This is a genomic window from Limnohabitans sp. Hippo3 (assembly GCF_003063665.1).
Lineage (GTDB): Bacteria > Pseudomonadota > Gammaproteobacteria > Burkholderiales > Burkholderiaceae_C > Limnohabitans_A.
Window position 1 is genome coordinate 1 of sequence record NZ_NESF01000009.1, and the last position, 56,649, is coordinate 56,649.

Below are 56,649 nucleotides of genomic sequence, written 5' to 3' on the forward strand. Positions count from 1 at the left end.
AGCTGCCAGTCCTCATCGAGGCGAACAAATTCCGACGGCTGCACCGAGCACTCCATGGCCTTCTCCTTCCATACGCAATGGAGAAGAGCATATCTCAAATTGATATTTTAAGTTAGCGCATATGCGCGCATGCGGGTATCCAGGGTGAGCGAAGACATGGACACCCGATCGAGTCGGGTATGACGAGATCAGATCAGCGCGCGTCAGGCAACTCGATCTTGACTTCCAGCACTTCCAGGTTGTCCTGGCGTTCCAGGTTCACCTTGATGTCCTCAGGGTTGATCTTGATGTACTTGCTGATCACAGCCACCAGCTCGCGTTGCAAGTCGGGCAGGTAGTCTGGCTCGGCGGCATTGCGACCGCTGCGCTCATGGGCCAAGATGATTTGCAGGCGTTCTTTGGCGACGCTTGCGGTCTTCTTCTTTTCACCCAGCAGGAAGGAAAGAAACGACATGGTTCACTTGCCTCCAAACATGCGCTTGAAAAAGCCAGGCTTGACCGCTTCCGTGAAACGCATGGGCTTGTCTTCACCCAGGAAGCGGTCAATCACATCCTTGTAGGCCTCGGACACATCGGTGTCGTTCATGTGGATGGCAGGCGTGCCCTGGTTGGAAGCCTGCAACACATTGTCACTTTCAGGAATCACACCCAGCAGCTTGATACGCAAGATGTCCTGAATGTCCTGCAAGGACAACATCTGACCGTCTTCCACCCGGTTGGGGTTGTAACGTGTGATCAGCAGATGCTCCTTGATCGGCTCCAGACCTTCAATGGCACGCTTGGTCTTGCTGCCCAGCATGCCCAGAATGCGGTCCGAGTCGCGCACCGAAGACACCTCAGGGTTGGTCACCACCAAAGCTTCATCGGCAAAATGCATGGCCATCAAGGCACCGGTTTCAATGCCCGCAGGGGAATCACAGACGATGTACTCAAAACCCATGTCGTTCAGATCGTTGAGAATTTTCTCCACGCCTTCTTGTGACAAAGCATCTTTGTCACGGGTTTGAGAAGCCGCCAAAACAAACAGATTTGGACATTGCTTGTCCTTGATCAGCGCCTGGTTCAGGTTAGCCTCGTCTTGGATCACATTGATCAGGTCATACACCACGCGGCGTTCACATCCCATGATCAGGTCCAGATTGCGCAGACCCACATCAAAGTCAATGACAGCGGTCTTGAAGCCTTTGAGCGCCAGACCCGTAGCGAAACTGGCGCTGGTGGTGGTTTTACCCACACCGCCTTTGCCAGAGGTCACAACGACGATTTTTGCCATGGGATTTTCTTTCTTGGACTAAGGTGAATGACAAAGGTCAGGGTTTGAGCGGCGTCACCAGCAATTTGTCGCCATCAGGGCCTGATTGCAAACAAACCTGGGCAGGTCTGCCCAATACCTCTGGAGGTAAAGCGTTTTCGCTGGTGCGATACACACCTGCGATCGAGATCAGTTCGGGCTCCATGGCCAAGGCAAAAATACGGGCCTCGGTGTTGCCCCGCGCACCTGCGATGGCCTTGCCACGCAAAGTCGCATAAATGTGAATATTGCCATCAGAAATCACTTCGGCACCTGGATTCACCATCGCCATGACCACCAAGTCACGGCCTTTGGCGTAAACCTGCTGACCCGAACGCAAAGGCTTGTCCACGACCATAGCCCCTTGGGGTACCACCACAGGTGCTGGAGGTGCTACAGGCGCCTCAGACGGTGATGGGTTGGGGTCGGGTGGCACAAGCTCCGAAACGGCCACAACGCGCCGAATACGGGCATCTGAAGCATCCACCAGACCTGCTGCCTTGGCCTGATCCCAAACAGCGCCTTCAGCGCCTTTGACTGCCAAGGGTACCAAAGCGTGTTGTGTGAGCACCTGCATGAGGGCAGGGATATCGATGAAAAAGCCTTCTTCCCGGGTGTCCAGAGCTGTCAAATCAATGATCACAGGATCATGGTCGAAGAAACCCGGACTTTCGGCACATTGTTCGCTCAAAGCGTGTGAAACGGCTTGAATGTCCGTGGTCTTCAACAGCAAAGCCACCATGGACAGGTCAGCGCTTTTGATGTCGTAACAGGATAAACGTGCTTCTTCTGAAACGATAGCCATGGTGCCGCAAGGTTGGAAAGTGCCAAATCTTAACAGTGCTGTTGTTCTGTCTTATTTCTCTATAGTTTTATATCTTTAAATAGCAGTAGTAGGTAAGCACAGGGCTGTTCTGTGGATAAGCAAAATTTTCTCTTTAAAAACAGAGGCTTGCATATTTTTCAAGCCTGTGTGTGGGTCTGCTTTTGAGCTGTCTTGTCAAAATGAACAACTTGCGCAAAGCGGATCACGCTGTGGATAAGTGCCGTGTTGCCCTTTTTTTATCCACAGCCTTGTACCAAAACGGCTTTCAGCCCCCGATGGCCCATTGGATGACACCTTTGGCCACAAAACCCAACATGCCAAAAGCCAGTCCGAGAAAAAGTACAAAAGTGCCGAATTTGCCTGCTTTGGATTCCCAAGCCAATTGGATGATGATGAACAGCATGTACAGCATGAAGGCACCGACACCGATGGTCAGGCCAAACCATGCAAATTGTTCTTCGTTGAAGCCGAACATCACGGTTCACCCTGCCCTGAAAGGCGCTCGGGCAAATCCGACACATCCACCATGTGGCGGTAGGCATGCCAACTGCCATGGCCCAGCATGGGCACCACCAGGATCAGGCCCAGCAACAGGGAAAAAATGCCCAGCAAACTGAAGCCCAAGATCAGGAATGCCCAAAAAGTCATTTGAAAAGGGTGGGTCAACACCGCTTTCCAGCTGGTCAGCACCGCTTGCAACACCGTGACACGTCGGTCCAACAGCAAAGGCATTGAAATCACACTGGAGGCGAACACCGGGACGGCCATCATGCCCCCCAGTCCGACCCACAGCTCAAACAAATGCCCTTCTTTGGCCAGTACCACATGGCGCACAAAGTCCATGGGTGTGTGAATGGGGGCGGGGGCCAGCAAAGTGATGAGGGCAGACGAGGTGATGACCCAGCCTGTCGCTGCCAAACCCAACAGCAAGCCAAAGCGGATCAGGCTCCAGTAACTGTCCGGTTCGTGGTGCAAGCGCAGCTGCCATTGCGTCCAGGTGTTCAGCAGCAGCCGAAAATCAACGGTTTCACCCTTTTCCAGGGCGCGGCTCATGGCGTAGAGGCTGGTGGCCAATACCGGAGCCACCACCATGAAGCCGGACAAAGAACCCACCAAAAGCCAGAACCGATCGTGTGCGATCCAGGCGATGCAGCTGCCCAAAAAGGTCAAAATCAGACCGTGCATCGTGCTCAGCAAAGGGGCCCGCGCCAGATCCTTGAAGCCCAAAGCCAGCCATTGCATGGGCTGGTCTTTCAGCAGGGGCAGAATGGGCGGTAAAAAAAGGCCAGAACGGGTCTTGGCGCTTGGGGTTGGCATGGAATCAGGCATGGGCACAGCTTACCCATCCTCGATCCCATCAACCTTGACCTGTGTCAAATCCAGAAAGGCAGAAAAAAGGCCACGGGTCAAAGTGGCCTTGTCATCAATACTCTAAACAGAGGCGTTCAGTGGTGACTGTGATGGCCACCATCACGGCCCATTTTGTGGCCCATGCCTTGCATCATCCGTGCAGTTTCGGCATCAAATACTTTTTTCTGTTCTGCATTGAGCGCAGCATAAAAAGTTTTGGTGGCTTCGGCACGTTTTTGCATGTCTGCATCACGTGACGCTTTGTGCGCTTGCATCTGGTCGATGCGCTCGGGCGTGCTCAGCTTTTGCAGCGTTGCACGGTCCGGGTGCGCCATCCTTTGACCAGGCGGTTGCATGTTTTGCGCAAAAGTGGTCCAAGCATTTTCCTGACCAGCTTCAAGCTTGAGTTTGCCTTTGAGGTCAGCCCAATGTTTTGCATGCCGCTCGCCCATTGGGGTGCGCATTTGTTCCATGCGTTGGGCGCGTGGACTGTCGGTTTTGGCTTCAGGCACCGGTTGTGCCAGAGCCAGGCCAGAGAGGCTGGCCAACAAAGCGCTGGCGATGAGTGTGTGGCGAATCGATTTCATGGCGAACATCCTTTCAGTGATGGAACGCCTCCAGTCTCGCCGCTTGATGTGTCTGGGGTGTGGCGCGCTTGCAGCGATTTGTAAAGTTCGGTGAACAAGGAGCAATAAAAAATCACGCCACAACGCTATAGCCTTCATCGGCGATGGCTTTGGCCAGGGCATCGCGTGGTATTTCTGAATCCACTTCGACCTTGTTTTGCGTGCGGTCGACCAGAACTTTGGCTTCGGCGTCCAAAGACAACAAGGCTTTGGTCACGGCTTTTTCGCAATGGCCACAAGTCATACCCTCAACGGTGAAAATTTGGTTCATGATGTCTCTTTCAGGCATACCCTCATGGGCGTGCTCAAAGCATAGCGCCAAACCACTGTATTGACATGACACAGATCAAGACGGAAGCCCAGAACAGGGAGACCATTCACGACATCGGCATCGGCGGCATGACCTGCGCGTCCTGTGTTGCACGGGTTGAAAAAGCACTTTTGAAAGTTCCGGGCGTGGACGCCGCAACCGTGAATCTGGCCACCGAGTCGGCCCGGATTGTTGTGCATTCAGCGCAAGCGAGTGATGCGGTTTTGCGCAGGGCTATTCGTGATGCGGGCTATGAGCCCCTGATGCACAGCGAACGTGAAGAAAGCGATCAGACCTCGCCCTGGACCGGTTTTTCACCAGTGGCATGGGGCTTGGTCTTGTCAACGCCTTTGGTGCTGCCGATGCTGGGCAGTTTATGGGGTCAACATTGGATGTTGCCTGCCTGGGTGCAGTTTGCTTTGGCCACCCCGGTGCAATTCATTTTGGGAGCACGCTTTTACAAAGCAGGTTGGCACGCGCTCAAAGCCTTGACGGGCAATATGGATTTGCTGGTGGCATTGGGTACCACAGCGGGTTGGTTGTTGTCGGTGTGGTTGTGGTGGACAGCACACCCGGGCCATGAACCTCATTTGTACTTCGAAGGTTCGGCCGTGGTCATCACCTTGGTGATGTTGGGCAAGTGGCTGGAGACCCGTGCCAAACGCCAAACGACCGAGGCCATTCGGGCGCTGCACGCGCTGCGGCCTGACAAGGCCCATTGGCTCAGCGATGAAGGCGAAATCGATGTGCCCGTCGCAGAAATTCTGGTGAACGACCGCATCGTGGTTCGGCCCGGTGAACGGTTTCCGCTGGACGGTGAATTGGTCGAAGGTCAAACACAGGTAGACGAGTCCATGCTGACAGGTGAGCCCCTGCCCGTGAGCAAAGTGGTGGGTACGCGGTTGACCGGGGGATCCATCAACGGCGATGGTCGCGTGGTGATGCGCGTGAGCGCCGTGGGGCATGAAACGGTGCTCTCGCACATCATCCGCTTGGTTGAAGACGCACAGGCCGCCAAAGCCCCCATTCAACGGCTGGTCGACAAAGTCTCCGAAATTTTTGTGCCCGTCGTGCTGGTGGTGGCCTTGGTCACGCTGGGGGTCTGGGTGCTTCAAGGCGCGGGTTTCGAGACGGCATTGATCCATGCGGTGGCGGTGTTGGTGATCGCCTGCCCCTGTGCCTTGGGTTTGGCCACGCCCGTGGCCATCATGGCGGGAACAGGTGTGGCTGCCAAAAACGGTATCTTGATCAAGGACGTCCAGGCTTTGGAATGGGCACACAAGGTGCAAACAGTAGCCTTTGACAAAACGGGCACGCTCACTGTGGGGCAACCCCGAATGGTGCGCCACGTGGTGGCGCCAGGGCAGGATGAGATTTCTGCCCTGACCTGGGCCGCGAGCGTACAAAGCGGCAGTGAGCATCCCTTGGCCAAGGCGGTGGTGAGCATGGCGACAACTCACAAACTTAAATTGCTGGAACCCGAAAACCTCACAGCAGTGCCTGGCCGTGGTGTGCAGGCCACATTGGGCGGACGCCAGATGATGCTGGGCAGCCTGCGCTGGTTGCAAGATGAAGGCATGGACAGCAGCATCTGGGCGCAAGACACACAAGCCTTGCTGGGTCAGGGTGCAACGCTGTCCGCTTTGGCAGAAAGAACGCCATCGGGTGTGCAAGGCATTTTGCTCATGGCTTTTGGCGACGAACCCAAAGCAGGCGCAGCGCAAGCCTTGGCCGCACTGCGCGAAAGGGGCTTGAAACTGGTGATGATTTCAGGTGACAACCAGGCTGCAGCCGAAGTCATGGCACGTCGGCTGGGCTTGCGGCCAGAAGAGGGTGAGGTCTTGGCCAACGTGCTGCCTGGCGACAAGGCCGCCCAGGTTCAACAGCTGCGTGCAGGAGGGCGGGTGGTGGCGATGGTGGGCGACGGGGTGAACGATGCGCCTGCGTTGGCCGCCGCCGATGTGGGCATGGCCATGGGCAATGGCACCGACGTGGCCATGCACGCGGCAGGCATCACCCTCATGCGCGGTGATGTGGCGCTGGTGGGTGCGGCGCTCGACATCTCGGCACGCACCGTGGCCAAGATCCGGCAAAACCTGTTTTGGGCCTTTGCCTACAACGTGGCGGGCATTCCGCTGGCCGCGTTGGGCTACCTGAACCCGGTGATCGCGGGTGGGGCCATGGCGCTCAGCTCGGTCAGCGTGATGAGCAACGCCTTGCTGCTCAAACGCTGGAAACCTTGAAATCCGTTTCTTAATTTTGGGAGGTCGCGCCTGCGGCCGAGCGTCTGCAAAGCCAAATCACCCATTCTTGACATGTGTCATGGTGCGCTTGGGCGCCAACCGGCAAACTGAAAGCCTTCAGAAACCGGAAATTATTTTCATGACACAGCACAGCGCGCTTCAAATCATCCGTGACGAACACGCCTCCTTGGCGGCCATGCTCCAGTCCATGCGCATGATGGTCCAACGCGGACCTGCAGACGACCGACGCAACTTCTTTGACGTGCTGCGTGCCATGCTGTTTTACATCGACGAATTCCCGGAGCGCTTGCACCACCCCAAGGAATCGAACCTTTTGTTCCCTAAAGTCGTGAAGCTGGCCCCCAAGGTGATGGGTGCCATCGACAAGCTGGAGCGTGATCACATGAACAGCGAAAAAGCAGCCCGTGACCTGCAGCACTTGTTGCTGGCATGGGAGCTGCTGGGCGCGGGCCGTCGCCAGGCGTTCGAAGAAGTATTTGAAAAATACGTCAGCTTCTATCTGGAGCACATGAACCTGGAAGAGTCCGTGATCTTGCCCGAGGCGCAGCGTTGTTTTTCAGAGGACGATTGGCGCGTGCTGGACGCAGCGTTTGCCGAAAACGGGGACCCGCTCACAGGCCATTACCCACCCACCCAGGCGTTTGAAAAATTGTTCAGCCTGATCGTGACCCGGGCACCTTCGCCCATTGGGCTGGGTTGAGGGATCGCGGTTTTCAGAACATCCATTTGGTCCCGAGTGTCACCAGGTTTTGCCCCGCCTGGCGACCCACGCTGGCGTCCAGCTGCAACTTGGGCAGGATGTTCGTGCGCAAGCCCGTGGCCCAAGTGGGCTTGTCGCGCTGTTGTCCATAGACCTCCACATGGGCGGTGATGTCGCCATAAGCACGCTCCCAAGCCAGCCCCCAAGTGCCGACGCGTTGGCTGCTGGCAAAATCCAGCGCCCCCAAATTGGTGTGCAGGCTGCCCAGGGTCGGGTGGTTGCAGGTCAACAGGGCATTCACATAGCCCATGGACGACTCCCCGGTGGTGCGGGCAGCGCCCAACACAGCACCGATATGGCAGCCGTTTTCCTGTGATTCGGTGATCCTGAACTTGGCCTGAACGTTCAAGGTCTCAAGCCCTGTTTTTTGCTCTCGGGCGATGCCTGCGCCCAGCTCCACGTTTTGAATGGGTGCATAGGCTGGCGCGACAGTCCAGCTGCGCGAGCCGTTGGGTGCGCGCGTCCACCAGCCCTCCACATGGCCTTCGCCCACATCGTTCACATTGGCGTCGTCCACTGTCAAGGGTCGACCCGCTTGTGCCTGCAGGGTGCACACCAGGCCCAACAAAAGAAAAACGACTTTGCGTTGCATTCCAAAACGATTCATGACGTGCTGCCTTGTTGAAGAAAAGGATAGTCGGTATAGCCTGTGTCGTCACCGCCATAAAAGGTCTTGCGGTCAGGGGTGTTGAAAGGGCCACCTTGCTTGAGTCGTGCGCCCAGATCCGGGTTGGCAATGAACGGGCGGCCAAAGGCCACCAGATCGGCACCTTGCGCCAGCGCTTGTTCGGCCAGCGGCAGATCGTAGCCATTATTGAGCATCCAGGTGCCATGCCCCTTGGCTGCGGTGTAAGCCTGGCGCAGCGCGGCGTAATCAAAAGCCTGTGCCCCTTGTTGGTGGTCGCGAGGCCCACCGGTTGAGCCTTCGATCACGTGCACAAAGGCCAGCCCCATCGGGCCCAGTAAACGGACCACATGTTCAAACAAGGGCTGGGGCTGGTCGTCACTGGCATCGTTGGCGGGTGTGACGGGAGACAGGCGAATGCCCGTGCGATCACCGCCAATTTCAGCCACCACGGCGCTCATTACTTCGTGCAGAAAACGGGCGCGGTTTGCAATGCTGCCGCCGTAAGCATCGCTGCGCTGGTTGCTGCCTGAGCGCAAGAATTGGTCGATCAGGTAACCGTTGGCTGCGTGCACTTCCACGCCATCAAATCCGGCCACGATGGCGTTGGCGGCGGCGCGGCGGTAGTCTTGCACGATGCCCGGCAATTCTGCGGCGTCCAGCGCACGGGGCGTGGAGGTGTCCACAAACTGGGCCTGGCCGTTGACCAGCAGCACCGTTTTGGTTTTGGCTGTGATGGCTGAAGGTGCCACAGGCGGTGCACCCCCGGGTTGCAAGCTGGTGTGTGACACCCGGCCCACATGCCACAGCTGCATCACGATCTTGCCGCCCTCGGCATGCACGGCGTCTGTGACTTGCTTCCATGCGGCGGCTTGTTCGTTGCTCCAGATGCCGGGCACATCGGCATAGCCTTGGCCTTGCTGGCTGATGGCGGTGGCCTCGGTGATGATCAGGCCCGCACCTGTGGCCGGGTTGGCGCGTTGGCGGTAATAAGTGGCCATGCGTGCGTTGGCCAGTGCACCGGGTGCGCGGTTGCGGGTGAGTGGGGCCATCACGATGCGTGAGGCCAAAGCGATGCCGCCAACTTGGCAGGGTTCAAACAAAGAAGTCATGCGTGCAATTCAAAAAATTCAGAGGAGGTGATCAAACGTCGTAGCCCGGGCATTCCCGTTGCAGCTTGCGCAGCAGCGAAGGCCAAACAAACGCACCGCCCAAGCCACTCGTTTGCACGCGCATGGCGTTGGCCACGCCATCCAGAATTTGGGGGTTCACCGCCGTGAGGTCTTTCGGGCCCGCTTGCCCGGCCAGCGCGTCGACCTGAATCCGGCAGGTGTTTTCAAACGTGTACATCGACAGAAATGCATCGGCAATGGTTTTGCTCACGGTGAGCAAACCGTGGTTGCGCAGCACCAGGTAATTGGCCGATCCCAGATCGGCTTGCAGGCGCAGTTTTTCGTCGTCGCGGATGGCCACGCCTTCGTAGCCGTGGTAGGCCAGCGAGGCCAGCACAAAGGTGCTTTGCTGGCTGATGGGCAACACGCCATGTGCTTGTGCGCTCACGGCCACGCCCGCCCGGGTGTGCGTGTGCAATACGCAGCCGGCATCGGGCCGCGCCTCGTGCACCGCGCTGTGGATCACAAAGCCTGCCGGATTCACCGGGAACGGGCTGTCATGCAGTTTGTTGCACTGCATGTCCACTTTCACCAGGCTCGACGCGGTGATTTCGTCAAACATCAGGCCATAGGGGTTGATCAGAAACTGGTGCGCATCACCCGCCACCGAGCGCGGCAGCTTGGCGCTGATGTGGGTGAACACCAGATCGCTCCAGCCGTACAGCGCCACCAGCCTGTAACACGCGGCCAAGTCCAGCCGCAGCTGCCATTCGTCGGGGTGAACGCTGTCTTTCAAAGAAGGAATCTCAAACGCCATGGCCGTGCTCCGAAAGTCAAAAATTTCAGCTTACCCATGAACCGTCGGCGCTCATGACGTCTTGGTGACTGGCGCAGTAGTGCCGCTTCAGGTATCCGGGCGAGTCAGCTGTTCAAGCCGGGTGAGGTAAATCCGCGCAAACTGGCCCTGATCGTCCAGCGGGCCGCACATCTCCAAAGTGGCTTGCAGTTGCCCACACACGGCAGGCCGCTGGGGCTGGCCAAATATTTTGCAGCGCAGCTGCTCGTCGAGCTGGATGCAAGGCACGCCTGCGGGTTTGCCTTGGGGCATGCCGGGGATGGGCGAGGAGATGGACGGCGCCGTGCAACAGGCCGCGCAACCGGATCGGCAGTTCAGACTCATCGGGGCCACAGCGCCCACATTTGCAGGGGCTGCTTCATGCGCCCTGCCAGCTCACCCGCTGTCGGGCCGGAGCCTGCGTAGTAGTCGGCCCGCACCGCGCCGACAATGGCGGTCCCCGTGTCCTGGGCCAACACCAGGCGGTCAAGCCGGGTTTGCGGGCCGCTGGATTTGAGCCACACAGGGGTGCCATACGGAATGCTGCTGCGGTCCACCGCGATGGAGCGCTCTGCGGTCAAGGGCACGCCTTGTGCTCCTTTGGGGCCTGGTGGCACCGTGCCAACAGGCAAGGCTTCTTCCTTGAAGAAAACCACACGGGGGTTTTGCCACAACAACTCGTTCACACGCGAGGGGTTGCGGTCAATCCATGCTTTGATGCCCGGCCACGAGGCGTCACGAATCAGGTTTTGGTCCAGCAGCCAGCGGCCAATGCTTTTGTAGGGCTGGTCGTTGGTGCCCGCAAACGCCAGCCGCACCATGCGTTGCCTGCCATCGGGTTCGCGCACATGGATCAGGCCTGAGCCCTGGATGTGCAGCACCATGGCGTCAACCGGGTCGGCCAGGTACACCAGGGCCTTCCCGCGCAGGGCGGCACGCGCGTGCGGCAGGGTGTCCATTTCCTGTCGGGTGTACCAGGGCTTGCGTTTGTTCAGGTCGGCAGGCGGGCCATAGAGCGGCACCTGAAAGCCGGGGCGTGCCTGGCGCTCGGCGTTCAAGACGGGCTCGTAGTAGGCCGTCAACAAGCCCTCGCTTTGCTGGGTGTGTGACTCCACGCGGTAGGGCTGCAATTTCTCGCGCAGCCATTGGCGTTGCGTTTGCACAGGTGCCTGTGCCAGTTGCCGAACTTCCGGGCACAGCGCAGCCCATGCGGGACTGGGGCGGGTGCAGCTTTGTACCCATGCAGGCCAGGCTTCGTGCACCGCGTCTTGTTCCAGTCCGGGCAGTTCGGACCAAGGCACCGGAACCCAGCGGCTTTTGGCTTGCAAGATGACGGGGGGCAGCGACGTCACATCCGCAGTGGGTGGCGTGGCCAATGGGCCGCTTGGGCTGGGCTCATCCAGCACGGGGGCGACCGAGCAGGCGGTCAGGCTGCCTACAATCGCAGCCAACAGCCAGCGGGCACCCGCGCGGCGAACATTCAGAAACGGGAACTTGATCATGGCGCTTATTTTGCTGGAAGCCTTGTTGGCCCTGGTGCTCTTCGTCGTGATTGTGTGGTGGACCATGTTTTCCGGGCGAAACAAGGGCGAATTGCCACAGGCCGATCTCATGCCTGCAGACAAAAAAGACCAGGACGAACCCAAGGCCTGATCGCGGCGCTGAGCGAGGGCTCAGTCCAGCAGCGTTCCGGCGCCTTCGAAACGCTGGGCGTAATAGCGGTTGCTCAGCTGGTCCATGCGCACACCGGTTCGGGGGTTGCTGGCGTGCACAAAGCGGCCGCCGCCCACATAGATACCGACATGTGAATGCCGTGCACCCAAGGTGTTGAAGAACACCAGATCACCCGGCTGAATGCGGGTGCGGTCAACGGGCCGTGATTTTTGACCCAGATCGGCCGAAGTGCCCTTGACGGGTAAACCGGCCGCCTCCCGATAAACATGCGAGACCAGACCTGAACAGTCAAACCCTGTGGCAGGCCCCCGGCCACCCCAGCTGTAAGGCGTGTCCAGCAATGACATAGCAAACAAAGCCAGGTCGTTGCGTTTGGGGTGGTATTCGGTGCTGGCGGCGGGTGTGGGCTCGGATGCCAGCTCTGGCGCACGGGTGGGCCCTGAACGGTGGTCTGTCAACACCGGGGCAGAGGAGCAGCCTGCCATCAAAAGAGCCAGGCCTGTGAGGGTGGCGATCAGGCCGGTACGGGTGTGCGCTGGGATGGGAAGGGTCATGTCCGGGGTCTGGCTCATGTCAGTGTTCGCATCAGGTTGGCCAATTCAACAGCCGATTTGACTTCCATTTTGTCAAAAACGCGCGAGCGGTGCACCTCGACCGTGCGCACGCTGATGTCGAGTTGGTCCGCGATCAGCTTGTTGGGCAGGCCTTCCACCACCAGGCGCATGACATCGCGCTCGCGCTCGGTCAATTCGCCCAGGCGCGATTGCAAAAAGTCCTGTTGGGTGCGTGCATTCAAGCGATCCTGAGACAAGCGCAGCGCCTGTTCCACCCGATCGACCAGGGCGTTGTCCGAGAAAGGCTTCTCACAAAAATCAAACGCACCGCGTTTGACGCTGTCTACCGCGGTGGGCACATCTGCATGACCGGTGAGAAAAATCACGGGCCAAGCCTGCGCGATGCCGCTGGCTTGCAGGTGTTCAAACAAGGCCAGGCCGCTCATGCCCGGCATGCGCACATCCAGCAAGATGCATCCGGCTTGCTGGGGCAAAGGGCGGGGCTGGGTCTGCGAAGCCGCCGTCTCCAGCATCTCCAAAAACGCTTCGGCGCTGTCGTAAGACTCGCTGAGCAGGCGCCGTGTGCGCAGCAACCAGGCCATGCCTTCGCGCACGCCAATGTCGTCGTCCACGATGTAGACCATGCTGTCAAAAGGGGGCTGCATGGCGCGATTTTAGGCGGTGTGTGTGGTTTGACTGCCTGCTGCGGGCAGCGTGAAACGGAACACGGTGCCGACGGGCTTGTGTGGTGCGAATTCCAGTTGGCCCCCATGTTGTTCGACCACGGTGCGGCACAGGCTCAGGCCCAGGCCCATGCCTTCGGGTTTGGTGGTGAAAAAGGGGTTGAACAGCTGGGCCGCCACATCGGGCGCAATGCCTGCGCCCAGGTCGGTCACAGAAAACGCGACGCCCGCATGCTCCTGCCCGGGCGCAGCCAGTTGCACCTGCAGCACCAGCACCCTGTCGCGGCAGTGTGGCGAATCCATGGCCTGCATGCCGTTGCGTGCCAGATTCAGCAGAACCTGCTCGACCATGGTGCGGTCACACCACACGGCAGGCAGTCGGGCGTCCACCCGCATGTGCACGCGCACCTGCAGCTTGCGCGCTTGCAGGTTGACCAGCGGGGCAATGGCGTCCAGCAGGGCCTGCGGCTGCACCGCTTCGCGGGCCTGGTCTCGGCGGCGCACAAAGTCGTGCACGCTGTTGATGACGCGCCCGGCCCGCTCGGCCTGTTCGGCAATGCGGCGCAGTGCCATGTGCACATCGTCCAGGGTCTGGGGCTCGGCTTGCGGGTCTTTGAGCAGGTTGAGCGAGCCGTTGGCATAACTGGCGATCGCGGCCAAAGGCTGGTTCAGCTCGTGGCTGAGCAAGGACGCCATCTCGCCCACGGTGGCCAGACGTGCCGTGGCTTGCAGGCGGTCCTGGCTGGCCCGCGAGAGTTCTTCGATGCGGCGCTGCTCGCTGATGTCGATGACCGCGCCCATCCACCCGGTCTGCTCGCCCTGCACGCTGATCAGGGGGGCCTCGATGATCAGCACTGGAAAGCGGGTGCCGTCCTGGCGCATGAAGACCGATTCAAAACCCTCTCTGGGTGACGCATTGCCCGCCATGCGGATGGCCTGACGCTGCTGGTATTCGTCCACCATTTCGGGGGGCCAGTAAGGCATGGGGGCGTTCTGGCCGATCAGGGCCTCGGCCTCCCAGCCCACCATCTGGCAAAAGGCCGGGTTCACATAGGTGATGCGGCCTTGCAGGTCGCGTGCACGCAAGCCCGTGACCAAAGAGTCTTCCATGGCTTTGCGGAAGGCCAGCGCATCGGCCAGGTCGCGCTCGGCCTTCAGACGCCTGCGGGCGTCCTTGGTCAGCAGCACCATCACCGTGATCAGCGCGATCGACATGCCCGTGACCAAGGCCGTGAGCACATTGGGAAACAGGTCCGGTTCGCCCCGCCGACCGTCCATGCGCAGCAACAAGGTGTTCCCCGGCAAATCCACCAGTTGCTGGCTGGTGAAGACCCGTCGTTCACGGCGCTGTGCACCCGCAATGGCCAGGCGTGTGCCGTCCGGTTCGACAAAAGACAATTCGTTTTTGCGCCCAAAAGTACGACCCAGGCGCTCAGTCAAGAGCTCCTGCAGGCTGTAGGTCACGACCGTAGAGCCCACCCATTCCCCGTTTTGTGTGACGGGCAGGCACAGCTCCATCACTTCGATCCCCAAGCCGTCGCTTTGCGGCAGGAAGTAAGTGCTGGAGTAAGCGGGGCCGTTCAGGCGCCTGGCCCGCTGGCAGGCTTGGCTGGCCTCGTTCAGGACCTCGTTGCGCGAAATGCGCTCAAACGCAGGCGCACGCAAGGGCGAATCGGCAAACGCTTGCAATTGCCAGGTTTTGTCGCGCCACTCCACGCGCAACCAGTCCCGGTTGTCACGCAGCAGCGCCAAGGCTTCGGGTTGCCAAGTGGCGGATGCGAAATGCCCCGATTGCAAGGCTTGCAAAGCCTGCACTTGCCGCGACAGGCTGCTGCGCAAATCACTCACGGCGTCGGCGGTGTCGCGCTCCAGCTCGGCCTGCACCTGACTGGCCTCATAGCGCCCGGCCAGCCATACCAGTGTGGCCAGCACGGCCAGCACCAGCGAAATCAGCGCTGCCCACAAGGAGCGTCGTCCGGACCCCCAGGGCAGGGCCTTGTCGAGTTGGGCGCTGATCCGGTTCAGTTGTCTTTGCCATGCGGCCATCAGGCGCGGGGTGCCGAGCGTGGTCATCGGGCTTCAGGGCGGTGTGTTGGCTGCAGGTGGGGCCTTGCCATCGCCCGTGCTGCTGACTTTGGTGACCCGCGGGTCGGCCCAGCTGCCATCGATGAAAAACTCCTGGGTGTTGGCTTTGATCAAGGGGTTTTGCAAGAACAGCTGCGCCAGAAAAGCCGTGAGGCCGACCACGGGGTTGACCGCAATGCCCGCCACCAGAGAGGCCGTGCCCGCGTCGAGTGCGGGCAAGATCACCACCCGCAGTTTTTGGGTCTCCTGGGCGATGTCGGCCGAGCCATCGAGCTGCACCAGTGCGTTCACGCCCTTGATTTGCATGTTGCGCGTGTAGGCAATGCCTTGTGCGATGCTGACGTCGCCACGCACCGAATCAAAAGCAAAGCCTTCGGAAAACACATCGCGGAAATCCAGCAGCAGTCGCCGCGGCAAGGCTTGCAGGCTCAAGACCCCCAGCAATTTGGCCGCCCCCGCATCGGCTTTGAGGAACTGACCACGGCCCATCTTGACGGCAAACTGGCCCGACATGCTCGGGTAATGCAAGGCCAAGGGAGAGCCTTGCCAGCTCACGGTGCCTTCGAGTTGGCCCGTGCCGCCACGCAAGGCGTTGGGCGTGCCCAGCCGCGTGAGCAAGGCGCCCGCGTCGGAAATGTCCAACTTGAAATTCATTTCGGTTTTGCGCTGTGAGCCGCCTTCGGCAGCGGTCAGCCAGCGCCCGGTGCTACGCAAGCTGGCCTCGGGGACGGTGATGTTGAATTTGTTCAATTGCCACTCGGGGTTGGCTTTGATCCGGGTTTTGGGCTGCTCGGTGTTGAGGGCTTCGATCTCGATGCGCCCGAGTTTTTTCCCGCGCAGCTCCAGCTGTTCCACCACGATGTCCAGAGAGGGCAAATTGACCGGGGGCGCTTCGAGCAGACCCTCCACTTCGGCCACACTGGATGGCGGCAAATTCAGGCGCGACAGGCGTGCAAACAAGTGGCCCAGCTGGTCGTTGCTGGGTTGGCGGTAAACCACATGGCCGTTGAGCTCGCGGGCATCGACGTTGACGCGCCATGTGTTTCCCTCGCGCACACCGCCTGCCACCACCTGGTGCAAAGTGCGGCCATCGGCGGTGAGCGTGTTGGCCTGCAGGCCGATCCGCGTGGGGCTGTAGGCTGTCCAGGCGGTTTTGCTCGTGGCTTTCTGGCTTGCTGCGCCCAGGTCGGCGGGCAGCAGGCTTTGCCAGTCGTCGACCGCAAAACGGTCCAGCGCCACCGAAGCGCTGACCCCTGTGGCCGGCAGCGCTGGGGCTTGCGAAGCTGGCAAACCCAGGGTGAGGCTGCCCCGCAGGACCACGGCTTCCGGACCCGACAGATCACGCACATACAGGGCCGAGGCCACGGTGCCCCATTCGAGCTGCAGTTGGTCGCGCAAGGTGGTGCCAGACCCCTGCACACGTGTGCGCAGGGTGACGGGCATGCTGACATTCGCCGCCTTGCCCAGAGGCGCGGGCAGTTTCAGGGCTAGGCCTTCGAGCTGGCTTTGCAGTGTGAATTCGGGTTGTCCTTGTCGCCAGCCCAGTTGCGCGCTGTAACTGGTGGCACCCGTGGCGTGTTGGGCCCAGGCGTTGAGCGGGCTGATCTCTTTGGCCTGGCGAAGCCCTTCGGCCGTGATCTGGCCTTGGGCGCGCAGTTGCAAGGCGCTTTCGTTGGTGGCCGCGCCTGGGTTGGGCCGCATGCCGCCCTCGATCCGAACCGGCCCACCCAACAGGCGCGCTTGTGTGCCGCTCAGGCTGAAACCGGCTTCGCTGAACTGCACCGTGCCCTGGAGCTTTTCTAGCAGGGGTGTGTCGGGCGTCATGCGCACATCGTTGCCGCCCAACACCACGGCGCCTTGTAACTTGGTGTTTTGGGGGGTGAGCAGGGGCACGGCCAGTTTGAAGCGGGTTTGCACATTGCCAGTGGCCTGGGTTTGGCGCAAAGCGCCTGACAACATCGCGTCCAACGGTGATTTCTGGACCAGCGTCAGCACTTGTGCCGCGGGGCCTTTGTTTTCGGCAGAGACGTTCAGCACCGGGCTGTTCAACATGTCGGGGATTTCGGCTTGGCCTGCGGTCAGGCCAAGGCCGGTGCGGGGATCGCCTGCACGGGCGCTGGCGTCGCTGAGTTTCATGCCCAGGTGGTCGAAGACGAGCTGACCGGTCAGCTTGTGCAGCCGCGGCCAGGGCAGGCTTTTGGGGGGCAGCAAAGCTGCAGGCAGGTAATCCAGTTCCACATCCTGAATGCGCCCAGCAAACCGGAAATCGCCCTCTTTGGCGTTGGCAAAGGGCAGCTTGGCCAGGTCGCCCTTGATCTTGACTTGCACGTCAGAATAGACACCTTTGACCACCGCGTCCCGCACATATTGGCGCACGTTCGCGGGCAGTGTCAGGGGCAGGTAGCGGTGCGCCTGCGCCGCGTTGGCCTGCTTGATCTTGCCTTGCAGGTCCAGTGTGCCGGGGCCTTGGCCCTGGGGGGCGGGATGCCATTGGCCCTGCCATTGGCCTTGCAGGTCCGCGTTGGTCAGTTCAAGTTTCCAGTCGGGCACGTGCCACTGTGAGTTCTCGCGTTTGAAAACCGCTTGCGCGTGCAAAGACTGCACACGCACCTCGGGGTCTTCCAGGATCCCCGGCAAAAACACGGCCCCGTCAGCGCCCATGTTCAACTCAATTCGCCCACCATCCTGGTTCAATTTCAGCTGGGCTTGCGCACCTTGCACGCCCGGCCAGCGGGTTTGTTTTTCACCTTGGCGTGTGGTCGGCGGTGGCAGTGACAACTTCTGCAAGGTGACTTGTCCGTCATAGCGCTGAGGCGTTTGCCAATCGCCCTGCCAACGCCATTGCAAGGCCTCGACTTGCCCGCTGACGGTTTGCTGTTGCAGGCGTTGACGCCACACGTCTGGCAAAGGCATGCGCAAGGCCACTTCGCGCAGCGCCAACAGGTCCAGGTGATCGGCTTGCAGTTGACCGCTGGCCGCGTTTTTGCCTTGTGGGTGGGTGTAGGTCAGCGCGGCATTGCCGCCAGGCCAGGCCAGGCCCTGGTCGCTGACAAAGGCCAGGTGCTGTGTCGAGACCTCGAAGCCCAGCGGGCTGACCCGGCCGCCCAAACGCCCCGAGAAGCGTTCAAAGGTCAGTGGTGCTTCGTTCTGCGCCCAGGCGGTTTGCAGACCCGTCAGGTGGACATCGGCCACGCCGCCAGCCCACTGGCCGTTGTTCACGTCGTTCCACAGACGCAGGCTGCCTTGACCCGAGGTGATCTTCACGCCTGCAGGCAGGTACGGCCCGAGCTGCGCCACATCCATCTGTGGCAAGTAGGTGTAGACCTGACCCGTCCAGTCCGCCCATTGCCCCGGGTGGATGGACAACAGGTTGCGTTTGAAGCGGCCCATGGTGACAAAGCGTTGGCCCCAGTTGTCGGGGGGGGTGGCGTCCAGCCGGACATCGTGGTGCCGGGCCGAATTGCGCAGCACCAGGTCCAGATCGCGCAGCGACACGCTGGCAGACGCCCCGTCCTCTTGCACAGGGTCGGGCGTTGTGTTCTCGCGGGTCCAGTGCAACGTGCCGCCGCGCACAATGACCTCGCGCTGTGCAAACAACCAATCGGCGGCGGCGTTGTCACCGCCTTTTGTTGGCGTCCAATCGAGCCCGGCCACGCGCCAGCGTCCATTGGCCATTTGCCGGACATCGAGCTCAGGGCCGTCCAGCACCAGTTGCTCCAGCTTCAAACCCAGCACGGAGCGCACGCTGATCGCGATCATCACCTTCGGCAGCCGCAAGGCGGTGCGGCCCTCGGGGTCGAGCAGTTCGATGTTGCGCAACTCAAATGAGGGGACCCAGCCCGTCGATTCGGCTGAGATTTCACCAATCCGCACCGGAACCCCGATGGTTTTCTGGGCCAAGCGCTCCAGCGCGGGGCGGTGTGTGTCGATTCGCGGCACAATCCAAAAATGCAAGGCAGTCCAGGCCATGCCCAATGAGACGCCCAGCACCAACAGGACCCAGGCCACGACCCGCATCAAGCGGGACAGCACGAGGGTCAAGCGGGGAAAATGGGGCAAAGACGGCACAAACATTTGAATCAGAAAGTCAGCAGGAATTATGACCCGCAGCCAGCGCATGGACGAGGCACCCGCCCCAAATGATGTCAGTCCGGTCGATTTGCCCTTGTATTCACGGTTTCTGCAGCGTTTGCACCGCCGCTATCCCGCCGAGTTGCCTCTGTTGCCGCCCGGCCCCCCGACCCGAGACAGCTTGAGCGTGGCCTACGCCGCCCTCCAGGCCAAAGGCCTGGACACCAGCGCCGCCTTGCGGGTGCTGCGCCAGCTCACGCTGGAGCGCCTGGCCTGCTTGGACTGCAGCCGTCAAGGCGATTTGGCGGTGGTCACCCACGGCATGACCTGGTTGGCCGAAGTCACCCTCGACATCGCCTGGCGCCAAGTCATGGCCGATCTTGATGCCCTGCACGGCGCGCCCACCAAGGCCAACGGCGAGCGGGCCGAGATGTGGATCATCGGCATGGGCAAGCTGGGCGCCCGTGAGCTGAACGTGTCCAGTGACATCGATTTGATCTACGTGTACGACGAAGACGGCGAAACCCTGGGCAACAGCGAAGGCCGCAACAAGGTATCTTGCCAGGAGTACTTCACCCGCGCGGTTAAGCGCATGTACGCCCTGATCGGCGACACCACCGAGCACGGCTTTGTGTTCCGTGTGGACTTGGCCTTGCGCCCCAACGGCAACTCTGGCCCCAGCGTGGTCTCGCTCGATGCGCTGGAAGAGTATTTGCTGGTGCAAGGCCGGGAGTGGGAACGCTTTGCCTGGATGAAAAGCCGTGTGGTGGCCCCCCGCAGCGCGGTGGTCAACGGCTCGGCGCAGGCGCTGCGCGGCGTGGTGCTGCCTTTCGTCTTTCGCCGCTACCTGGACTACAACGTCTTTGAGTCGCTGCGCACGCTGCACCAGCAAATCCGCGACCACGCCTCCAAGCGCAGCGCTGGCCACCCCGAACGCGCGAATGACGTGAAACTGTCCCGCGGCGGCATTCGCGAGATCGAATTCACAGTGCAGCTCTTGCAGGTGGTGCGCGGTGGGCAGTTCCCCGAGTTGCGCACACGCCCCACGCTGGACGCCCTGCAGCGCGTGGCCAAGGCCGGGCTCATGCCGCAGGCCACGGCCGATGCGCTGGGCGCGGCGTATGTGTTTTTGCGCCAGGTGGAGCACCGCATCCAGTACCTCGATGACCAGCAAACCCACGTCTTGCCTACCCGCGACGATGATTTGGGCTGGATTGCGCAGACCATGGGTTATGCCGATGTCTCTGGGTTTTTGAGCGATTTGAATGGGCACCGCGAAGTGGTGGCACAAGAGTTCGACACCTTGCTGGGCGGTGACCGCGAATGCAAAGGCTGCAATGGCAAGAACGGCAAAAACAGCCGTGAACACGCCGAACTCGATGCTGTGCTGGGCGACTTCAGCGGCCCGGTGCGCGAGCGTCTGGCCCAGTGGGCCGATAACCCACGGGTGCAGTCCCTGCGCGATGACGCCCGGGGCCGTCTGATGCGCCTGCTGCAACGCACCGCCCAGTGGCTGGACGATGGGCGCGTGAGCGAAGCAGCTGTGCTGCGCATGGCCGACTGGATCGAGCCCTTGTTGCGCCGTGAAAGCTACCTGGCCCTGATGCTGGAGCGCCCCTCCGTGCACGAACGCCTGCTGCGCTTGCTGGGTGCGGCCAAGTGGCCCGCCCGTTATTTGCTGCAACACCCGGGGGTGATCGACGAGCTGGCCGGGGGGAACCTGTTTAGCACCCGGTTTGATGCCGTCGAATTCGAGGGCGAGTTGCAAGCCCGCCTGGTGGCCCTGCAGCGCACGGGCGAAGACGACGAGGAGAGCCTGCTGAATTTGTTGCGTCGGGCCCACCACGCCGAGCAGTTCCGCACCCTGGCGCGTGACGTGGAAGGCGTGCTCACGGTGGAGCAAGTGGCCGACGACCTGAGCGCCCTGGCCGATGCGGTGCTGCGCGTGACCGCCCGCTGGTGCTGGAGCCGCCTGAAAACCCGCCACCGCGAAGAACCGGCCATTGCCATCATTGGCTACGGCAAGCTCGGTGGTAAAGAGCTGGGCTACGGCAGCGACCTGGACATCGTGTTTGTCTACGAAGACGGTGACGAACGGGCACAGGAAATCTACGCCGCCTATGTGCGCAAACTCATCAACTGGATGACGGTGAAAACCGCCGACGGTGACCTGTACGAGATCGACACGGCGCTCAGGCCCAACGGCAACTCGGGCCTGTTGGTCACGCGCTTTGAAGCCTACGCCGACTACCAGCAGCAGCGCGGCAGCAACACCGCCTGGACCTGGGAGCACCAGGCCATGACCCGCGCCCGCTTTGTCATGGGTTTGCCCGGCTTGGCCCCGCAATTTGACACGGTGCGCCATGCCGTCATCAGCGCCCCGCGCGATGCGGTCAGCCTCAAGGCCGAAATCGTGGCCATGCGTGACAAAGTGCGCCAGGGCCATCCGGTCAAGGCCGAGCGTTTTGATGTCAAGCACAGCCCCGGCGGCATGGTGGACGCCGAGTTTGCCGTGCAATACCTGGTGCTGCTGCACACCGCCGCCCACCCCGAGCTGGCGGACAACGTGGGCAACATCGCGCTGTTGCAACGGGCCGAAAAAGCCGGACTGTTGCCCACAGGCGTGGGGCAAGCTGCGGCCAATGCGTACCGCGAAATGCGCCGCGTGCAACACCGCGCCCGCCTGAACGAAGAGCCCACCGATGTGCCACTGGAGCAGCTTGTGAGCGAGCGCGAGGCGGTGTTGGCGCTGTGGCGTGAGGTGATGGGCTGAGGCACTGTTCGGGCTGATGGCGGTCAACCCTGGGGTCGATGTAACTGGCTCAGAACCGGATCGTCATGCCCAGCTCTAGGCTGCGGCCCCACAAGTTGCTATAAATGGTGTTCGCCCCGAAAACTTGAGATGAAGTTTGAGCAAAAGACAAAGGTGCTGGCCTGTTGAACACATTGCGCACGCCCAGCCGAAGATCCATTTGTCTGCCAATGGCCTTTGAGGCTTGCATATCCCATGTCGTGAAGGATGCCACCCGGTGTGACACCTTGTTCGAGGTGCCGTCCGACAGACTGGTTGCATAGATGGAGGCATCTTGGTAGCTGCTGGTGTGGTTCATGATCAACTGTGTGCTCCAGTTTTCTCGGCTAAATCCACCGATCATCCGCATGCGCAGACGTGGTGACACTGTCCCAGTGAGAGGATCGTGACGCCCCAGATCGGAGCGGAACTCGGCATCTGCAGTGCTTTTGGTACGCGAGTGCAACAAATAAGTGGCTTGCGCAAAAAAGTTCCAGCGACCCCATTCCCCTGGGTGGCGCCACTGTGCTTCAAAATCGATACCGCTTTTCTCGGTGACCCCCAAATTTTGTTGCGGCAAGTACAAAGCCAGTGAGCCGGGTGTTAGACCATTGATGCTAAATCCCGCGGGGATCAGGCGGTAGTTGGCCGCGTAGCGTTCGGGGTAGCTCAACACCAGTTCATCAGATACATAGTTAATCGTGTCTCGAATTTGCACCGCCCACAGGTCAGCGCTGAGCCGCAGATTGCGGTGCGGCATGAAGGCGGCTCCCCAGCTGAATTGGGTGGATTTTTCAGGCTTCAGATCCGGGTTGCCGTTGCCTAAAACGTAGGGCAATGCGTTGCTGTTGCAAGTCCCTGTGACCCCGGTACTCGCACTCAGGTTGTTCACAATGGTTTGTTGTTGGGAGTTGCAGCTGAGGGATAAGTTGGATTGCCCCCATACAAAAGGATTGCCCAGCAGTTGAGTTTGCGTCACGGATGGGCCCCTGAACCCTGTGCCCATAGACCCGCGCATCGACCATGCTGGGGTGATTTCCCAACGGCTGAAAATTTTGGCATTGTTCGTTGTCCCCAAATCGCTGTATCGGTCGGATCGCGCCCCGAGGTTGATCTCCCATGTTTGGGTAACAGGAACCTGGAGTTCACCATAAACGGCCTGAACTTGACGTTTGGCATCGAATTGTGCTGGGCCAATTTGCTGAGTTTCGGGCTTCTGGTTTCGGAATTGGCTGGTCTCTGTGCGCAGGTCTATGCCCAGACTCAGCATCACGTCTTTGCCATCTATTTCTGCCAGCGTGCGCGAGGTGTTGGCTTGTAAACCATACAGACGTGTGGTGCCCATGCTGTCCGTTTTTAAGCCCCCGCGCAGCGTCTCCAACTGGCCGACCAGCGGGTTGCTGGCGTTGAGTGGCAGCATGACGTTGTTGTTGTTCCAGACCCCGTCGTAAGGGATGCCAATGCTGCTGTAGTTCAGGTCACCGAAATTTTCTGATTGCGACAAAGCTCGACTTTGCGCAAAGTAGGCGCTGCTGCGGTAATGCCATTCCTGCCATTCACCGTGTATACCGGTTGTTAAACGTCCATTGGTTTGCAAGCTTGCACTGCGCAATGCAGGCAAATCCGGCATCCACAGCAGCCGCGTGTTGGCTGGATCCAAACCTGCTTGTTGGGCCAGCGGATAGGCCGCTGACTCAGGAGGTAAGCCGTAAGCACTGCGTACAACAGGCCACCAGTTGTTCGATTGGATGGCGGTGGTGTGGCCCACCAAAAGATCGGTGAAAGCGGTATGCCCATGGCTCAGAGCCAGCTCGCCGCGGGCATGCAGGCGTTGGTTTTCTTCGGAGGGATAAATACCCAGAGAGGGGTATGCGTTTCGGAAGCAGGCCGCTTGCCCTGCGAAAGACAAACTCTTTTCCGTGCAAGAACCGTTTTGGTAAAGTTGGTTGATAAAGCGCCCGGTGGTGTTGGTGATAGATGCCCTTTCACGTAAGGTTGCTGGGCTTGTGAAAACGGTGTGGTAAGGACCCGTTGCTGCATACCTTTGTCCTCCGGCTTCAAATTCATACTGCGCTGCGCTCGCATAGAGCCTGTCTGTGCCGAGCAGTTCCTGGCGTTTTGATACCTCGGCTGTGACCATCAGGCTGTAGCCATCCCGAGCCAATTGGCCTTTCCCCCACCCGATGCTCGAGACCCAGCCCTGCCCGGCACCGCCACCAGGGCGCAAATAGTCGGCTGTGATTTCGAAGCCTTTGCGCTCTTTGCGCAAGATGATGTTGACCACGCCCGCAATGGCATCGGTGCCGTAAAGCGAGGAGGCACCATCCGTCAGTACTTCAATGCGCTCAATGTCGGCCAGAGGCAACGTGCTCAGGTCGACGCTGGCGCGTTCGGGGCCGACCATGGTTGCTCGCCCGAACGGGGCCAGGCGCAATCCGTCTACAAGAACCAATGTGCCTGTCGGTATGCCGTGTATGGCTGCGTTGCTGTACCCCCCTGCAACCATGCCAATCTGGCTTGTTTCCACAAAATTGCCCATCAGCGGCATTGACTGCACGACTTCGGTGATACTTTTCAAACCTGTACGGCGGATATCTTCGCGCGTCATGATGTGTACCGGCAACGCTTGGGTTTGCTCTTTGCGGACAATGGACGAGCCTGTGATCTCGACTTTTTCAAATTGCCGGTACTCCAATCGCGTGTTGACCACTTCGACTGGGGGATAGCTTTTGCTCAGCGGAACAGGGGTATCGGTCTGGGCGTGTGCCACGGCACTCAAGGACAACAGGGTAAGGCACAAAGTGTTGTGGTTGATCAAAGCGTGTGAAGACATGGGGGCCTGCCTGTTGGTCTGTTTGGATCTAATTCAAAGCATTCAATGTCATTGAATAAAATAAAAAGTATCAAAAATTACACCACGAATCGGATGGTTTGAAAAACTAAGTTTTAACAGTGGGTATTCGAAATAAACGAGTCAACGCATTCTTTTCAAAACAAAAGAAATGTTTTGTCATCCGAATGCAGGTGTTTACTGACGGCTCGCTAAACTCAGTCCACGCCAAAAAGGCGTGGCCATAGCAAAGAAGCGTCATGAAAAAAATGAGTTGGTTGGTTTTGACGGTGGCTTGCGCAAGCGGCGGGTTGGTTTTGAGCGCAGTAGCGGCGGACCAGGCCAGGACTGGGGCCTCCAAACCAAGCTTGACGGTCACCGTGACCACCCCCCAAACAGCCAGCCTGGCTCAAAAAATCAGCGCCAATGGCAACCTGGCCGCCTGGCAAGAGGCTGTCATCGGGGCCGAGGCCAACGGCCTGAAGATCACCGAGGTGCGCGTGAACGTGGGCGACCGCGTGCAGGGCGGCGATGTGCTGGCAGTCTTGCAGGCCGACAGCTTGCGTGCCGAACTGGCGCAGGCCGAAGCCTCCCTGGCCGAGGCCACAGCCAGCGCCCAGGAAGCCAAAGCCCAGGCCGAGCGTGCCCGCAGCCTGCAGCAGCAAGGCTTTTTCAGCAACGCACAGCTGAGCCAGGCGCTCGCCGCCGAGGCTTCTGCCGGGGCCCGCGTGCAGTCGGCCCGCGCCCTGGTGCAGTTGCAAAACGTGCGCCTGTCTCAGACCCAGGTGCGCGCGCCCGATGCGGGCGTGATTTCGGCCCGGCAGGCCACGGTGGGCACCGTGGTGGGCGCAGGCACCGAATTGTTTCGCCTGATTCGCCAGGGCCGCATCGAGTGGCGTGCTGAAGTGACCGCTGCCGAAATTGGCCGCATCCAGGTCGGCGCGCCCGTGCAAGTCAAAGCGGCCAGCGGCCAGCTGATGCAAGGCAAGGTGCGCATGGTCGCGCCCTCGGTCGATGCCCAAACCCGCAACGCGCTGGTGTACGTGGACCTGCCCGCACAAACCGGCAGCGCCCGCGCAGGCATGTACGCCCAAGGCGAGATCGCGCTGGGCCAAAGCCAGGCCCTCACCGTGCCACAAAGCGCGGTGGTGGTGCGCGACGGTTTCAGCTATGTCTACACCGTGGGGGCCGACCAAAAAGTCAGTCAGCTCAAGGTGCAAACCGGACGCCAAAGTGCAGACCGCGTGGAGGTGACCAGCGGCCTGAAAGCCGATGCGCGGGTGGTGGCCAGCGGTGGTGCATTCCTGAACCACGGCGACACGGTGCGTGTGGTGGATGCCCCGGCAGCCACACCCGCTGCCAAATAAAGGGACGCCATGCTCAACGTCTCTTCCTGGTCGATCCGCAACCCGATCCCGGCGGTCATGCTGTTTGTGCTGCTGACGGTGGCGGGTCTGATCGCGTTCGGCTCGATGAAAGTGCAGAACTTTCCTGATCTGGATGTGCCCACCATCTCTGTGACGGCCAGCCTGCCCGGTGTGGCACCCTCGCAGCTCGAAACCGATGTGGCCCGCAAGCTCGAAAACGCACTGGCGCCACTGCAGGGCCTGAAGCACATCACCACCAAGGTGCAAGACGGTGTGGTGTCGATCACCGCCGAGTTCCGCATGGAAAAGCCCACGCAGGAAGCGGTGGACGATGTGCGCTCGGCCATCCAGGGCGTGCGGGCCGACTTGCCCAGCGACCTGCGTGACCCGGTGGTGCAAAAGCTCAACCTGGCCGGTACGCCCGTGCTGGCCTACACCGTGCGTTCCGAACGCATGGACGACGAGGCCTTGTCGTGGTTGGTGGACAAGGACATCACCCGCAAGCTCTTGTCGCTGCGCGGCGTGGGCGCGGTCAACCGCGTGGGCGGCGTCATGCGTGAGGTGCGTGTGGCGCTCGACGTGAACCGTTTGCAGGCGCTGGGCATCACGGCGGCCGAAGTCTCACGCCAGCTCAAGCAGGTGCAGCAAGAAGGCTCGGGCGGGCGCATGGATGTGGGCACGGGCGAGCAGCCCGTGCGCACCCTCGCCACGGTCAAGACGACGCAAGAGGTCGGGCAAATTGAGATCGCCACATCGCGGAGTGGCCGTGTTCGCCTGGACCAGGTGGCCACGGTGAGCGATACCCTGGCCGATGCGCGGTCTGCCGCCGCACTCGATGGCAAGCCCGTGGTGGGTTTTGAGGTGGTGCGCAGCAAAGGCGAGAGCGAGGTGGCCGTGGGCCGCCTGGTGCGCCAGGCGCTGGCCGACTACCGGCTGCAAAACCCCGACATCGAGATCACCGAGGCCTTTGACTTTGTGACCCCGGTGGAAGAGGAATACCAAGGCTCACTCGTGCTGCTGTATGAGGGCGCGATTTTGGCGGTGCTGGTGGTGTGGCTGTTTTTGCGCGACTGGCGGGCCACCTTTGTGTCGGCGGTGGCGCTGCCGCTGTCGGTCATCCCGGCCTTCATCGGCATGGCGTATCTGGGCTTTTCCATCAACGTGGTGACCTTGCTGGCGCTGTCCTTGGTGATTGGCGTGTTGGTGGACGACGCGATTGTCGAGGTGGAAAACATCGTGCGCCATTTGCGCATGGGCAAGTCGCCGTACCAGGCGGCCATGGAAGCGGCCGATGAAATTGGTCTGGCCGTGATTGCCACCACCTTCACCCTGATCGCGGTGTTTTTGCCCACGGCTTTCATGAGCGGCATTCCGGGCAAGTTTTTCAAGCAGTTTGGCTGGACGGCGTCGCTCGCGGTGTTTGCCTCGCTGGTGGTGGCGCGGGTGCTCACGCCCATGATGGCGGCTTACATCCTGAAGCCCATCGTCACAGCCGCGCACGAGCCGGGCTGGCTCAAGCGCTACATGGTCTGGGCCACCTGGTGCATGAAGCACCGCCTGGCCACCATGGTCTTGGCCACGCTGTTTTTCATCGGCTCCATCATGCTGGTGCCTTTGTTGCCCAAGGGCTTCATTCCGCCAGACGACAACTCGCAAACCCAGGTCTATGTGGAGCTGCCCCCGGGTGCCACCTTGGCGCAAACCCAGGCCAGTGCCGAACACGCCCGCACGCTCTTGATGACCGTGGACAACGTGAAAAGCGTCTACACCACCATTGGCGGCGGCAGCGCGGGCTCTGACCCGTTTGCGGGCGGCGGTGCGGCCGAGGTGCGCAAAGCCACGCTCACTATCCAGCTGAGCGAGCGCGGCACGCGAGTGCGCAAGCAGACGATTGAAAACGACATCCGCACGGCCTTGCAGCAACTGCCCGGTGTGCGCACCAAGGTGGGCTTGGGCGGCTCGGGCGAGAAATACGTTCTGGTGCTGACGGGCGAAGACCCGCAGGCCCTGCAAACCGCCGCCATGGCGGTGGAGCGCGACCTGCGCACTATTTCAGGCCTGGGCTCCATTGCGTCTACCGCCAGCCTGGTGCGCCCCGAGATCGCGGTGCGCCCTGACTTTGCCAAAGCCGCCGATTTGGGCGTGACCAGCGCTGCCATCAGCGACACCTTGCGCGTGGCCACTTTGGGCGACTACGACGCGGCCCTGCCCAAGCTCAATTTGTCGGAGCGCCAGGTGCCCATCGTCGTGAAGCTGGGTGACGAATCCCGGCAAGACCTGGCCACGCTCGAGCGTCTGATGGTGCCCGGCAACCGTGGCCCCGTCATGCTGGGCCAGGTGGCCAGCATCGAGGTGGCGGGTGGCCCGGCCGTGATCGACCGCTACGACCGCCAGCGCAACATCAACTTCGAGATCGAACTCTCGGGCATGCCGCTGGGCGACGTGACAGCGGCGGTGCAAAAGCTGCCCGCGCTGCAAAGCCTGCCGCCCGGCGTGAAGATCGTGGAGGTGGGTGATGCCGAAGTGATGGGCGAACTCTTTGCCAGCTTTGGCCTGGCCATGATGATCGGTGTGCTGTGCATCTACATCGTGCTGGTGTTGCTGTTCAAAGGCTTCCTGCACCCCATCACGATTTTGGCGGCGCTCCCACTGTCGTTGGGTGGCGCGTTTGTGGGCTTGTTGATTGCACAAAAGAGCTTCTCGATGCCCTCGCTCATTGGCCTCATCATGCTCATGGGCATCGCGACCAAGAACTCCATCTTATTGGTGGAGTACGCGATCGAGGCGCGACGCGGCAAACCTGCCCAAGGGGATCAGCCCGCTGTGCCCCCTATGAGCCGCTGGGACGCGTTGCTCGATGCGTGCCACAAACGCGCCCGTCCCATCGTCATGACCACCATTGCCATGGGCGCGGGCATGCTGCCGATTGCCGTGGGCTGGGGTGCGGCCGATGCGAGTTTCCGCTCGCCCATGGCGATTGCCGTGATCGGCGGCCTGCTTACTAGCACGGTGCTGAGCTTGCTGGTGATCCCGGTGGTGTTCACCTACCTGGACGATTTGGGGCAGTGGTCGGCACGCCTGTACAAAAAGGTGACGCGCAGCGCTTGAGATCGCCGTATGGTTGGTGAATGCTCTGTGACGACGGGGTGAGCGTGCGTTGCGTTCGTTCGCTAACACAGAACCCCATCTTCGATGGGTGACCCACCTCACACGGCGGCCTGGGGCATTGGCCTGGCTGAAAAAATGCGTAACAAAAGTTGATCGTGGTCACAAAGTCGTGCTTCGTGGCCTTGTCAAATGCGTTTTCGCAGATCACATTCTTCATGGGGTCTCCAACTTCGCCGCTTCATAGTCGGAGGTGTCACATGAAACACGTTCAACGGTTCACGCGCCGCGCCAGCCTTGCCATGGCCGCAGCGGCTTTCATCGTCACGGCTTGCGCCGTTTGGGGGCCCCGTGCAGAACGTTGGCGTGCGCCTACCGCTGGTGCGAGTTGGGAGGTGGCCCAGCGCAATACTGGCAGCTATGGCAAGGACATGGTGCTGCGCATCACCCGGGGCGACGGGATCTGGCAAGGGCAGCCGGTCATGACGCTCGCCAATTCACAAGGCATGAACACGGTCATCACACCCACAGGCCACTGGATCGCCATCGTGGGTCGCGATGGCCGAACCCTCACGCGCTGGGACCCGCCCTTGGGATTCGAGTACCCCATCACAGTGGGCAAATCCTGGGTCAAGGCTTACCGCATGACGTTTGGGGCTCAGGGTGAAACCTTGCCTTATGACCTGAACTGCACGGTGCAAAGCCATGAAAAGGTCACGGTCCGTGCGGGCACCTTCGACGCCTTCAAGATCGTTTGCAGCACGAACATTGGCAACGAAGAAACCTACTGGATCAATTTTGACCAGGGTGTGTTCATCAAAACCGATCTGAGACGCACCACCAAGAGCCCGTTTGGTGCGGGCACTCAGCAAAGCGAGCTGGTGTCAGCCCCGTCTCTCAAGCCCTGAACAAGGCCCGGCTTGCGAAGCTTGTCCACAAGCTTCAGCGCGATGACTCCAAAGGCGACTGCACAGGCACGTTGGAAAAATGGTGCAAACGGATGCGCCAGCCTTCGCCATGCGCTTGCAGCACCCAAGCGCCGCGCAGGCGCGAGGCGGTGTGTTCATTGCCCTTGAGGTGAAACCTGAAGTTCACGAAACTCTGGCCCATCGCGGGCGACAGTGACATGCCCCGTCTTTGGGTACAGTGCATCGAAGGTCGTGACTCAGCCCCAGGCCAGGTGCTGCAGCGCCACGATCCTGAACCTCTATACAAGACAAAGGAGCAAGACATGAGCAGCAAAGTGGCGATGGTGGTGGGCGGCGGCAGTGGCATGGGGGCCGCTGCCGCCCGCAAGCTGGCGCAGGATGGTTTTCAGGTGGCGGTGTTGTCTTCGTCAGGCAAGGGCGAGGCGCTGGGCCGCGAGTTGGGCGGCTTGGGGCTGACTGGCTCCAACCAGTCGAGCGAAGACTTGCAAAAGCTGGTCGATCAAACCATGGCGCGATGGGGCCGCATCGATGTGTTGGTCAACAGCGCAGGCCACGGCCCCAAGGGCCCGGTGCTCGAGCTGACCGATGCACAGTGGCATCTGGGCATGGACATGTACTTTCTGAACGTGGTGCGCGCCGTGCGTTTGGTGGCGCCCATCATGGTCCAGCAAAAAGCGGGGGCCATCGTCAACATCTCCAGCGCCTGGGTGGTCGAGCCCAGTGCGATGTTTCCGACCTCGGCGGTGGCACGCGCTGGCTTGGCCGCCTTCACCAAGCTGTTTGCCGATGAGCACGCCGCGCACAATGTGCGCATGAACAATGTCTTGCCCGGCTGGATCGACAGCTTGCCCGCCAAAGAAGAGCGCCGCGAAAGCGTGCCCATGCAGCGCTACGGCACCAGCGAAGAAGTGGCCGCGACCATCGCCTTTTTGGCTTCGGAAGGTGCGGCCTACATCACAGGCCAGAACATCCGTGTGGATGGCGGCCTGATGCGTTCGGTGTGATCGCGCAGGTTCACCCCCTGCGTTTCAAGGGTTGCAGAAATCACAACGGGCTGGATCTGCCCATGGCTGGCTTTGGACTTTGCGCTGTTCTTCGTGGTCGCATTTTTTGCAGCCCCATATTTCGGCTTTGGGCAATCGGGTCAAGCTGCCGCAGTCACGGCAGGGCAGCCCCGGAATCTGCTGGCTGAGCCAGTAGCCCGGTGTGTCACAGCTTGGGCATACCGACAGCAATTTTTGAATCAGATCCCCGGTCGCTTTGAGGATGGTTGTCTGCCGCGTTGGATTGCAAAAAGCCCGCAGATCGTTTTCGACAAACACCACACCATTGGCAGACTTGGCTTGCGCCAAGTGAAAGGCCTTGAGCAAGGTCTCGCGATCGCGGATGCCTTTGTCCATGTCGGGGTGCTCGGCGTGTTCCGGGCGCAGCACAAGATGGTGTTCTGGAAACCGGGCATCCGTGGCAAAGCGCTCGAGCTCTTGCAGGGTGGTCACCATCCGGTGCAGGCTTTGGGCGGGTCCGTGTGCAAAGCCGGACACTTCAATCGCATGCACACGATCGACCCACAACACGACCTCGGTGTTCCAGGGCATGAAAGCGCCAAAAGGGTCGGGGCCAAACGAACCTTCACTGGCCAAGCCGACAGATGCACCCGTCAGCGCCATGCCGATGTTGGCTTTTTTGCGAGCCGCATCGAGCTGCGAGCCCGCCCGTGTCAGCTCACGCGTGAACGTGCCCAATTGGTCGGTGTCATAGCCGTCGGTGTGCACCAGATGGCAGCCCAGTGCGGCTTCGAGCGGCTCGCGCACCAGGTCCTGTTTGCCATGCTGCGTCAAAAAGGCGACGGGGCAACCCTCATAAAAATGAGGCATGGCCAGGGTCATGTCAGCAGTGTCTGGGCCACCGCCAGATACAGCGGAATGCCCAGCACGATGTTCAAGGGAAAAGTCAAACCCAGGCTGAGCCCAAAATACAGCGCGGGTTTGGCCTCGGGCAAAGCGGTGCGCAGCACGGCGGGCACCGCAATGTAGGAGGCACTGGCCGCCAGCACCATGAGCAAGGCTCCGTCGCCTGCGCTCAGATTCAGGCCATAGGCCAGAGCCAAAGCCAGGCTTGCGTGCACCAGGGGGCCGATCACTGCATAGGCGATCAGCACGGGCGATTGGCCCTTGACCTGCGGCAGGTTGCGCGCCGCCATCAAGCCCATGTCGAGCAGGAAGAAGGCCAGCATGCCTTTGAACAGGTCGACCGAGAAGGGGGCCATCGCCGCTTGTCCGGCCTCGCCCGTGACCAGGCCGATCACCATGGCGCCCAGCAGCAGCAACTGCGCCCCATCCGTGAAGGACTCGTGCAGGATCTTGCCCACCGATCCGCCTGCAGGTGCTCCAGGGCCGCCGAGCACAGCCACGCCACCCGCTTGCACCATCACGCTGGAGGCCGTTTTTTGCCGCAGCGAATTGGCCAAGACCACCGCCAGGATGATGGCGGGCGACTCCATCAGGGCCATGGCCGCAGCCATGTGACCGCCGTAGGGCACGCCCTGGTTTTCCAGCGTCTGAACCGCCGTGACAAAGGTGACCGCGCTCACCGAGCCATACGTGGCGGCCACGGCCGCTGCGTCAAAGCCCGAGACAAAGCGGCGCAGCACGGCGTAACCGATGAGCGGGATGACGATGGCCAGTGCCACGGCGGCGGCCAGGCTGATGCCCACGCTCGCCGTCAGGCCCGATTGCGACAACGCAAAGCCCCCTTTGAGGCCCAAGGCCATCAGCAGGTAGAGCGACAAAAAGCGCGAGATGGCGGGCGGGATTTCGAGATTGGATTTGACGGTGCCGGCCAGCACGCCAAAGATGAAAAAGAGGATGGCCGGGTCGATCAGATTGTGCATGGTTGTGTTCCTTGCGCCGATCATAGAAACTGGCGAGGCTCTTGTAAAATCGATTCTTCAACTTTTGAATATAGATAAATATCTATGAACGTCAGCTTTCGTCAATTGCGTTTGTTTTTGGCTTTGGCCGAAACCGGCAGCGTGAGCGCTGCGGCCAAGGTGATGCACGTGACCCAGCCCACGGCCTCGATGCAGCTCAAGGACATCAGCGAATCGGTGGGTTTGCCGCTGTACGAGCTGGTGGGCAAAAAGCTTTACATGACCGAGGTGGGCCAAGAGTTGGCGCAGACCGCCCGCGCCGTGGCGCAGACCTGGGACGCCTTCGAGCAGAACGTGGACGCGGCCAAGGGCTTGTCGCGCGGCAAGCTGCGGGTGGCGGTGGTGAGCACGGCCAAGTACTTCATGCCGCACCTGATCGGCAGCTTTTGCAAGCAGCACCCGGCCATCGACGTGTCGCTCGAAATCCTCAACCGCGACGGTGTGGTGCAACGCCTGCGTGATAACCTCGATGACCTGTACATCATGTCCATGCCGCCCAAAGACATGGACCTGGGCGACGAGGCCTTCATGCCCAACCCGATTGTGGTGATCGCGCCCACCTCCGACCCGCTGGCCAAGCGCAGTTCTGTGACTTTGCACGAGTTGGCAGAGCGCCGCTTCATCCTGCGCGAAAAAGGCTCGGGCACACGCATGGCCGCCGACCAGTTTTTCCGGTCCATGAAGTTCCGCCCCGATGTGCGGCTGGAGCTGGGCAGCAACGAGGCGATCAAGGAGTCGGTGGCCGGGGGCCTGGGGGTGGGTGTGGTCTCGCGCCACGCCTTGCATGGCCACCAGAAAGAAAACGGCGTCAGCGTGATCGATGTGCAGGGCTTCCCCCTGCCCTCGGCCTGGCACATCGTCTACCCGGCGGGCAAAAAATTTTCACCGCTGGCGCTGGCCTTCAAGCAGCACGTGCTCAAGCAGATCAGTCGGCGCAAATGACCCAGTGTTCTCAAACTTTATCCAGCCCTTCTCGCACGGCCTCAGCCTGCTGCGCGATCTGCGCCTTGTCGTCCGCGCTCATCTTGCCCACATGTTTGACCATGAGCGCGGTGCGTGGGTTACCGGCAAAGTCTTGCTCGTGACGAATCAGAAAATCCCAGTACAGCGTGGTCATGGGGCAGGCGCTCGGGCCGGTGCGCTGCTCGGGTTGATAGCGGCAGCCTTTGCAGTAGTTGCTCATGCGGCTGATGTATTGGCCGCTGGCCACATAGGGCTTGCTGGTGAAGCGCCCGCCGTTGGCGTGCAGGGCCATGCCCAAGGTGTTGGGCGTTTCCACCCACTCGACCGCGTCCACGTACATGGCGCGGTACCAGGCGCTGACCTGTTGGGGTGACAGCCCGGCCAGCACCGCAAACTGCCCTGTGACCATGAGGCGCTGGATGTGGTGCGCGTAACCGTGTTGGAGCGTTTGGCCGATGGTCGCTTGCATGCAGGCCATGTGGGTCTCGCCCGTCCAGTACCACTGGGGCAGGTCGCGGGTGTGGCCGTAGTGGTTGGCTTCGGCCATGTGCGGCATGTCCAGCCAGTAAACACCGCGAATGAACTCGCGCCAGCCCAGCACCTGGCGGATGAAGCCCTCCACACTCGCCAGCGGCAATCCTCGTGCGTGGTAGGCCTGCTCGGCCGCTTCGATGACTTCGCGCGGGTTGAGCAGGTGCAGGTTCAGGCTGCTGGCCACCAGCGCGTGCCAGCCAAAAGGCAGCGTGGTCCACATGGCGTCTTGCCAGGCACCAAAGTTCTCCAGCCGCTGGTCGATGAAATGCTGCAAGGCCACGAGCGCATCTTCGCGGGTCACGGGCCAGGCGAAGTGCTCGAGCTTGCCCGGGTGCCCGGCAAAGCGTGTTTGCACCAGCGCGATCACGTCTTGCGTCACGCGGCCGGGTGCAAAGCGGGCGGGCGGGGGCACGGTGCCCGGGCCTTTGGCGCCAAAGCCTTTGCGGTTGTCGGCATCAAAATTCCACTGGCCGCCGATGGGCGCTTTGCCTTCCATCAGCACGCCGTGGCGCTTGCGCATCTCGCGGTAAAAAAACTCCATGCGCAGCTCTTTCTTGTCGCCTGCCCATTTGGCAAATTCGGCGCGGCTGCACAAAAAGTGCGTGTCATTCACCCAGCGCAGCAAGGTCTGCGCGCGTTCGGCTGCGCCCTCGATCAGCCGCTCCATGCGCCAGGCCCCGGTTTCCATGACCACCAGCGTCCGGGGCCTGTGGGTGTGCAGCGCGTGCGCCAGCCGTCCGGCAAAGTCGCCGGGCAGGCTCGGATCGTCCAGCTTCATATAAGTGCAAGGCCAGCGGCGGCGGTGGGCCTCGTTGGCAAAGTGCCGCATGCCCGACAAGAAGCTGGCGATGCGGGCCTTGTGGTTCCAGACTTCATCCGCCTCGCTGTCCGCCTCGATCATCAAGAGCCGGTCTTGCGCAGGGTCAAAACCATCGAGCGCCGGGCTGTCCCAGCCCAGTTGATCGCCCAGCACCAGCACCAGATGGCGGCAGGGCGTGAGCGTTTGGGGTGCAGGCTGGCCTGCGGCGTCTGTTTTGTGTGTCATGCTCAGCGTTCGGTGCGGGATGGTGCTGATGGGGCGGCTTTGGATTTGTCTGCGCGGCAGCGGTCGCTGCAGTACAACACGCTGTCCCAGTTTTTGGCCCAGCTTTTGCGCCAGCTCATGGCGCGGCCACAAACTGCGCAAGGTTTTTGCGGCAAATCCTGCTTGTTCCCTTTAAAACCCGAGGGTTTGGGCATGCGGTTCTCCAATGAAAAGGGGGCGGCGTGACAATCCGCACAAACAAGTTTAAACTGATCAGTCACAAAATGAATTTTGAAGTGCAAATGAATCACTCCTGGGTTAACCATTGGATGGGTCGCCTCGCGATGGCCGTGGTGGCCGCCATGCTGGGCTTGGGCCTGGAAGCGGCGCAGGCCGCCAGCCCGCCAACGGGCGGCAACAGCACGGCCTGCCCTGCCTTGTTGAACCACACGTTTGAGCGTTTGCAGGATGAGAAGCCCCAATCGCTGTGCCAGTATGCGGGCAAAGTGGTGCTGGTGGTCAACACCGCCAGTTTTTGCGGCTTCACCTCGCAGTACAAAGGTCTGGAGGCGTTGAACACGAAATACAAGGACCAGGGCCTGGTGGTGTTGGGCTTTCCGTCGAATGACTTTGCGCAGGAAAAAGGCAGCAACAAAGAGATTGCTGATTTTTGTGAAAGCACCTTTGGCGTGAAGTTCCCCATGTTCACCAAAATCCAGGTCACCGGGGATGGTGCTGCGCCCCTGTTCAAACAGCTCACCGCGCAAACTGGCCAGAAGCCGCGCTGGAACTTTCACAAATACCTGATCGGCCGTGACGGCAAGGTGATTGACCAATACAACAGCATGATCGGACCGGAAAGCAAAACCCTGGTGTCGGCCATCGACAAAGCCCTGAAAGCCAAGCCATGAGCCCGACGTCAAAGCCGCGCATGAAACTGGCCATCGTGGGCTCGGGCATTTCTGGCCTGGCCGTGGCCCACACCCTGAAAGACCACGCCGACATCACCGTGTTCGAGGCGGGCGATTATTTCGGCGGCCACACCCACACGGTGGACGTGACCTTGCCCACGCCGCAGGGCCTGGTGACGCACGGTGTAGACACCGGCTTTCTGGTGTTCAACGAACGCACCTACCCCAACCTGATCAACCTGTTTGCTGAGCTGGGCGTGGAGACCGCGCCGTCGGACATGTCGTTTTCGGTCCAGGTGCCGGGGGCGCTGAATGGCAAAACCCTGGAGTGGAGTGGCACCGACCTGAACAGCGTGTTCGCGCAGCGTGCCAACCTGGTCAACCCACGCTTTTGGCGCATGCTGGCCGATGTGTTGCGTTTCAATGCGCTGTGCACCCGCATCGCCAAAGAGCAGCGCGAGAAAGAACTGCAGCAACCGCTCTCCGACTTTTTGCGCACACACAAGTTCAGCGAGCCGTTTCGCGATTGGTATTTCCTGCCCATGCTGGGCTGCATCTGGAGTTGCCCGACCGACCAGATGCTGCAGTTTCCGGTGGCGACCATGATCCGGTTTTGCCACAACCACGGCCTGATCCAGGTGACGAATCGCCCGCAGTGGTTCAGTGTGGTGGGCGGTGCCCGAAACTACGTTGAGAAAATTCTTGCGGGTGTGTACGACAAGCGCCTGAACACCCCGGTGCGATTGATCGAGCGCGATGCACAAGGCGTGCGCGTCATCACCGACGGCCATGCCGAGCGCTTTGACCAGGTGGTCATCGCCACCCACACTGACCAGGCTTTGGGTTTGCTGCGCGAGCCCAGCACGTACGAGCGCAGCCTGCTGGGTGCCATCCGCTACCAGGACAACCGTGCCGTGCTGCACACCGACGCCAGCGTGCTGCCCGCCAACCCCAAGACCTGGGCCGCGTGGAATTACGAACGCGCCGCCAGCAGCGAGCGCGAGTCCTCGCGAGTGTGCCTGCATTACCTGCTCAACCGTTTGCAACGCATCCCGTTTGCGCAGCCTGTGCTGGTCTCGCTCAACCCGCTGCAGACCATTGACCCGGCCACCATCGTGGGCGAATACGACTATGCGCACCCGGTGTTTGACCTGGCCGCCATCGAAGCGCAAAAGAAATTGCCCTTGCTGCAAGGCCAACAACACACCTGGTATGCCGGGGCCTGGACGGGTTATGGTTTTCACGAAGACGGGCTCAAGTCGGGCCTGCAAGTGGGCCGGGCCTTGCTCAAACGCATCCACGAACAGGCCCACCCTGTTCAGGACAGACTGGCCGCATGACACCCACCCCGGTCTATGCCCACACCGCCCTCATCGGTTGGGGCCAGGTGCGCCACACGCGCCACCGCCCGGCGCACCACGCCTTCGCTTACCCCACGGCGTTTTTGATGCTGCCCATGCGCAGCATGCATGCGGGCGCGTGCCGCACCGATCTGGCCATCAACCGCCGCGCCTGGTTCGCCTTCCATGACGCCGACCATGGCGATGGCCGCCCTGCTGAGACAGGTGGTGCGCTGGCCTGGCTGGACGAATTGCTGCAAAAAGAAGGCATTTGTGATGCCACAGGCGAGGTCTGGCTGCAGGCCTTTCCGCGTGTGCTGGGCCATGCCTTCAAGCCTGTGAGCTTTTGGTACGCGCACCGCGCCGATGGCAGCCTGGCCGCCATCGTGGCCGAGGTGAACAACACTTTTGGCGAGCGCCACTGTTACCTGCTGCCCGAGCCGCAATACGGCCAAACCCTGCTGGCCCACAAAGTGTTCCACGTCTCGCCCTTTTGCGATGTGCAGGGCGAGTACCGATTCCGTTTCATGCGCACACAGCACAAGGGCCAAGACCGCATCGTCGCGCGCGTGGACCACACCGACGACGAAGGCCCCTTGATCGACACCAGCTGGAGCGGTGTGCTCGAACCTGCGACGGCAGCCGCCCTGCGCCGCGTGATGTGGCGCTTTCCCTTGCTCACACTGGGTGTGGTAGCGCGCATCCACTGGCACGCACTCTTGCTGTGGCTGAAAAAAGTACCGTTCTGGCACAAGCCAGAACCGCCCCGCGATTTTGTGACCCGATGAACCCTGGACCCACCGGATGCCCACCACGATGAAGACCGCCAACCCTGCCACTGCCTTGGGCGCTTCCAGCGCCGCAGCGCAGATTCCGCACGCCAGTTTGCCCAAAGCCGCTACCCGTTTGCTGGGCCTGCTCACCCGTCTGAAAATCGGCACGCTCACCTTGCATGCGCCCGATGGCAATTTTCAGGTTTTTGGCACGCACGAAGCCCCGTTCGCGGCCCTGCACATCCACCGCTGGTCGGTCTGCGCCGAGGTGCTCAAGTCGGGCGACATTGGCTTTGCCGAAGGCTACATGGCGGGTGACTGGGACACGCCCGATCTGGCCGCCTTGCTGCGCCTGTTGATCGCCAACCGCACGCAAATCGAGGGCGCGATTTACGGCCACTGGCTGGGGCGGCTGGTCTACCGTGTCAAGCACCTGCTCAATCGCAACAACCGCAGTAACAGCCGCAAGAACATCCACGCGCATTACGACCTGGGCAACGCTTTTTACGAGTTGTGGCTCGATGGCACGATGAACTACTCGTCGGCCTGGTTCGACGGCGACAAAACGCAGCCCATGGCCGATGCCCAAAAAGCCAAGGTGCGCCGCGCCTTGCGCATGGTCAACACCCAGCCGGGCGACCGCGTGCTCGAAATTGGTTGCGGCTGGGGCGCTCTGGCCGAATCGGCCACCACCGAATTTGGTGCGCACATCACGGGCGTGACTTTGTCCACCGAGCAGCTGGCGTTTGCCCAAGCCCGCATGCAATCGCACGGCGTACAGCAGCGGGCCGATTTGCGCTTGCAGGACTACCGCGACATCCACGACGGCCCGTACGACGCGATCTGCTCGATCGAGATGATCGAGGCGGTGGGGCAAGAATACTGGCCCACCTATTTCCAGACGGTGAGCCGTTTGCTCAAGTCCGGTGGCCGCGCTTGCATCCAGAGCATCACCATCGACGACGCGCTGTTTGAGCGCTACCTGCACTCGACTGACTTCATCCAGCAGTACATCTTTCCGGGTGGCTGTTTGCCCAGTCCCAGCGAGTTCCGCAAACAGGCACAAGCCGCGGGCTTGCAGGTGGTCGACGAGCTGAACTTCGGCCCCGACTACGCCGAGACGCTGCGCCGTTGGCGCGAGAGTTTCGTGGCGCAACTCCATACTGTGCGGACCCTGAAATTTGACGAGCGTTTCATCCGCTTGTGGACCTTTTACCTGGCGTACTGCGAAGCCGCTTTCGATGAAGCCAACATCGACGTGGTGCAGTTCACCTTGGCCAAACCGGGCTGATGCGCATGCACACCCCGCTGAAAACGATGTTGGCATTGTGGCTGCGCCGACAGGGGGTGCAAGGCGCGGGTGTTGCTGTCCTTTTGGCTGCGTTGCACGGGGCTGCGCAAGCCCAGGCCAACAGCGTGTCCAGCCACCAAGTGGCCTATGCGCGCCCCGAAGTGGCCGCCTTGAGCGGCGTGGTGCCTACCGCACCTGTGCGCTTGCGGGTCTGGGGCTTCGAGGTGTATGACGCGAGGCTATGGACGCCTGTGGGTTTTCGGCACAGCCAGTATGCGCAATATTCGTTTGCCCTGGAGCTGCAGTACCTGCGCCGCTTGGAAGGCTCGGCCATCGCCAGCCGCTCCATCGACGAAATGCGGCGCGTGGGCAGCTTCAGCGACGCGCAGGCGCAAAGCTGGCTCGCTGCCATGCGCGAGTTGTTTCCCAATGTGAGCGAGGGTGAGCGCATCACGGGCGTGAACCTGCCGGGTGTGGGCGCCGAGTTCTGGGTCAATGGCCAGCGTGTGGGGGCGGTCAATGACCTGGCTTTTGCGCGTTTGTTTTTTGGCATCTGGCTCGATGAACGCAGCTCCGAGCCCAAGATGCGGGCCCAATTGCTGCAGGGTTTGCAGCCATGAACGTCGCGCCCGCCTCTTTGGCTGTTGTGCCGCGTTCGGCCTCAGCGGCTTATGGTTTGCTGGGCTTGCCCTTGGCCTTCGTGGCTTTGCCGGTGTATGTGCATCTGCCCAACCTGTATGCCCAGCAATACGGCGTGCCGCTGGCCGCTTTGGGTGCGGTGCTCTTGCTCAGCCGCAGCATCGACGCGGTGTTGGACCCGTGGCTCGGGCGTTGGGGTGACCGCCTTTACCGTCATTCGTGGCGAGCCGTGTGGCTGGCCGCTGTGTTGTTGGCCTTGGCCGTGGCGCTGGGTTTTGCGGCTTTGTTTTTTCCTCCCGCGGCGGCTTTGTCGCCCACGGGCTTGCTGGTGTGGGCGGGCTGCGCGCTCACGCTCAGCCATCTGGCGTACAGCGGGCTGGGCATCCTGCACCAGGCTTGGGCAGCGCGGCAGGGCGGCGGGGGCATCGCGCAAAGTCGCTGGGTCGCGTGGCGCGAAGGCTTTGCCCTGGTCGGTGTGTTGCTGGCGTCGGCCTTGCCCGCATTGTGGGGCTGGGAGCTGACCACGGTTTTGCTGGTGCTCATGCTGGCGCTGGGCTTGTTCAGTTGGCGGCGAACTGCTCGCAGTGCCTTGGCACCCGATGGGGCTGTGCCTCAAGGCCATGAGGCCGGCAGCCTTTGGCAGCCGTGGCGACATGCAGGTTTTCGCCGCTTATTGATGGTGTTCATGCTCAATGGCCTGGCCAGTGCCGTGCCCGCCACGCTGGTGCTGTTTTTTGTGCAGGACCGGTTGCAAGCGCCCAAGGCCATGGAGCCGTTGTTCTTGGGTCTGTATTTCGCCGCCGGGGCGCTGTCGTTTCCGCTGTGGCTCCAGGTGATCGACCGCATCGGCTTGCTGCGCACCTGGGCCACCGGCATGGCCTTGTCGGTGCTGGCTTTTGTCAGCGTGGTCACCTTGGGCGCGGGTGACACCACCGGATTTTTGGTGGTGTGTGCCCTGTCCGGCATGGCGCTGGGTGCGGACCTCACGGTGCCTGGTGCCCTTCTGAATCAGCTGATTGACCGCTGCGGCGAGCGGGGCCGCACAGACGGCGCCTTCATGGGCTGGTGGAATCTGGCCACCAAACTCAATCTGGCTTTTGCCGCCGGGCTGTCGCTGCCATTGCTTGGCTTGTGGGGTTATGCCCCGGGCCAGCAGGGCGCCGATGCCGTGCTGGCGCTGGGCCTGGCTTATGGCCTATTGCCTTGCGTGCTCAAGCTTTTGGCTGGACTGGCTTTGTATGCGGGCCTGATGCGTCGGCCCGATTTGATCTCGGGGTCTGATGTGGCCCATTCTGCAACATGAAGATTTGGCGTGATGCCGCTTTGACACCCGACAACTGGAGCCCACCATGCGTCCAAACAACGCCTTGATTCACCGCCGCACCGCCCTGACCCGTCTGGCCGCTTTGCCTGTGGTGGCGACCACGCCGTTCCTGGCCAGCTGCGCCGGGCCGCAAGTGCAACAGTACGCGCAAGAAAAACCGCAACTGGATTTGCGCACCTATTTCAATGGCACCATCGACGCCTGGGGCGTGTTCACCGACCGCAGCGGTCAGGTCGTCAAGCGCTTCACCGTGGTGATGGACTGCAGCTGGAACGGGGACGAAGGCGTGCTGGACGAGGCCTTTGTCTACTCGGACGGGACCACACAGCGCCGCATCTGGAAACTCAAGGCCGGACCCAACGGCACGTACACGGGCCGCGCCGACGACGTGGTGGGCGAGGCTTCTGGTCAGGTCAGCGGCAATGCGTTTCGCTGGGGCTACACGCTGGCGCTGCCAGTCGATGGCCGGGTCTGGTACGTTGACTTTGACGACTGGATGTACCTGATGGACGACCGCGTCATGCTTAACAAAGCCACCATGAGCAAATGGGGCGTGACGCTGGGCGAGGTCACCTTGTCCTTCACACGCCGCACGCCTTTGGCGGCCAAGTCGGGTGGATGCGCATGAGCTTGAACAAGCAAATCACCGATTGGCAGGGCCGTCGGGTCTGGTTGGTGGGCGCATCCACCGGCATTGGTTTGGCCTGTGCGCAGGCGCTGCGTGAGGCGGGTGCGCAAGTGGTGGTGTCGGCCCGTAATGCGCAAACTGTGCAGGACTGGGCCGCGCAGGATGCGGGGGTGAAGTGGCTTGCGCTCGACGTGAGCGATGGCCCCCAGGTACAGGCCGCTGCCCGCGCCCTGCTGGCCGAAGGCCCGCTTGACATGGTCGTGTATGCGGCAGGCTACTACCGCGCCCAACGCGCCACCGCCATGGATCTGGACGACTTGCTGCAGCACGACAAGGTCAACTACCAAGGCGCATTGCAGGTGATTCACGCGGTGCTGCCCGGCATGCTCGCGCAAGGCCGCGGGCACATCAGTTTGCTCAGCAGCGTGGCCGGCTGGCGCGGCCTGCCCAATGGCCTGGCCTATGGCCCGACCAAGGCCGCCCTCACCCACTTAGCCGAGACCCTTTACATGGACCTGCAAGATCAGGGCATTGGCGTGAGCGTGGTCAATCCCGGATTTGTGGCCACGCCGCTCACGGCGCAAAACCAATTCACCATGCCCGCGCTCATCAGTCCCGAGCAAGCCGCACGCCACATGCTCCGGGGCTGGGCGCAAGGCCAGTTCGACATTCATTTTCCGAAGCGCTTCACCCTTTGGCTGAAGTTGTTGCGCCTCTTGCCCTATCGCCTGTACTTCCCGCTGGTGCGCAAGTTCACGGGCTTGTAAGTCTGAATGGAAAGCCGCTCATGGACACCCGACAAGCCACGCAAAATCTGGCCGCGTTTTTTGAAACCCTGTCGCCGCACAGCGTGGCGCAGCTGCACACGGTCTACGACGCGCAAGCCATCTTCAAGGACCCGTTCAACGAGGTGCAGGGCTTGCCCGAAATCGAGCGGATTTTTCGGCACATGTACGAGGCGCTGGACCAGCCGCACTTTGTGGTCACAGGCCAGGTGGTGGACGGTTTACAAGCCTTCTTGACCTGGGAGTTCCGCTTTCGCTTCAAGCGTTTTGACACCACCACCCTGCAAACCGTGCGCGGAGCCAGCCATGTGCTGTTCAACGAGCAAGGCCTGGTGACAATGCACCGCGACTACTGGGATGCGGCCGAGGAGCTGTACGAAAAACTGCCGGTGGTGGGCGCGGTGATGCGCTGGCTCAAGGCCCGTGCGAACCAGGCTTGATGGTTGCAAAGTTGCTTGGGTAATATGCCTTCCTCGTGTGATTGAGGATGGGCATGTTTAAAAGTCATCAACAAAACCGCTTCAGCCGTGGACGAGTTGCTTTGTGCATCGCTTTTTTGCTGATTTGCTGCGGACTTGTTGGATGCCAGCAAATTATCGACAGACTGTCAGGCACGGTGTTTTCTTTGGTGAGTCAGGATCAAGAAGGCAAATCGGACAACACATCGATGGAGACCATCGCTGTTTCGGTTCCCGTCGCTGAATCGAAGATATTGCAGACATTTCAGGATTGCGCCAGTTGTCCAATCATGGTCAAAGTGCCTACCGGAACATTTCAAATGGGTTCGCCTGTAAGTGAAGAAGGCAGGGATGCGGATGAAGCGCCACGCATTGACGTGGTGGTTTCCGCTTTTGCGATCAGTCAGACCGAAGTGACCCGTCACCAGTGGGCTGCTTTTGAACTTGACTCTGGGCATCGTGCGGCATCTGGTTGTTTGACGTGGGATGGAGACGGTTATGTTCAAGCCCAACATTTGGGTTGGCGATACCCTGGTTTTTCACAATCAGATGAGCACCCTGTGGTGTGTGTCAGCTGGGACGATGCTCAGGCCTACGCGCAATGGCTCAGTCGTCAAACAGGACATCTGTACCGCTTGCCACTGGAGTTTGAGTGGGAATATGCGGCCAGAGCTGGGACACAGTTACCGTATCCTTGGGTAACAGGGGCATCTGATCTGTGTCGCCATGCCAATGCTGCGGATGCCGCTTTGACTCGGAAGCATCCTCAATGGCCAGGTCAGACTTGTCATGACGGGTTTGCTTACACCTCACCCGTGGGCAGTTATTTGCCAAACCCATGGGGCCTGTACGACATGCACGGCAATGTCATGGAGTGGACGCAAACTTGCTGGAACTTGCAGTTATCCCATCCAGGTGACTCAGCACCGTTGAATTGCGCCAAACGGGTGATTCGGGGTGGAGGCTGGGATTTGCCGCTGACTTACCTGCGCAGCGCCTACAGAGGAAAGGCACCTCCGTTCAACCGCGGTACCGGCACGGGTATTCGACTCGTCAGGGAGTTGCCCTGAACCTGGAAAACGCCAAGCTAAGAGCAGTTGAATAGTCGAAAAATTTACTCGGGTATTGGCCAGTTTGTAACCGAATGTTTTTGGGGTTATTATTGTTATGAATAGTATTAACCATCAAAAACGACAATGCAAAACAAACCACGTCAACATCAACGTCTAGGATTCATTCTTTGTGCCCTGGCGTTGGTGCCGGTAGCCGCACAAGCCCAATTCGGGAACTTGATGCAACAGCTTCAAAAGCTGCAGCCACCCAGTCAGCCAACAGGCGCTGCCCCAACCATGGGTGGTGGAAAAAATACAGCCAAAAGTGGCGGTTTGATGCCCAGTGACCAATGGTGCCGACAGCAGGTTGGCGCTTTGGGCAATTTAAAGATCGATACAGGGTTGATCGCCAGCGAATTCAAGATACAGGAGCTCGAAGCTCTGCAAGATGAGTTCATGAAGGCGTTTCGCAATGACAGGATCAACAAGACCTTTCCAAACGCGAGATTTTTCCAAGCCTCTTTTGAAACCAAAAAAGTCCGAGCCATTTATGACACATTCTTGGCTTTCCCAGAGCCAGAAACATTGGCGGCACTGATACAGATTTCGCGAGGATCAGACCAGCAAGAGCGTGCCGATGCGTTGATGGCTTTGACCTTTTTGCATTTGCAGGCCCCCGAGTTGTCTGTCAACAAAGACCGGTGGTGGGCCAACTTCCAGGCGGCACTCGGCACAGAACATTTCACAGCCCTGGTTTTCAGAGCGCGCATGGCTGCTTACGGTGAGTACGGCCCCAAGAACCTGGGCCAAGCCTTGGGTGATCTGGTCAGCGCCGGCAACTTGCGCAGCAAATACAGCCAAGGCGATGGTATCCGTAAAGAATTCGATTCGCAAAACTACCAGTTGATCCACACGGCCACTGCCAAAGATATCTTTTTCAATGAGCCCAACATGCCTTATCGGCAGCAATGGGAAGGCCCTGCCAAAACCGGTATGCAAATTGAGCAGGCCCAGCAGGCCTATGCGCGGCAATTGCCCAACACGCGTATTGGCAAGATGTATTCACAGGCCAGTCAAATCAATGCCGAGTCCATCAAGATCGGCAACGACATCATCAAATCCACGCAGGGTGGCAACCAATTGATGGGTCAGCTGGAAAGTCTGGAGTCTCTGAAATCAAACGCCAAAGGCGAGAAGCCGGTTTTTGAGGATGTGAGCCCTGAAATTCAGGCCGCTCAAATCAAGATGATTTCCAAAACCACAACGCTCGATGAGCGTCAAAAACAAATGCTGGTCCAGGCGCAAGAGAAAAGATTGGCGGCCCAAGGCATCATTTCCCAGTCATATGGCGAGTTGTTGCAAACGCTGATGTCCGGTTTTGGAGACATGGTGAAAATGGCGGCCCCTTTGCCCGCCTTGACTCAAGCCAACAATGCGCTGATCCAGAGTTGCATCATTTCATCCAAGTGGGATCAAGCCATGCGTGCCAAGGACGTGGCAAAGGTGGACATGAAAAAAGTGGAAGCCAACGTGGGTCAGGACCTGAACAAATACAAGGACTGATGTGGCCAAGAATTCAGCTCAAGGCGCATCTCGCCGGCATTGGTTGCTTTCGTGGGTGGGTGTTACTTCCTTGGGCTGGCCCTTGTGGTCAGGTGCACAACCCGCTGGACAAAGAAGTCGACCCAAAACGCCCCCAGTGTGGACGGGGTTTGGGCTCAATGGCGGGGCTGCACAGGCGCGCTATGACCTGACGCGCGAGTTTGTGCAACAGACACGCAAGCTCAATCTCACCGATAGCAAGGTCTTTACGCCGGAAAGCAAACTCACGGCCAGTTTGCTCGCGCAACAAAAACCGCCACTGGTTCAGTTTAAAAATTCGGTGGAGTTCGGAGAAGACATGTTGGTCGGTTTTGCTCACGACTTCGAAACCACAGTGGGCGCGCGCGTTGAAAAAGACGGAGAAAACGCGAATACTTTGCTTATTTTCATGTCGGGCGTAGGCCTTGTGATGTCATTCAGTCAGAGCACTGGTTGGCGGATTGTGTCTTCATTTCCATTCATGTTGCGCTTTGAACGCCCAGGGGGAGACCTCAAAAACGTGCGAGCGAAGGCGGTGGGCTTCATGGGTGAAGCCTACAAAGGTTACGCCAACGCATTCGTGCATTTCCTGGGACGCTTCAATAAATGGGATCAAGGCTTCAGCAGCAATTATTTTGCACGTCTGACCAAGGCCTCGATACACCCCGATGCACAGGCCAAACTCGCGTCTTACAAGATCGATCAGATTCTGAACCCAGAGTTATTGGGCTTTTCATCCAGCTCAGCGATTTGCGACAACCTGAACATTCCATTGCTGCCGTTTCAGGAAAACGATGCGTTGGCCAAGCGGTATGCCGTCAAATTCAATGACGATCTGGCAGCACAAAATGAAATCGCCATTCCAGACGCTGATCTGAAATTCGAGGTGGTATTGCGTGATCTGGACAAAAAAATCATTCACAGCACTCAACGCGGTGTCACCATCATTCGACGTACTCTGGTGATTCGTTTCTTCGCCATTGATGAGTATGCCAACGAGAAAGACAAACGCTTTCTGAATGTGTTGGCGGCCAGTACGCATGAAGATCGCACACCGCTCAACTCAACTGAAGACGATACGCCAGAGCGTGATCTGGTTTTCTTTGACCGTCTTTTGTCTCGCACCCTGACCAATCTCCTCAGTGGCATGGCCAAGCGAGATGCCCAGACATTGGCTCAAGCCGAAGTTCGACTTGATGCAGTTGCACCCGCTATTCCAAGACTCCTTGAACTTTGTGCCAAAACACGTTGAGAGAATGAACATGAAAAACCCCCATCGCCTTTCCCGATTCAAAACTGTTTTATTGGCGCTGGCCTTGTCTGGTATGGCGACCATGGGCATAGCGCAGCAAAAATTCGTGCGAGCCCAAGCAACAGACTCCAACAAAGAGACTGCAACGAACAAGGCCAAAGTGGCTGCCTGGAAAAATTATTTGGGCTCACTCCAGGGCGCCAAACTGGACAATATCCTGGCCAATGAAAAAGCATTTCTGGACGATCTTGGCAGCATCGTGGTCGATGTGAGTGTGGTCGATGAAAAATGCACATCCGGTTTCTCGGGTACCTGTACTGTCAGTATCAAGGCGGCCATCAACGAAAGCATGATCGACAGCCGTTTGCGTCAGACATCACAAGCCTCCGGTGGCGGTAAAGCGACTGCGCAGGATGACATTGCGTTTCTGGTGATGGCAAGGGTGGCAGATTCCCAGACATCCTTCGATACGAAGGTCACCAAACGAGCGGAATCAACCGTAGGCACAAGTGGTTCATCCGCCAGCGCAGATGCTTCGGCCAGCAACAGAACCAGTAGCGCTGAGGCTTCTGCAGACGCTGTTTCGGTAACACAAACATCCAAAACGGTGACCGGCGGTTCGCAGGAAACCAAACGTGATCGCATCAAGTATGTGGCTTGGGCCAACATCGATGACTTGCAAAACCGTGTTGGCGAAACCTTGACAAACAACCGGATCAGCACGGTGCCTTGGGAAGAGCTGGTGAGCAATTGTGGCGTGTCAGACAACGATCCTTTTTCCAAAATGTATGCGGAGTCCGAAACGGGTCAACTTCCTGCCAACGTCCGCAATGACACCTTCAAGAAGATCAAGGAGTGTCAGCTGACCAAATTCATCCTGGCGTCCATTGAAGTGGATGGTTATCGCAACGATCCCAATACCGGTTTGTGGCTCGCCAGCGGCAATATGAACATCACAGCCTATGATTTGACGGGTCGTTTTGCTCGCAGCATTGGTTCGGCCAACCGCACATTCAGCGGTCGTGCCGAAAAGCTCAATGACGCAGGTCGTGCCGCTTTGGCCAATGCGGCGAAGGTCGCTGCTGACGTCGTGGTCAATCAGCTGAACCTCAAGTGATGCACCAAATCCTTAAACACATGCGCGGTTTTTTCGCGGCATTGTGCATTCTGATTTTGTGCTTGCCTGCAGCGTATGCTCAGATCGTTTACCGCGAAGTTGTGGCCACGGGCAATGGCGGAGACCCATCTGCTGCAATGATCGACGCCATTGAAAACGCCATTGGTCAAGTAGGTGGCATGAAAATGTCAAGTGCCACATCGATGTCGATGAGTGAGGTTACCCGGGGCAACAGCACCACGCTGGAGCAGGATTTCAAGCAGAACATTGAGCGCCTTACCCGAGGCGTGGTCAAGTCTTACAGTGTTCTGGAGTCTGGCACCAGCCCCGGTTCGGGTCGTTCGTTTGTGAAGATCAAGGCGGTGATTCCGACCTACAAGGCATCCGAACAACTCAAGCGTCTCAAACTGGCAGTCATGCCGCTGACCGTCGTTGGATCCGCAAGCAGCAAACCTGATGCAGCAAACTTTGCCGAGAGCGTCTCCGCGGCTCTGGAGGCCTACCTGACGCAAACGCGTAAGTTTGCGATGATTGATCGGCGTTATTCGGATTCGAGCAACCGTGAATTGGCCAGGGTCAACTCACGCAATGCGCCCATCGAAGAGACGGTGAAGGTGGGCATGCGCGTCGGCGCTGATTACATTGTGTTGGCCGCACTCAAGGAGTTTGCGGCGCAACAGGTGCAACAGCAACGGGTCACTGGACGAGTCTTATCGCGCATGAGCGCACCCGTCTCTATTGATGTGCGCGTGCTTGACATTGCGACAGGGCAGATCAAGTTTGCCCAGACCTATGTGAATCCTGGACGATTGCACAGCAACATGTCATTGAGTCAATACGCGGCAGATATTGGCAGCGACATCGGACAAGTCATCAACATGGCGATTTATCCGATTGCGGTAGTCAGTGCCAACGCGGGTCAAGTGACATTGAACCAAGGTGGCGACACGGTGCAGGTAGGCCGTGTCTACCGATTGGTCAGTCTGGGCCAAAACCTGATCGATCCGTACACCAAAGAATCTTTGGGTCAGGAAGAAAAAGAAGTAGCGCGCGTGGAGGTGACCAGTGTCACTGACCGCACCGCCACGGCCAAGGTCGTCACAGGCAGTTTGCCAGCGACAGTCAAGCCCGGATCGGTCTTGGCGAGGGTTTTGCCCGATGACCCCAATCTGGCTCTCAATGTGCAAGTCAGCTTGCCCACATTACCAGGAACAGGAAATTCAGTCGGTGCGGGTAAATCCAAATCCAAAGACGATGAAGATTGGTAAGAACTTGATAAAGGAATCGATATGAAAACACAAATCTCCCCTCGCACCGTACGTTGGCTAATGGGTAGCACCCTGGCGGCAGCCGTGATGACCTCGGGTTTGGCGCAGGAAGCCAAGGTCGAGATGGAACAAAGGCCATTGCCTGAATTGCCCAAAAGCATTTCAGGAACCGAGACCGTTGACCAGCGCATGCAAGCCTTCCTGAAAACGCAACAACTTCGGCAAGGCGAAAATGAAGAGGGTGGTCGAAGCATTCTGGTATGGCTAGGCAAAGGCACCATCTCGGTTCCACCATCGGATAAAAACTTTGTTTTGGCTCGCAACATCGCTTTTCAGAAAGCCATGCTCGATGTGAAACAAAAATGTGCTGAATTCATGGAAACCAGAGTTTCGAGTGAAATGATGCAGGACATGTCGTCACCAGGAGCAGAGCGTGCAGCAGCCGATGCCATGCGCTTGCAACGAGAGGGGCTGGCACAAGAGGGTGCTGTTCAAGTTGCGAAGGCGCTCAATTCAGACGTGAAGGCACGCAATGCACCTGCAACGCTTCAGACGGCTGGGCTGTACGGTGAAAAAATTCTTGAAAACAAGATGAAGGAAGAATTGGCCAAAAAAGGCATTGATCCCAACAAGCCTGTGGATCAGCAGCAAGTCAAGGCTATTTTGAACACATCCAGTTTCAAGAACAAAACCCGGGCGACGGCGCGTGCGCGTTGCACAGGCATCAAGGTGATGGCCTCTTTTGAGCAGAACCCTGCCAGTGGCCAAGGGCAAATCGGGGTGGTGACTGTCTGGACACGCAAGCTGCATGAAATTGCAGATGCTGTCATCACCGGCAATTACACGCTGATTCCACGAGGTGAACCCGGGATCGCGATTACCCAACATATCCCACAGGATGAACGTACGTTGGTATCAACATACGGAACCCAAATGGTCCGCAACGAAAAAGGGGAATATGTGCTCTTGGCATTTGCCCAGGCACAGCCTCAATCGAAGTCTCAGCAAAGCAAAGATCTTGCATACAAGATGGCACGATTGCAGGCTCAGGGAATGATCAGGTCATTCCTCGGCGAGGCCATTTCTTCAACCAACGACATGTTGCAGCGTGAGGAATCGACGGAATTTGAAGACGAGTCGAATGAAGTCAAGATTGACAGCGCCAACAGCAACAAGGTGCAGGCCATTGCTGAAAAACTGCCGATCAAAGGGATGCAGGAAGCACATCAATGGGAGACCTTGCATCCTGCCAACAACGGTCCCGTGGTCGGTGTGGTCATGGAATGGAAGGCAGCCTCTGCACAACTTGCAGGGATGCTGCGAGGCCTTAACCAGGCCAGTGGTGCCAAAACAGCTGAAGCCGTCAACAGGATGAATGCTGGTGGCGGCAGTGTTGGTGGTGCAACTTCTGCAGGAGGTGGTTCTGGTGCTGCCCAGTCTGCGCCACGCACCAGCAATGCCAATTCAGGACAAGGTGTGAAGTCTCGGGATTTCTGACGAGAGATCATTTGTGAATGTCTCTTGGCGTAATGCCGTATTGATTTTGGCAGGATGGACCTTGGTCAATATGGCCTGGGCTCAGACTGATGATGCACGTGCTGTTTTGACCCGTTTATCCATCAATCAGGTTGCGGAGTTGGACGGACATGTTTATGCACGCGTTCAGGATCAACGCCGGGGGGTTACACAGGCTTTGGAGCGACTGTTGATTGGACGGGCGACAGTGCTCGCTGGTCACTGGTTGTGTCACTTCACGCCCAGTCCGAACCAACGATTGGATGTCAATTTGCAAGGAGTCAGCTTGATCTACTCCCGTGAAGTGGATGGGGTCATGGATGTCGTGATCAAGCTGAAAAAGCAAAAGCCCGATTGCATTGTTCAAACAGTTCAGGCGCGTCCTGATCCTATGCCCTCCACGTCAACTTCTTCCACCGTATCTACAGTGAATGCCATGCCACGGTTGGAACCAGAGCAAAAGACATTGCAGACGATACCCGCAACAGAGCCTCCCGATAAAGGTTTCAAGGTTCGCGTTTATTCAACAGAACACTGATTCACATGATTCATTTCAAGACTCCAATGCGTCTGATGGTTTTTGTCATGGGCTTGATGCTGTGTGGTTTTTTGAACGCTCAGACCGTTCGCGAAGAGTCCATACTCTTGGACAAACCAGATGGCAAACCGGGCAATGTGAAACTGGCTGCAGGCAGCGCGGTCAAGACACTCAAACGTCAGGGATTTTGGGTTGAGGTCGACGCTTCTGGCAAGACAGGATGGCTCAAGGTTTCACAGATCAATTTTGCAGGCGCTACCAGCGGTGCAACGGCCATTGATACGGGCCGTCTGGGAACAGGGAATATTGTGGCCACTTCAGCTGCTCGAGGCCTTTCTGCCAAGGACCTGGTGAGTGGACAACCTGACTTCAATGAAGCAGCCAAGCTGGAATTGTTGACTGCACAGCCTTCGACCGTTCAGGCATTTCTCACTGCTGGCAATGTTGTGGCCATCAATCAGAAGATTCAATTGACAGCACCCCGTCCATCGTCTGCGGCAACGCCAGCAGGAGGAACAGGACAGGCGTCGGGATCCTCTTCGTCAGCGAAGAAGAAAGGTGATGATGATTGGTAAGTACATGAACCTTGCGCTGGCCGGTATCGCCGCATGCATCAGTTTGACGGCATTGGCGCAAACGGATGAAGAAAAGGTGGGTAAGGCAGCTGCAGCGCAGGTGCTGGGGGCTGCCCCATTGGTAGCGGCCGATCCGGCACAGCAATATGTGAACGTGTTGGGGCAGGTCTTGTCTGCCCAATCAGGCGGAATTTACAAGTGGCATTTTGGTGTTATCAAATCGGATGCCATCAATGCATTTGCCATGCCCGGTGGCTACATCTTGCTCTCGTCGGGCTTGCTCAAGACGCTTGAAAGTGAAGACGAGCTGGCTTTCATCTTGGCCCATGAAGTGGCACATGTTTCGCGCAGACATCATTATCAGGTGGTGCAAAGACAGCGTTTGGCGGATCAGGCAGCCAAAGGCTTGCAAGCGGTCACACAAGATTCAGATACAGCCAAATTGGCGCAGGCGAGTGGTCAGATTTATGCCCGCGGATTGGACAAGGGCGCCGAGTTTGAGTCCGACCGCCTTGGCGTGGAGTACATGACGCGAGCGGGGTATGACCCAGTGGCGGCAATCAATGTGCTGGAGAAGCTCCAACGCTTCAAGGGCAATGACCCTCGTGCCGAGCTGCTCTTTTCGACACATCCTTCACCTGCCGAGCGTTTGGACATGTTGTTGCAATCGGGGATCGACAAGTTGCCACGACCCACCGAAAAACCAAACGCTGCACGACAAGCACGTTTTCAGAAATTCATTCAGGCGATTTGAAATTTTATTGATGGGTATTCAGCATGTCAGAGACTCAAGACCCCAAAAAAGAAGCGTTCCAACGCAAATGTTCCATCATCATTTCGCTGATTGCCTCGATGTTGCTGGTCAACAATCTCGGCTCGCAAAATGCAGCAGGTAGCGCTTCATTTCTGAACGCAGCAGCGATCAACACCTATGCGTTCTACCAAGCTAAAAATATTCGCCAGAATGACATGAACCTGGCGGCCCAAACCTTAGATGGCATTGCCAACACATCGGTTCCGCTGGCCAATGAAGCGGCTAAAAAAGCCTTGCGAGAACAAGCTGAGGTGCTGCGAAGCAAGGCTTTGAGTTATGAGTCGGAACCTGTTTCTGGAGAAGGCAAAAAAGAACTGCTGGCCAAAGCCAAAGAGGCTGAAAAAGCGCGTGATCAGGCCATGGAAAAAGGACCCTATTTCGATTTCGCAGGCTTGTTATTGCAGTTGTCGATCATTTTGATCTCGGTCGTGTTGATTACCGAGCGTCGCACCTTGTATGTATCGGGCATGCTTGCTGCGGGAGTGGGAACTTTTTTGAGCCTGGACGGGTTCTTCTTGTTCCTGAGGATTCCCTTTCTCAGTTGAAGCGGTGGTTTGCAGCAGAGGTATAGATCTGCTTAAAACACCTGCACGGTCATGCCTGCTGCTCAACTGATTCAGACCCAAAGTCCTGCGCCTGGTCAATCTGTCAGCGTCTGGAAAGAGACCGGCCATTCTGACGCAGGGAGCTGTTACAGAAAGATTTGGCAATGCCAAACTGGGTCAGCAGCAAAAGCCTGGCTCTCATGGGCACACCATGAGCATTTGGTGCTCACACTTTTGGCCCATCGTGATGCGAAGCATGTGGTCCAGGTTGCCGGTTTACAGGTTCACTCAGATCGCGTCGAGGTGGTGACGCTTGATGCGGGGCCGGATTTCCAGAGGGACTGGTTGGACCGTGCTGCTGCACAAGGTGGGCCATTGCTCTTGGAGCCGGAGGATGCGCTTAAATTTGCGCGTGCGTGTTTGAAGGCCCTTGAGGCGATTCATGCACTGGGGGTAATGCACGGGGACTTCAAGAGTGACAACCTCTGCATCAAAGCCATCAAAATGAACCCAGAATCGGGCGTTGCACTGGATCTGGAAAGCCTTCGACTGATTGATTTTGCATACGCTGTTTACCGAGAGCAGCCCTTGAGATTTGTTTTGCCAACAGATCCGGACCGTCTTGCATACATGCCAGACAGCTATCGAGCCGCTATCAAAAAGGCCCAGGCCACAGCCGATCCGTCCCATATCCAGCAGGCAGCATGCGCGCAGGTAGACCTCTACAGCCTTTGGTACATGTTGTCGAATGTTGTGCCCAGCAACTTGCAGGATGGGCGATGGATGGTCTGGCAGGAGTGGATGCATGCTTGCAAAAAAGCCGCACGCGAACCGTTAATCACTTCGACCGCTTTCGATGCCCCGACAAAACAGATGTTGGCTCTGACAGAAAAGATGCTGGGTCAACTTGCTGAACCGCAAAGCCGATGGGCACAAGTGGCAACCGCATTGCCAAGCTGGGAAATACAGTCTGGAGAAACGCCGTTGGCAAATGCACACCCGACGAAGTTGCTGACACCTTTGATAGAGATTCCATTGTCAACGGTGACCACCGTAACAAGTGAGCCGTCGAGTCAACAGATGGCTGTGCAAGCTAGCTCGGTCAATCTGAAAGACCAGCCATCTTCTTCAACAAGCAGGGCTGGGCAAAATATTTGGCAGTACCAGAGATGGTGGGTGATTGTGGCCTCTTTGGCATTTCTTTATAGATGGCTTGACCACCGTTTCGTAGAAACAGGGTTAAAGCTCACCGATCTGGGCTTTGGTTTGGGCCTGCTGGCCATGGCCTTGGCGTTCCCGGCGGTGTTGGGTGCATTGTGGCGCGCGGTTTTTCATTCGCGCAGTGCATGTTTCTGGGTGCGCTATCCGGGTCTTGTGCTGTGTGGCATTGCGGCGTATTTTCTGGTGGTACTCGTACCGGTCGGTGTGTCCGTGTCGCAATTGACGGCTTTTCTTGTGTTGTTGACGTTGCTGGTGGTGGCGTTGCTGGTTTGACATATTCATAAAAATTCAAATGTCCAAAATGCTCGAAACGGTGATGGATGTCGTCCGTGACATTGCCAAAACATATCTGCCAGGGTTATATAACCTGATCAAGCGGGGCCTTGACCTCAAATCCTTTTCCATGTCGATGGTGGCGCATTATTCGCGCCGATTTGGTGCCAAAGCCATTTTGACGGTGGGGGTTCTCGCGACGGCGTATGCCAGTTATTTGTTCATGGTCAACGCCTTGACACCGGGCACGCCCAAAGCCAGTCACGATGTGATTCTGAAAACGCGGTTTTCAAGCCCTAAGCCTGCGGACAAAATCCTGATTGTTGACATCGATGAGCGCACCCTTGCGGCCTTGTCCGAGAAACATGGGCGTTGGCCTTGGTCGCGCGATGTGCTGGCTGATGGCTTGCAGAAGTTCAATGACCTTGGTGCTCGTGTCGTGTTGTTCAATGTGCTGTTTTCTGATCCGGACAAAAACAACCCGGATGCAGATGCGGCCATGGATGTGACGGCGCAGATGAACCGCGCAACGGCTTTTCCATTGATTCGTCTCAATCCGAAAAATGACACACAGAGTCAACTCAAGGTGGCTCAGATTCCCGGTGTTCAGTTCAAGCCAGAGCATTCGGCAGACAGCACAATCGCCGTCATCTTGCCCATGTTTGGCGCCATGCATGACCGTCTCGGTGTGGCCAATCAAAAACCTGACGCTGACGGCATTGTGCGCAAATACCCCTTGCGCTGGGAGGAGGCGACATTTGTATTGCCATCGATGGTTCAGCGCACCGCAGAACTGGGAACAGCAGATATCGCTCGGGTGCCCAACCTGATTTCCCTGAACTGGCGCAATAAGCAAGGGCGTTACAACCGGATATCGTTCAGTGATGTCTTGTTGGACCAGATCAAACCCGATCAAATACAGGGTTTCAAGGACGCTTTTGTGGTTTTGAGTTTGTCGGCGCCCGGTTTGGGGCAGACCAAACCGACATCCGTGGCTTCGGTGGAAGACGATGGTGAAATTCTGGCGACGGCGCTGGACGACGCTTTGAACGATACGCATCTTCGTACGTTGCCCAATACGGCGGCGTACCTGATCAACTTGCTCACCATCTGGGTTTTGGTCTGGATGAGCCTGAAACAAAAAACCGGTGGTTTCATGAACAAGGCTTTTGTGATCGGTCAGTCTGGTCTAGGCAGCATCACGCTCTTGT

Annotated in this window: 52 protein-coding genes (1 of these 52 only partly in view); 30 read left to right on the forward strand and 22 right to left on the reverse strand. The window is 59.1% G+C overall.

From position 1 onward, the window contains the following. Positions 1–193 precede the first annotated feature (193 nt). The 7 genes from minE to B9Z34_RS10345 all read right to left on the reverse strand — a co-directional run bounded on the left by minE (position 194) and on the right by B9Z34_RS10345 (position 4,364). A complete protein-coding gene (gene minE, locus B9Z34_RS10315) occupies positions 194–454 on the reverse strand; it encodes a cell division topological specificity factor MinE (protein ID WP_108428041.1) in 261 nt (86 codons plus the stop codon). Between the two features lie 3 nt (positions 455–457). Further along, positions 458–1,273: a septum site-determining protein MinD gene (gene minD, locus B9Z34_RS10320; RefSeq protein ID WP_108428042.1), complete on the reverse strand. Its 816-nt coding sequence runs from the start codon at positions 1,271–1,273 to the stop codon at positions 458–460. Between the two features lie 37 nt (positions 1,274–1,310). Further along, positions 1,311–2,096 carry a septum site-determining protein MinC gene (minC, locus tag B9Z34_RS10325; RefSeq protein ID WP_108428043.1) on the reverse strand — a complete coding sequence of 262 codons (786 nt, stop codon included), beginning with the start codon at positions 2,094–2,096 and terminating at the stop codon, positions 1,311–1,313. 286 nt (positions 2,097–2,382) lie between these two features. Continuing rightward, positions 2,383–2,592, reverse strand: a complete 210-nt coding sequence (locus tag B9Z34_RS10330; protein ID WP_199220112.1) for a DUF2788 domain-containing protein — start codon at positions 2,590–2,592, stop codon at positions 2,383–2,385. Then, a complete protein-coding gene (locus B9Z34_RS10335; protein WP_108428145.1) occupies positions 2,592–3,434 on the reverse strand; it encodes a DUF2189 domain-containing protein in 843 nt (280 codons plus the stop codon). The genes B9Z34_RS10330 and B9Z34_RS10335 overlap by 1 nt, the downstream gene beginning before the upstream one ends. A 128-nt stretch (positions 3,435–3,562) precedes the next feature. Then, positions 3,563–4,216, reverse strand: a complete 654-nt coding sequence (locus B9Z34_RS10340) for a Spy/CpxP family protein refolding chaperone (RefSeq protein WP_233249546.1) — start codon at positions 4,214–4,216, stop codon at positions 3,563–3,565. Beyond that, positions 4,167–4,364: a heavy-metal-associated domain-containing protein gene (locus B9Z34_RS10345; protein WP_108428147.1), complete on the reverse strand. Its 198-nt coding sequence runs from the start codon at positions 4,362–4,364 to the stop codon at positions 4,167–4,169. The genes B9Z34_RS10340 and B9Z34_RS10345 overlap by 50 nt, the downstream gene beginning before the upstream one ends. A gap of 65 nt (positions 4,365–4,429) precedes the next feature. Here B9Z34_RS10345 and B9Z34_RS10350 point away from each other — a divergent pair, with 65 nt between their 5' ends. After that, the gene (locus tag B9Z34_RS10350; RefSeq protein WP_108428045.1) at positions 4,430–6,646 is read left to right on the forward strand and encodes a cation-translocating P-type ATPase; all 2,217 of its coding nucleotides are present in this window, start codon (positions 4,430–4,432) and stop codon (positions 6,644–6,646) included. 139 nt (positions 6,647–6,785) lie between these two features. Further along, positions 6,786–7,367 (forward strand): hemerythrin domain-containing protein, encoded by a 582-nt coding sequence (locus tag B9Z34_RS10355; RefSeq protein ID WP_233249547.1) that lies wholly within the window; start codon positions 6,786–6,788, stop codon positions 7,365–7,367. A 13-nt stretch (positions 7,368–7,380) separates the two neighbouring features. Here B9Z34_RS10355 and B9Z34_RS10360 read toward each other — a convergent pair whose 3' ends face one another. The 5 genes from B9Z34_RS10360 to B9Z34_RS10380 all read right to left on the reverse strand — a co-directional run bounded on the left by B9Z34_RS10360 (position 7,381) and on the right by B9Z34_RS10380 (position 11,567). Continuing rightward, positions 7,381–8,034 carry a hypothetical protein gene (locus B9Z34_RS10360; protein WP_146179638.1) on the reverse strand — a complete coding sequence of 218 codons (654 nt, stop codon included), beginning with the start codon at positions 8,032–8,034 and terminating at the stop codon, positions 7,381–7,383. After that, positions 8,031–9,164: an alkene reductase gene (locus B9Z34_RS10365; RefSeq protein WP_108428048.1), complete on the reverse strand. Its 1,134-nt coding sequence runs from the start codon at positions 9,162–9,164 to the stop codon at positions 8,031–8,033. The genes B9Z34_RS10360 and B9Z34_RS10365 overlap by 4 nt, the downstream gene beginning before the upstream one ends. 31 nt (positions 9,165–9,195) lie before the next feature. Continuing rightward, on the reverse strand, positions 9,196–9,981 hold the full coding sequence (locus B9Z34_RS10370) for a class II aldolase/adducin family protein (RefSeq protein WP_108428049.1): 786 nt from the start codon (positions 9,979–9,981) through the stop codon (positions 9,196–9,198). Between the two features lie 87 nt (positions 9,982–10,068). Then, the gene (locus B9Z34_RS10375; protein WP_199220113.1) at positions 10,069–10,338 is read right to left on the reverse strand and encodes a YkgJ family cysteine cluster protein; all 270 of its coding nucleotides are present in this window, start codon (positions 10,336–10,338) and stop codon (positions 10,069–10,071) included. A gap of 2 nt (positions 10,339–10,340) precedes the next feature. Continuing rightward, a complete protein-coding gene (locus B9Z34_RS10380; RefSeq protein WP_108428051.1) occupies positions 10,341–11,567 on the reverse strand; it encodes a murein transglycosylase A in 1,227 nt (408 codons plus the stop codon). Between B9Z34_RS10380 and B9Z34_RS14640 the strand changes: the two genes are divergently transcribed. Beyond that, entirely contained in the window at positions 11,500–11,652 is a 153-nt protein-coding gene (locus tag B9Z34_RS14640; RefSeq protein ID WP_199220110.1) for a hypothetical protein, read from the forward strand. The two genes, B9Z34_RS10380 and B9Z34_RS14640, sit on opposite strands and share 68 nt — an antisense overlap. Before the next feature lie 20 nt (positions 11,653–11,672). Here the strand turns inward: B9Z34_RS14640 and B9Z34_RS10385 are convergent, their stop codons facing one another. Genes B9Z34_RS10385 through B9Z34_RS10400 form a run of 4 tightly spaced genes read right to left on the reverse strand, consistent with a single transcriptional unit; the run spans position 11,673 to position 19,027 of the window. After that, positions 11,673–12,227 carry a C40 family peptidase gene (locus tag B9Z34_RS10385; protein WP_233249549.1) on the reverse strand — a complete coding sequence of 185 codons (555 nt, stop codon included), beginning with the start codon at positions 12,225–12,227 and terminating at the stop codon, positions 11,673–11,675. A gap of 14 nt (positions 12,228–12,241) precedes the next feature. After that, a complete protein-coding gene (locus tag B9Z34_RS10390; RefSeq protein ID WP_108428052.1) occupies positions 12,242–12,892 on the reverse strand; it encodes a response regulator transcription factor in 651 nt (216 codons plus the stop codon). A 9-nt stretch (positions 12,893–12,901) separates the two neighbouring features. After that, positions 12,902–14,983, reverse strand: coding sequence for a PAS domain S-box protein (locus B9Z34_RS10395; protein WP_108428053.1), 2,082 nt, complete (start codon positions 14,981–14,983; stop codon positions 12,902–12,904). A 6-nt stretch (positions 14,984–14,989) separates the two neighbouring features. Beyond that, on the reverse strand, positions 14,990–19,027 hold the full coding sequence (locus B9Z34_RS10400) for a YhdP family protein (RefSeq protein ID WP_233249561.1): 4,038 nt from the start codon (positions 19,025–19,027) through the stop codon (positions 14,990–14,992). A 67-nt stretch (positions 19,028–19,094) separates the two neighbouring features. On the opposite strand from B9Z34_RS10400, the gene glnE reads away from it, so the two are divergent. Next, positions 19,095–21,839 (forward strand): bifunctional [glutamate--ammonia ligase]-adenylyl-L-tyrosine phosphorylase/[glutamate--ammonia-ligase] adenylyltransferase, encoded by a 2,745-nt coding sequence (gene glnE, locus B9Z34_RS10405; protein ID WP_108428055.1) that lies wholly within the window; start codon positions 19,095–19,097, stop codon positions 21,837–21,839. Between the two features lie 49 nt (positions 21,840–21,888). Here glnE and B9Z34_RS10410 read toward each other — a convergent pair whose 3' ends face one another. After that, positions 21,889–24,690: a TonB-dependent siderophore receptor gene (locus B9Z34_RS10410; RefSeq protein ID WP_108428056.1), complete on the reverse strand. Its 2,802-nt coding sequence runs from the start codon at positions 24,688–24,690 to the stop codon at positions 21,889–21,891. Between the two features lie 257 nt (positions 24,691–24,947). Here B9Z34_RS10410 and B9Z34_RS10415 point away from each other — a divergent pair, with 257 nt between their 5' ends. The 3 genes from B9Z34_RS10415 to B9Z34_RS10425 all read left to right on the forward strand — a co-directional run bounded on the left by B9Z34_RS10415 (position 24,948) and on the right by B9Z34_RS10425 (position 30,067). After that, positions 24,948–26,054 carry an efflux RND transporter periplasmic adaptor subunit gene (locus B9Z34_RS10415; protein WP_108428057.1) on the forward strand — a complete coding sequence of 369 codons (1,107 nt, stop codon included), beginning with the start codon at positions 24,948–24,950 and terminating at the stop codon, positions 26,052–26,054. A 9-nt stretch (positions 26,055–26,063) separates the two neighbouring features. Further along, positions 26,064–29,162: an efflux RND transporter permease subunit gene (locus B9Z34_RS10420; RefSeq protein WP_108428058.1), complete on the forward strand. Its 3,099-nt coding sequence runs from the start codon at positions 26,064–26,066 to the stop codon at positions 29,160–29,162. A 257-nt stretch (positions 29,163–29,419) separates the two neighbouring features. Further along, complete coding sequence (locus B9Z34_RS10425; RefSeq protein ID WP_108428059.1) at positions 29,420–30,067, forward strand: hypothetical protein; 648 nt, start codon at positions 29,420–29,422, stop codon at positions 30,065–30,067. Between the two features lie 34 nt (positions 30,068–30,101). On the opposite strand, the gene B9Z34_RS10430 is transcribed toward B9Z34_RS10425, so the two are convergent. After that, positions 30,102–30,287: a hypothetical protein gene (locus B9Z34_RS10430; RefSeq protein ID WP_108428060.1), complete on the reverse strand. Its 186-nt coding sequence runs from the start codon at positions 30,285–30,287 to the stop codon at positions 30,102–30,104. Positions 30,288–30,390: 103 nt separating this feature from the next. Here B9Z34_RS10430 and B9Z34_RS10435 point away from each other — a divergent pair, with 103 nt between their 5' ends. Beyond that, a complete protein-coding gene (locus B9Z34_RS10435) occupies positions 30,391–31,092 on the forward strand; it encodes an SDR family oxidoreductase (protein WP_108428149.1) in 702 nt (233 codons plus the stop codon). A gap of 24 nt (positions 31,093–31,116) precedes the next feature. On the opposite strand, the gene B9Z34_RS10440 is transcribed toward B9Z34_RS10435, so the two are convergent. Continuing rightward, positions 31,117–31,974, reverse strand: coding sequence for a DUF6671 family protein (locus tag B9Z34_RS10440; RefSeq protein ID WP_233249551.1), 858 nt, complete (start codon positions 31,972–31,974; stop codon positions 31,117–31,119). After that, on the reverse strand, positions 31,971–32,978 hold the full coding sequence (locus B9Z34_RS10445; protein WP_108428061.1) for a sodium-dependent bicarbonate transport family permease: 1,008 nt from the start codon (positions 32,976–32,978) through the stop codon (positions 31,971–31,973). Before B9Z34_RS10445 ends, B9Z34_RS10440 begins: the two co-directional genes overlap by 4 nt. 84 nt (positions 32,979–33,062) lie before the next feature. Between B9Z34_RS10445 and B9Z34_RS10450 the strand changes: the two genes are divergently transcribed. Next, the gene (locus B9Z34_RS10450) at positions 33,063–33,959 is read left to right on the forward strand and encodes a LysR family transcriptional regulator (RefSeq protein ID WP_108428062.1); all 897 of its coding nucleotides are present in this window, start codon (positions 33,063–33,065) and stop codon (positions 33,957–33,959) included. A 10-nt stretch (positions 33,960–33,969) separates the two neighbouring features. Here the strand turns inward: B9Z34_RS10450 and B9Z34_RS10455 are convergent, their stop codons facing one another. After that, entirely contained in the window at positions 33,970–35,559 is a 1,590-nt protein-coding gene (locus B9Z34_RS10455; protein ID WP_108428063.1) for a cryptochrome/photolyase family protein, read from the reverse strand. Between the two features lie 2 nt (positions 35,560–35,561). After that, positions 35,562–35,864, reverse strand: coding sequence for a DUF2256 domain-containing protein (locus B9Z34_RS14810; protein WP_369907637.1), 303 nt, complete (start codon positions 35,862–35,864; stop codon positions 35,562–35,564). On the opposite strand from B9Z34_RS14810, the gene B9Z34_RS10465 reads away from it, so the two are divergent. From B9Z34_RS10465 to B9Z34_RS10565, 21 genes are all read left to right on the forward strand, one after another. Beyond that, entirely contained in the window at positions 35,841–36,449 is a 609-nt protein-coding gene (locus B9Z34_RS10465) for a glutathione peroxidase (protein WP_108428151.1), read from the forward strand. The two genes, B9Z34_RS14810 and B9Z34_RS10465, sit on opposite strands and share 24 nt — an antisense overlap. Before the next feature lie 20 nt (positions 36,450–36,469). Then, positions 36,470–37,789 (forward strand): NAD(P)/FAD-dependent oxidoreductase, encoded by a 1,320-nt coding sequence (locus B9Z34_RS10470; protein ID WP_108428065.1) that lies wholly within the window; start codon positions 36,470–36,472, stop codon positions 37,787–37,789. Next, positions 37,786–38,577: a DUF1365 domain-containing protein gene (locus B9Z34_RS10475; RefSeq protein ID WP_108428066.1), complete on the forward strand. Its 792-nt coding sequence runs from the start codon at positions 37,786–37,788 to the stop codon at positions 38,575–38,577. Before B9Z34_RS10470 ends, B9Z34_RS10475 begins: the two co-directional genes overlap by 4 nt. Before the next feature lie 16 nt (positions 38,578–38,593). Continuing rightward, complete coding sequence (locus tag B9Z34_RS10480; RefSeq protein WP_108428067.1) at positions 38,594–39,853, forward strand: cyclopropane-fatty-acyl-phospholipid synthase family protein; 1,260 nt, start codon at positions 38,594–38,596, stop codon at positions 39,851–39,853. A 5-nt stretch (positions 39,854–39,858) separates the two neighbouring features. After that, positions 39,859–40,473 carry a chalcone isomerase family protein gene (locus B9Z34_RS10485; protein WP_108428152.1) on the forward strand — a complete coding sequence of 205 codons (615 nt, stop codon included), beginning with the start codon at positions 39,859–39,861 and terminating at the stop codon, positions 40,471–40,473. Further along, positions 40,470–41,795 (forward strand): MFS transporter, encoded by a 1,326-nt coding sequence (locus B9Z34_RS10490; RefSeq protein ID WP_108428068.1) that lies wholly within the window; start codon positions 40,470–40,472, stop codon positions 41,793–41,795. The genes B9Z34_RS10485 and B9Z34_RS10490 overlap by 4 nt, the downstream gene beginning before the upstream one ends. Before the next feature lie 46 nt (positions 41,796–41,841). Then, positions 41,842–42,444 (forward strand): DUF3833 domain-containing protein, encoded by a 603-nt coding sequence (locus B9Z34_RS10495; protein WP_108428069.1) that lies wholly within the window; start codon positions 41,842–41,844, stop codon positions 42,442–42,444. Continuing rightward, a complete protein-coding gene (locus B9Z34_RS10500; RefSeq protein WP_108428153.1) occupies positions 42,441–43,211 on the forward strand; it encodes an SDR family oxidoreductase in 771 nt (256 codons plus the stop codon). The genes B9Z34_RS10495 and B9Z34_RS10500 overlap by 4 nt, the downstream gene beginning before the upstream one ends. A 20-nt stretch (positions 43,212–43,231) precedes the next feature. After that, a complete protein-coding gene (locus tag B9Z34_RS10505; protein WP_108428070.1) occupies positions 43,232–43,669 on the forward strand; it encodes a nuclear transport factor 2 family protein in 438 nt (145 codons plus the stop codon). A gap of 53 nt (positions 43,670–43,722) precedes the next feature. Then, on the forward strand, positions 43,723–44,757 hold the full coding sequence (locus B9Z34_RS10510; RefSeq protein WP_158268717.1) for a formylglycine-generating enzyme family protein: 1,035 nt from the start codon (positions 43,723–43,725) through the stop codon (positions 44,755–44,757). A gap of 543 nt (positions 44,758–45,300) precedes the next feature. After that, positions 45,301–46,302, forward strand: coding sequence for a hypothetical protein (locus B9Z34_RS10515; RefSeq protein WP_146179639.1), 1,002 nt, complete (start codon positions 45,301–45,303; stop codon positions 46,300–46,302). Position 46,303: 1 nt separating this feature from the next. Then, positions 46,304–47,572, forward strand: a complete 1,269-nt coding sequence (locus B9Z34_RS10520; RefSeq protein WP_146179640.1) for a hypothetical protein — start codon at positions 46,304–46,306, stop codon at positions 47,570–47,572. A 10-nt stretch (positions 47,573–47,582) separates the two neighbouring features. Beyond that, positions 47,583–48,689, forward strand: a complete 1,107-nt coding sequence (locus B9Z34_RS10525; protein WP_146179641.1) for a hypothetical protein — start codon at positions 47,583–47,585, stop codon at positions 48,687–48,689. A gap of 20 nt (positions 48,690–48,709) precedes the next feature. After that, positions 48,710–49,957, forward strand: coding sequence for a CsgG/HfaB family protein (locus B9Z34_RS10530; RefSeq protein WP_158268718.1), 1,248 nt, complete (start codon positions 48,710–48,712; stop codon positions 49,955–49,957). Positions 49,958–49,978: 21 nt separating this feature from the next. Further along, positions 49,979–51,454, forward strand: a complete 1,476-nt coding sequence (locus tag B9Z34_RS10535) for a DUF6844 domain-containing protein (protein ID WP_146179643.1) — start codon at positions 49,979–49,981, stop codon at positions 51,452–51,454. Between the two features lie 13 nt (positions 51,455–51,467). Continuing rightward, on the forward strand, positions 51,468–52,010 hold the full coding sequence (locus tag B9Z34_RS14480; RefSeq protein ID WP_146179644.1) for a hypothetical protein: 543 nt from the start codon (positions 51,468–51,470) through the stop codon (positions 52,008–52,010). A 5-nt stretch (positions 52,011–52,015) separates the two neighbouring features. After that, complete coding sequence (locus tag B9Z34_RS10545) at positions 52,016–52,585, forward strand: hypothetical protein (RefSeq protein WP_108428078.1); 570 nt, start codon at positions 52,016–52,018, stop codon at positions 52,583–52,585. Continuing rightward, positions 52,572–53,339: a M48 family metalloprotease gene (locus B9Z34_RS10550; protein ID WP_108428079.1), complete on the forward strand. Its 768-nt coding sequence runs from the start codon at positions 52,572–52,574 to the stop codon at positions 53,337–53,339. The genes B9Z34_RS10545 and B9Z34_RS10550 overlap by 14 nt, the downstream gene beginning before the upstream one ends. Before the next feature lie 23 nt (positions 53,340–53,362). After that, on the forward strand, positions 53,363–53,944 hold the full coding sequence (locus B9Z34_RS10555; protein ID WP_108428080.1) for a DUF4337 family protein: 582 nt from the start codon (positions 53,363–53,365) through the stop codon (positions 53,942–53,944). Between the two features lie 222 nt (positions 53,945–54,166). Then, positions 54,167–55,438, forward strand: coding sequence for a hypothetical protein (locus B9Z34_RS10560; RefSeq protein WP_146179645.1), 1,272 nt, complete (start codon positions 54,167–54,169; stop codon positions 55,436–55,438). A gap of 19 nt (positions 55,439–55,457) precedes the next feature. Continuing rightward, positions 55,458–56,649, forward strand: the 5' portion of a protein-coding gene (locus B9Z34_RS10565) for a CHASE2 domain-containing protein (RefSeq protein ID WP_108428082.1). 524 nt of this gene lie beyond the right edge of the window; the window shows 1,192 of its 1,716 coding nt (coding positions 1–1,192); its start codon is at positions 55,458–55,460; its stop codon lies off the right edge, out of view.

Bases quoted from the DNA above. Each gene is read 5' to 3' on its own strand.
- B9Z34_RS10485 (WP_108428152.1), top strand. From the start codon at position 39,859: ATGCACACCCCGCTGAAAACGATGTTGGCATTGTGGCTGCGCCGACAG.
- B9Z34_RS10470 (WP_108428065.1), top strand. From the start codon at position 36,470: ATGAAACTGGCCATCGTGGGCTCGGGCATTTCTGGCCTGGCCGTGGCC.
- B9Z34_RS10360 (WP_146179638.1), bottom strand. From the start codon at position 8,034: ATGAATCGTTTTGGAATGCAACGCAAAGTCGTTTTTCTTTTGTTGGGC.
- B9Z34_RS10380 (WP_108428051.1), bottom strand. From the start codon at position 11,567: ATGGTCCACCACACAATCACGACGAAGAGCACCAGGGCCAACAAGGCT.
- B9Z34_RS10465 (WP_108428151.1), top strand. From the start codon at position 35,841: ATGAATCACTCCTGGGTTAACCATTGGATGGGTCGCCTCGCGATGGCC.
- B9Z34_RS10430 (WP_108428060.1), bottom strand. From the start codon at position 30,287: ATGTCACTGTCGCCCGCGATGGGCCAGAGTTTCGTGAACTTCAGGTTT.
- B9Z34_RS10455 (WP_108428063.1), bottom strand. From the start codon at position 35,559: ATGACACACAAAACAGACGCCGCAGGCCAGCCTGCACCCCAAACGCTC.
- B9Z34_RS10365 (WP_108428048.1), bottom strand. From the start codon at position 9,164: ATGACTTCTTTGTTTGAACCCTGCCAAGTTGGCGGCATCGCTTTGGCC.
- B9Z34_RS10535 (WP_146179643.1), top strand. From the start codon at position 49,979: ATGAAAACACAAATCTCCCCTCGCACCGTACGTTGGCTAATGGGTAGC.
- minE (WP_108428041.1), bottom strand. From the start codon at position 454: ATGTCGTTTCTTTCCTTCCTGCTGGGTGAAAAGAAGAAGACCGCAAGC.
- B9Z34_RS10490 (WP_108428068.1), top strand. From the start codon at position 40,470: ATGAACGTCGCGCCCGCCTCTTTGGCTGTTGTGCCGCGTTCGGCCTCA.
- B9Z34_RS10335 (WP_108428145.1), bottom strand. From the start codon at position 3,434: ATGCCAACCCCAAGCGCCAAGACCCGTTCTGGCCTTTTTTTACCGCCC.
- B9Z34_RS10550 (WP_108428079.1), top strand. From the start codon at position 52,572: ATGATGATTGGTAAGTACATGAACCTTGCGCTGGCCGGTATCGCCGCA.
- B9Z34_RS14810 (WP_369907637.1), bottom strand. From the start codon at position 35,864: ATGGTTAACCCAGGAGTGATTCATTTGCACTTCAAAATTCATTTTGTG.
- B9Z34_RS10345 (WP_108428147.1), bottom strand. From the start codon at position 4,364: ATGAACCAAATTTTCACCGTTGAGGGTATGACTTGTGGCCATTGCGAA.
- B9Z34_RS10545 (WP_108428078.1), top strand. From the start codon at position 52,016: ATGATTCATTTCAAGACTCCAATGCGTCTGATGGTTTTTGTCATGGGC.
- B9Z34_RS10350 (WP_108428045.1), top strand. From the start codon at position 4,430: ATGACACAGATCAAGACGGAAGCCCAGAACAGGGAGACCATTCACGAC.
- B9Z34_RS10420 (WP_108428058.1), top strand. From the start codon at position 26,064: ATGCTCAACGTCTCTTCCTGGTCGATCCGCAACCCGATCCCGGCGGTC.
- B9Z34_RS10370 (WP_108428049.1), bottom strand. From the start codon at position 9,981: ATGGCGTTTGAGATTCCTTCTTTGAAAGACAGCGTTCACCCCGACGAA.
- B9Z34_RS10500 (WP_108428153.1), top strand. From the start codon at position 42,441: ATGAGCTTGAACAAGCAAATCACCGATTGGCAGGGCCGTCGGGTCTGG.
- B9Z34_RS10510 (WP_158268717.1), top strand. From the start codon at position 43,723: ATGTTTAAAAGTCATCAACAAAACCGCTTCAGCCGTGGACGAGTTGCT.
- B9Z34_RS10410 (WP_108428056.1), bottom strand. From the start codon at position 24,690: ATGTCTTCACACGCTTTGATCAACCACAACACTTTGTGCCTTACCCTG.
- B9Z34_RS10395 (WP_108428053.1), bottom strand. From the start codon at position 14,983: ATGACCACGCTCGGCACCCCGCGCCTGATGGCCGCATGGCAAAGACAA.
- B9Z34_RS10330 (WP_199220112.1), bottom strand. From the start codon at position 2,592: ATGTTCGGCTTCAACGAAGAACAATTTGCATGGTTTGGCCTGACCATC.
- B9Z34_RS10385 (WP_233249549.1), bottom strand. From the start codon at position 12,227: ATGACCCTTCCCATCCCAGCGCACACCCGTACCGGCCTGATCGCCACC.
- B9Z34_RS10530 (WP_158268718.1), top strand. From the start codon at position 48,710: ATGCGCGGTTTTTTCGCGGCATTGTGCATTCTGATTTTGTGCTTGCCT.
- B9Z34_RS10450 (WP_108428062.1), top strand. From the start codon at position 33,063: ATGAACGTCAGCTTTCGTCAATTGCGTTTGTTTTTGGCTTTGGCCGAA.
- B9Z34_RS10355 (WP_233249547.1), top strand. From the start codon at position 6,786: ATGACACAGCACAGCGCGCTTCAAATCATCCGTGACGAACACGCCTCC.
- B9Z34_RS10390 (WP_108428052.1), bottom strand. From the start codon at position 12,892: ATGCAGCCCCCTTTTGACAGCATGGTCTACATCGTGGACGACGACATT.
- B9Z34_RS14640 (WP_199220110.1), top strand. From the start codon at position 11,500: ATGGCGCTTATTTTGCTGGAAGCCTTGTTGGCCCTGGTGCTCTTCGTC.
- B9Z34_RS10340 (WP_233249546.1), bottom strand. From the start codon at position 4,216: ATGCCCTGGCCAAAGCCATCGCCGATGAAGGCTATAGCGTTGTGGCGT.
- B9Z34_RS10525 (WP_146179641.1), top strand. From the start codon at position 47,583: ATGAAAAACCCCCATCGCCTTTCCCGATTCAAAACTGTTTTATTGGCG.
- B9Z34_RS10435 (WP_108428149.1), top strand. From the start codon at position 30,391: ATGAGCAGCAAAGTGGCGATGGTGGTGGGCGGCGGCAGTGGCATGGGG.
- B9Z34_RS10480 (WP_108428067.1), top strand. From the start codon at position 38,594: ATGCCCACCACGATGAAGACCGCCAACCCTGCCACTGCCTTGGGCGCT.
- B9Z34_RS10555 (WP_108428080.1), top strand. From the start codon at position 53,363: ATGTCAGAGACTCAAGACCCCAAAAAAGAAGCGTTCCAACGCAAATGT.
- B9Z34_RS10495 (WP_108428069.1), top strand. From the start codon at position 41,842: ATGCGTCCAAACAACGCCTTGATTCACCGCCGCACCGCCCTGACCCGT.
- B9Z34_RS10475 (WP_108428066.1), top strand. From the start codon at position 37,786: ATGACACCCACCCCGGTCTATGCCCACACCGCCCTCATCGGTTGGGGC.
- B9Z34_RS10445 (WP_108428061.1), bottom strand. From the start codon at position 32,978: ATGCACAATCTGATCGACCCGGCCATCCTCTTTTTCATCTTTGGCGTG.
- B9Z34_RS10415 (WP_108428057.1), top strand. From the start codon at position 24,948: ATGAAAAAAATGAGTTGGTTGGTTTTGACGGTGGCTTGCGCAAGCGGC.
- minD (WP_108428042.1), bottom strand. From the start codon at position 1,273: ATGGCAAAAATCGTCGTTGTGACCTCTGGCAAAGGCGGTGTGGGTAAA.
- B9Z34_RS10505 (WP_108428070.1), top strand. From the start codon at position 43,232: ATGGACACCCGACAAGCCACGCAAAATCTGGCCGCGTTTTTTGAAACC.
- glnE (WP_108428055.1), top strand. From the start codon at position 19,095: ATGACCCGCAGCCAGCGCATGGACGAGGCACCCGCCCCAAATGATGTC.
- B9Z34_RS10425 (WP_108428059.1), top strand. From the start codon at position 29,420: ATGAAACACGTTCAACGGTTCACGCGCCGCGCCAGCCTTGCCATGGCC.
- minC (WP_108428043.1), bottom strand. From the start codon at position 2,096: ATGGCTATCGTTTCAGAAGAAGCACGTTTATCCTGTTACGACATCAAA.
- B9Z34_RS10440 (WP_233249551.1), bottom strand. From the start codon at position 31,974: ATGACCCTGGCCATGCCTCATTTTTATGAGGGTTGCCCCGTCGCCTTT.